Here is a 54856-nt window from a genome sequence, read left to right on the forward strand (position 1 = left end):
CCGCAACGGCAACACCGTCCTCACCCTGCGCGGCGACGGCGCCGGGCCGCAGTCCTACGAGTCGGCCGTGAAGAAGGCGTACACCGCCGTGGCCTGGAACTCGCCGACCTCCGAGCTGGTGAAGCGCCTGGACGACGCCCCGACGCTGAAGGACATCCCGAACACCCTGTTCCTCGCGGGCGGCGTCCCCGTGACCGCGAAGAACGCTCCGATCGCGGGCATCGGCGTGGCCGGCGCGCCCTCCGGCGCCCTGGACGAGAAGTTCGCCCGGGCCGGCGCGGACGTCCTCGGGTAAGCCCCTCCCGTGAACCTCCGGTGGCGCGTGGCCCCTGTCCCGGCGCCACCGGAGCCGCGCCGGCGGCCCGTCCGAGACGGGGCGGGCCGCCGACCCCCTCACACCTGTCACCCGGGAGGATCCCCGGCATGCCGCTCCCGCCCGCTGCCGAGGCCGCGGCCACCCGGTGCCACGCGACCCGGGTCCGCCGCTCCACCGCGACCGCCACCGGGACGCCGGGGACGCGAACGGCCACGAGGAGAACCGCCATGAACCCACCCGACCGCGCCCTGCTCGACGCGGCCGCCCGCGGCGACGCCGACGCCGTACGCGCCGCCCTCGACACGGGCGCCCGGACCGGGACCCGGGACCTCCGCCGGCGCACGCCGCTGCTGCTCGCCGCCCTGCACGACCACGTGGCCGCCGCGCGGGTGCTCGTCGCGGCGGGCGCCGACCCGAACGCCCAGGACGACCAGGACGACAGCCCGTGGCTGGTCACCGGCGTCACGGGCAGCGTCGCCATGATGCGGACACTGCTCCCGGCGCGTCCGGACTTGAAGATCACCAACCGTTTCGGGGGCACCTCCCTCATCCCCGCCGCCGAGCGCGGCCACGTCGACTACGTGAGGGCCCTGCTGCGCGAGACCGACGTCGACGTCGACCACGTCAACCGGCTCGGCTGGACCGCCCTCCTCGAAGCCGTGATCCTCGGCGACGGCGGCCACGCCCACCAGGAGATCGTGGAACTGCTCATCACCGCGGGAGCCGCTCCCGACCTCCCCGACAGCGACGGCCGCACCGCCCTCGAACACGCGGAGCGCCGCGGTTTCCGGGAGATCGCGGGTCTGCTGAGGGCCGTACGGTGAGGCGCCCCGCGGCACCGTGCCGTGCCGCCCGCGCGGTCTTGCCGGTACTCGCCTCCGCCGTCCTGCTCGCCGGCTGCGCGTCCGCCGCCGACGCCCCGGACGGGGCGGCCGGGAAGAGCGGTTCCCCGTCCGCTCCGGCCCCGTCCGCTCCCGGGCCCGAGCCGACGGGCAGGACCCCCGCGGGCACCCTGCTGGTCGCCGACTTCGGCGCCGACACCGTCACGTTCGTCGACCCGGACGAGGGCCCCTTCGACTCGGTCGAGGTCGGCGAGGCTCCCTACGGCCTCGTCGTCGGCGAGGACGGACGCGCCTGGGTCGCCACCGCCGAGGGCGTCGCCGTCGTCGACACGCACCACCGCGACCTCCTGGACCTGATCCCGTACGAGACGGAGAACCTCGGCCCCGTCACCGGTGGCGAGTACCGCGGCGGCGGCATGGGCATCGCCCTCGCACCCGACGGCGAGCAGGTGTACGTGGGCGTCAACGTGCCCTCCGGCAACGGAACCCTCGAGACCATCGACACCGGGACCCACGAGGTCACCCGCACGACCGCGGTGGGCCGGCGCCCGTTCGACGTCGACGTCGCGCGGGACGGCCGCGAGGTCTACGCGACCGGCCACGACTCCTTCGAGGTCACCGTCGTCGACACGGACACGCACGAGACCCGCAGCCTCGAAGCCGCCCCGTACGGCACCGAGGGCGGGCTCGGCTCCTGGCTGAAACCGCACTACGCGGCCGTGCGCCCGTCGGACGGCAAGCTGCTCCTGCCCTTCGAGGGCGAACGGCTCGTCGTGCTCGACCCGCGGACCGGCCGGTCGACCGTCGAGCGGCTGACGGCCGACACCCACCAGCACGGTGTCGCCGTCACCCCCGGCGGCACCCTCGTCATCGTCGGTACGGGCCCGATCGACCCCTCCGAGGACGAGGGCCCGTCGCTGACCGTCCGCACGGAGGACGGCAGGGAGAAGGTGATCGCGCTGGAGGGGCCGCACGAGTCCGTCGCCGTCTCCGCGGACGAGTGCACCGCCTACGTCACCGGAGGCTTCACCCGCGACGGCCACTGGAACGGCATCAGCGTCGTGGACCTGGACAGTGGCGACACCCGGCGCCTGGCCGCGGGAGAACGTCCGCTGGGCATCGCCGTTCTCCAGTCGGACGAAGGGGCCCCGCCCGGGTGCCGGTGAAGCCCACGGTCGGGCGGAGGCCCGGGACCGGCGGACGGCCGGGAGGATCATCCGATCGGTTGACCCGCCTCCCGGCGGGCGGTGGCGACAATGGAGACGCGGGTGCCGGCCCGGCGGGACGCCGAGGAACGGGAAACGGCCAGGATCCCGCCCGTCAGGGGGTCAGGGGAAGGAAGCGCGCCTCGATGCCGAAGCCGTACGATCCGGATGCCCGGTGGCTCGGCGCCGTGATGTACGCGGCGTTCTTCCTGCTGCTCGGTGGGGCCCTGGCCCGGTTCCTGATCAACCATCCGGGCGAGCCGCGCACTCCGTGGATCGTCGTCCTGTCCGCCGTCCTGGCCCTGCTGCACCTGCTGGGGCCGGTGCTCGGCGCCCCCGGCGCGCGGCCCGGCGGCCGGTGGCCGGTCCGGCTGGGGCCGGTGGTCGTGGTGTGGACGGTGCTCGTGGTGCTCGCGCCCAGTTTCTCCTGGTGCGCGGTGCCCCTGTTCTACACCGGTCTGCGCACGCTGCCGACCCGGGCCGCGCTCGTCCTGGTCACGGTGCTGACGGCGCTCGTCGTCGCGGCGCAGCTGCGGCTGGCCGGGCGGTTCGACCCGAATCTGCTGCTGGCGCCGCCGGCCGTCGCCGCCATCGCGGCGGCCGTCTTCCTCCACACCGAACGGCAGGCGGACCGGCAGCGCGCCCTGATCGACGACCTGCTCCGCACCCGCCGTGAACTCGCCGCCTCCGAGCGCCGCGAGGGCACGCTCGCGGAGCGGCAGCGGCTCGCCATGGAGATCCACGACTCCCTGGCCCAGGGGCTGTCCAGCCAGCGGATGCTGCTCCAGGCGGCCGAGCGGGTGTGGGAGGACGACCCCGCAAAGGCCCGCCGGCACGTCCGGTCCGCCGCCACGGTCGCGGAGCACAACCTCGCCGAGGCCCGCCGCTTCGTGCACGACCTCGCGCCGACCGACCTGGCGCGCGGCGGCGGCCTGCGGGCGGCACTGGAGGCGCTGGCCGAACGGGAGAGCGGCGAGGACCTCACCGTACGGGTCCACGTCGACGACGACGGGCGGGTGCCGCTGCTGCCGGACCGCGTCCAGTCGGCGCTGCTGCGCATCGCGCAGGGTGCCCTGTCCAACGTCCGCGAGCACGCGTCCGCCGGCACGGCCACCCTCACCCTGACCGTCCTCGACGACCAGGTCCTGCTGGACGTGAGCGACGACGGCCGCGGATTCGACCCGTCCGCGCCGCCGAGCGGCCCGGCCGGACTGCGCGGCCACGGACTGCCCGCGATACGGGCCCGCCTGCGACAGCTCGGCGGCACACTGACCGTGGAGTCCACACCGGGCGAGGGCACCGTGCTGTCCGCCGCCGTACCCCTGGAAGGCCCTCGATGACCACCCACGACACCGGCCCCGGGGTGCGCCTCCTGGTCTGCGACGACCACGCCGTGGTCCGGGCCGGACTGCTCGCCCTGCTCGACAGCGCTCCCGGCATCGAGGTGGTCGGTGAGGCCGGCACCGGGGAGGAGGCCCTGGCACTGGCGGCCAAGCTGCGGCCGGACGTGGTGCTGATGGACCTCCAGCTCGGCGAGGGCATCAACGGGGTGGAGACCACCCTCCGCCTCACCGCCGGACCCGACGAGGCCCCGCGCGTGCTGGTGCTGACGACGTACGACACGGACGCCGACATCACCCGCGCCATCGAGGCCGGCGCCACGGGCTACCTGCTGAAGGCGGAACGTCCCGACGAACTGTTCGCCGCCATCCACGCCGCCGCGCTGGGCCGCACCGTGCTCTCCCCACCGGTCGCCAGCCGGGTCATGGCCAACCTGCGCAGCCCGCGGCCCTCCCTCACCGACCGCGAACGCGACATCCTCACCCACCTCGCCCGCGGCCTCGGCAACCAGGAGATCGCCCGCGCCCTGTTCATCAGCGAGGCCACGGTCAAGACCCACCTGCGCCGCATCTACGGCAAACTGGGCGTCGACACCCGGGCGGGCGCGGTCGCGGTGGCGAAGGAACAGCGGCTGCTGCCCTGACCACCGCCCACGGGCGAGGCGAGCGGTCGGACGCCGTCAGCCGTAGGTGTAGAACCCCGACCCACTCTTGCGGCCGAGGCGGCCCGCGTCGACCATGCGCTGGAGCAGCGGGGGAGCGGCGTACAGGGGCTCCTTGTACTCCTCGTACATCGAGTGCGCCACCGAGGCCACCGTGTCCAGGCCGATCAGGTCGGACAGCTTCAGCGGGCCCATCGGGTGGGCGCAGCCCATCTCCATGCCGTTGTCGATGTCCTCGCGGCTGGCGATGCCCGACTCGAACATCCGGATCGCGGAGAGCAGGTACGGGATCAGCAGCGCGTTCACCACGAAACCGGAGCGGTCCTGGGCGCGGATCGCGTGCTTGCCCAGCAGCTTCTCGGTGAAGGCCTGGGCGCGGCTCAGCGTGCCCTCGGAGGTGGTGAGCGCCGGGATCAGCTCGACGAGCTTCTGCACCGGGGCCGGGTTGAAGAAGTGGATGCCGATGACGTGGTCGGGCCGCGAGGTGGCGACCGCCAGCTTCACCAGCGGGATGGAGGAGGTGTTGGAGGCCAGGATCGCGTCCGGCCGGGTCACCACCTGGTCCAGGACCTGGAAGATCTCGGTCTTGACCTGCTCGTTCTCGACCACGGCCTCGATCACCAGATCACGGTCGGCGAACTCGCCGAGGTCCGTGGTGAAGCTCAGCCGGTCCTGTGTGGCCGCCAGCTCCTCCTCGGAGATCTTGCCGCGCTCGGCCGCCTTCGACAGGGAGTTGAACAGCCGGGTACGGCCGATCTCCAGGGCTTCGCCGGTGGTCTCGGCGACCTTGACGTCCAGTCCGGCCCGGGCGCACACCTCGGCGATCCCCGCGCCCATCTGACCGCAGCCCACCACTCCGACGCGTTCGATGTCGGTCACATCGTCCCTTTCGCTACTGCTTACGGCTGTGGCAGGTCGCCGGGTCCCGGGTCCTGCTCCGTCCGTGCACGTTACTCCGAAGTATCGATGATCGATCGCGGGGGTGGGGCATCCTGGGCACAGGACCGTGTCCGGCCAGGCGGTCCGATGGTGTTCAGGGGGGCGCTATGGGGCGGGTGTCACGCAGGATGTTCGCGACGGCGGCGCTGGCGGCGCTGGCGACGGTGCCGCGGGCGTCGGCCGCGCCGCGGCGGCGCGCGGTGCGGGGCGCGGCGACCGGTGAGATGCGGGGCGTGTGGGTGGCCACCGTCACCAACCGGGACTGGCCCTCCCGGCCGGGGCTGAGCGCCGCGCGGCAGCGCGCCGAACTGCTCGGCCACCTCGACACGGCCGTCCGCAACCGCCTCAACACCGTGATCTTCCAGGTACGGCCCACCGCCGACGCGCTGTGGCCCTCGCCGCACGAGCCGTGGTCGCGGTACCTCACCGGCACCCAGGGCGCCCATCCCGGCTGGGACCCGCTCGGCACGGCCGTCACGGAGGCCCACGCCCGCGGTCTGGAACTGCACGCCTGGTTCAACCCGTACCGCGTGGCCCTGCACGACGACCCCGCCCGGCTCACCGCCTCCCACCCCGCCCGCCGGAACCCCGGCTGGACCGTCCCGTACGGCGGCAAGCTCTACTACGACCCGGGCCTGCCCGAGGTCCGCGCCTTCGTCCGGGAGGCGATGCTCGACGCGGTGCGCCGCTACCCCGTCGACGCGGTCCACTTCGACGACTACTTCTATCCGTATCCGGTGGCCGGGCAGACCTTCGACGACGACCTCGCCTACGACACCCACGGCGGCGACTTCCCGGACCGGGCGGCCTGGCGGCGGGACAACGTCGACCGGCTGGTGCGCGAGATGGCCGCCGGGATCAAGGAGATCCGGCCCGGCACCCGCTTCGGCATCAGTCCCTTCGGGGTGTGGCGCAACGCCGACGTGGACGAGCGGGGCTCCGCCACGCACGCGGGCGTGCAGACGTACGACGACCTGCACGCCGACACCCGCCGGTGGGCCCGGGAGAACTGGATCGACTACATCTGCCCGCAGCTCTACTGGAACATCGGCTTCGCCGCCGCCGACTACGCCGAGCTGCTGCCCTGGTGGGCCGAGGTCGTCCGGGGCTCCGGGACCCGGTTGTACGCGGGGGAGGCCCTCTACAAGGCGGGCGACCCGGCCCAGCCCGCGGCCTGGCGGGACCCGGCCGAACTCTCCCGCCACCTCACGCTGGCCGCCGAGCACCCCGAGGTGCGCGGGCATGTCTTCTTCGCCGCCCGCGAGGTGGCGGCCGATCCGGCGGGGGCGATGGCGCGGGTGGTCGCCGACCACTACCGGCAGCCGGCCGCACCTCCGCGCTGAATCCAGGGGTGCCGTCCAGGTCCCGCCGGGCCGAGCGGGGTCCGAACGCGCGCTTCCCCGGCGCCCCCGCCCGGCTCGGCCGCATGGCGCCGCTGGTCCCGACGACGCCTCCTCCTACCGCTGTCGCGTCGCCTTGTGCCGGATCTCGGTGTCGGGGCCGGGTGAGCACACGCCCTCGTGTCCGTCCTGGAAGCGGACGCGGTAGGGCGGGTTCCCTTCCTGGCCCATCACTTCGACGATCTCTCCGACCTTGTCGTGCTGGCCGACCACCCTGCCGTGCTGGACAAGCTGGTCACCCTCGGTTGCGCGCATCGGGGCCTCCTCTCAACCGCGTGCCCGCTGGGTGACGGCGATGCACACGAGCACAGCCGCGGCCGTCAGCGGGGCGGCCACCGTCAGCTGCTCGTTCAGCAGCAGCACCGACCACACCAGTGTGAGCAGCGGCTGGGCCAGCTGCAACTGGCTGGCCTTGGGGATGCCGATGGCCGCCATGCCCCGGTACCAGACGATCAGCCCGAGGAACTGCGAACCCGCCGCCACCCACAGCAGGCCGGCCACGCTGTGCGCGGTCGGTGTCACCGGCTCGACGGTCAGCGCGACCGCGGCGACGGGCAGGGTGAGCGGCAGGCACAGGACCAGCGCCCAGCCGATCACCTGCCAGCCCGGCATCACCCGGGCCAGCCTGCCGCCCTCGGTGTAGCCGGCCGCGCACACCAGCAGCGCGGCGAAGAGGTACAGGTCGGCCGTGGTCAGCGCGCCGCCGCTCTGCTGCACGGTGAACGCCAGCACCGCGGCGGCCCCGGCGAGGGCCGCCGTCCAGAAGGTGCGCGAGGGGCGGGATCCGACGCGCAGGGCGGACAGCAGCGCCGTGGTCAGCGGGAGCAGGCCGACCACGACGGCCGCGTGCGCGGTGGTGGAGGTCTGCAGGGCGAGGGTGGTCAGCATCGGGAAGCCGAGCACCACCCCCGCGCCGACCACCGCGAGTCCGGGCCAGTGCTTCCGGTCCGGCGGCGGCACGCGCAGGGCGAGCAGACAGCCGCCGGCGACGAACGCCGCGAGCACGCTGCGCACGGCCACCAACGACCAGGGTCCGAACCCTTCGAGACCCCAGGCGGTGGCCGGGAAGGTGAGGGAGAAGGCGATCACGCCGAGGGCGGCCTGGAGGGTGCCGAAGCCGCGGCGGTCGCGGGGGGCGGTGACTGCTATCGGCGCTGCGGCGGTAGCGCTACTGTGTGCTCTCATGCACGAGCGTAGCAGTGTCGGTGAACTGGCGGAACGGCTGCGGAGAGAACTGGACCGCTACTCTCCCGGTGGAAAGCTTCCCTCCAGCCGGGCCCTGGTGGAGCGGTTCCGGGTGAGTCCGGTGACCGTCTCCCGGGCGCTGGCGCAGCTCGCCGCCGAAGGACTGGTGGTCACCCGGCCCGGCGCCGGCGCCTTCCGGGCACAGCCCCGGGCGACGGCCGCGCCCGCCGGGGACACCTCCTGGCAGGAGGTCGCCCTCAGCGCCGACGGCGCCGCCGACCTCGTACCGCGCTCGGTGGACGCCTCCGGGGTGCTGGTCTCACTGGCCGCACCACCACCCGGCGTGATCGAGTTCAACGGTGGCTATCTGCACCCCTCCCTGCAACCCGAGCGGGCCATGGCGGCGGCCCTGTCCCGCGCCGGACGCCGGCCGGGCGCCTGGGGACGTCCGCCCATGGAAGGGCTGCCGGAGCTGCGCGAGTGGTTCGCGCGCAGCATCGGCGGGCCGGTGACGGCGGCGGGTGTGCTGGTCACCTCGGGCGGGCAGTCCGCGCTGACCACCGCCCTGCGCGCCCTCGCCCCGCCGGGCGCCCCCGTCCTCGTCGAGTCGCCCACCTACCCCGGCATGCTCGCCATCGCCCGCGCCGCCGGACTGCGCCCGGTGCCCGTCCCGGTGGACGCGGACGGCGTACGGCCCGCGCTGCTCGCGGACGCGTTCCGCGCGACCGGCGCCCGCGTCCTCGTCTGCCAGCCGCTGTTCCAGAACCCCACCGGCGCCGTGCTCGCCCCCGACAGGCGCGGCGAGGTGCTGCGCATCGCCCGCGATGCGGGCGCCTTCGTGGTCGAGGACGACTTCGTACGGCGGCTGGTGCACGAGGACGCGGGCCCGCTGCCGCGCCCGCTGGCCGCCGACGACCCCGACGGGGTGGTGGTGCACGTCTGCTCGCTGACCAAGGCGACCTCGCCCAGCTTCCGGGTGAGCGCGCTCGCCGCGCACGGCCCGGTCCTGGAACGGCTGCGGGCCATCCAGATCGTCGACACCTTCTTCGTGCCCCGCCCCCTCCAGGAGGCCACGCTGGAACTCGTCGGCTCGCCCGCCTGGCCGCGCCATCTGCGCGCGGTCTCGGCCGCGCTGCGGGCCCGCCGGGACGCGATGACCGCCGCGCTCCGCCTCCACCTGCCCGGACTCGCCCTGCCGCACGTCCCGTCCGGCGGCTACCACCTGTGGCCCCGGCTGCCCGACGGCACGTCCGAGTCCGCCCTGACCGCCGCCGCCCTGCGCGCGGGCGTCGCCGTCACCCCCGGCCGCCCCTACTTCAGCGCCGAACCCCCGGCCGGCCACCTCCGCCTGAGCTTCGCGGCGGTGGCCGGCACCGGGGAGATCACCGAGGGCGTACGGCGCCTGCGCACCGCCTGGGACGAAGTGCTGGGATAAGCGTTCGACGCCGTACGGCCCGGCCTGCGACCATCCGGCCATGACCGACTCCCCGCGCCTGCCCGAGGGCTACGAGATCTCCACCGACCCCGCCCGCATCGACGCCGAACGCGTGCACCGGTGGCTGTCCACCGACGCCTACTGGGCCCTGGGCCGCTCCCGTGAGAAGCAGGACCGGGCGATCGGGGGATCCCTCAACTTCGGCGTGTACGACACCTTCTCGGGGGAGCAGGTGGCGTACGCCCGGGTCATCACCGACCGGGCGACCTTCGCCTGGCTGTGCGATGTGTACGTGGACCCGTCGGTGCGCGGCAAGGGCGTCGGTACGGCGCTGGTGGCGGCCGTGCGGGAGGAGCTGCGGCCCTGCGGGCCGAAGCGCGTCGTGCTGGCCACGCACGACGCGCACGAGGTCTACGCCAGGCTCGGTTTCCGGCCGTTGGAGCGGCCCGACCAGTGGATGGCGCTCGTCGAAGGATGACGGAGCGTTTCGCGGCACTTGTCCGGCGCGTCCTTACCAGTCGGTAAACCTGGATGCACCTTGAGTGACGGCTCGGTGACACCCCTTGACCCGCGCACCCCGGAGACCCACGATCCCCGCATGGCACTTCGGGTCACGTTCGTCGCCGCCGCGGGGAGCTCCTCGGTGCTCGCCGAACGCTTCGAGGACGACCGGCCGCTGGACCAGGCCGGCTGGGGCGAGGTGCAACGGGTCGCGCACGAACTGCTGCCGCTCGCCGCGGCCGATCTGCGCTACTGCTCCCCGGCCCCGCGCAGCCGCGCCACCGGCGAGGGCCTCGGGTACGCGCCGCTGGTGCAACTCGCCCTGCGTGACTGCGACATGGGCCGCTGGCGGGGGCTGACCCTGGGGGAGGCGATGGCCCGGGAACCGGGGGCCGTGGACGCCTGGCTGGCCGACCCGCGGTCCACCCCGCACGGCGGGGAGTCGCTGCCGGCCTTCATCGGCCGGGTCGGCGGCTGGCTCGACACCCGGCCGGTCGAGGACGGCTGCCGGGTCGTCGCGGTGGCCGAGCCGTCGGTGATCCGCGCGGCCCTGGTGTACGTGCTCAAGGCCCCGCCCGCCACGTACTGGAACATCGACGTCCGTTCGTTGTCGGCGATCGGTGTCGCCGGCCGGGCGGGCCGCTGGAACCTGCGCCTCGAAGGGGTGTCCGCTCAGCCCACGCGCGCGTAGCCGGTGGTGAGCTCCAGGTCCTTCGCGGGGCCGCGCACCCGCCAGAGGGTCCGCCAGTGGTCCGCGTCCCGGACGGTGAACTCGCCCCGGTAGAGGTCGGCCGAGCAGGGGTGGTCGGCGACGTACCGTCCCGTGGTGAGGTCCAGGCCGTGGAAGGGGCGCCCGTCCGCGAACCGTACGTCCGCCGTGCCACCCGGTCCGGGCAGGAAGCGCAGGGTCCGCTCGGCGGGCCGGGTGACGCCCCGCCAGGTGAAGTCGCCGGACTCGCTCTGCAGCAGACCGCCGCCCTCCAGCGGGCCGAAAACGACCGTCCCCTCGAAGCGCCCCTCCTCGCCGCTCGCCAGATCCCGCACGGTCCGTTCCGCCCGCCAGCGGCCGCTCAGATAGCCCAGTGCGTCGGGCACTGGCCAGAACTCGCCCATCCCGCCTCGTTCCCGCGTGGTGTCCGTCGTCGCACGACCCATTGACGTGCCCCTGTCTCCTCCCTATCTTGCCGTTCGAAGTGCTGACCATTGATCGATATATCGAACACCTCCTAGAGTCGCCCACTCCTAGAGAGAGCCGCCGAGTGTCCATGTCACGCACCGCACGCCACCGCGCCCGCCTCAGACTCGGGCTCACCGCCACCGCGCTCCTGACGGCCACCGCCCTCGTCCCGGCCCCCGCGCACGCCGAGGCCGCCGCCGACTACACGATCACCGTCGACCCGGGCGCCGAGGGCGCGGCGATCGACGACACGATGTACGGCGTCTTCTTCGAGGACATCAACCGGGCCGCCGACGGCGGCCTGTACGCCGAACTCGTGCAGAACCGGTCCTTCGAGTACTCCACCGCCGACAACGGCTCCTACACGCCCCTGACCTCCTGGTCGGTGAGCGGTACGGCCGAGGTGGTGAACGACTCCGGCCGGCTCAACGAGCGCAACCGCAACTACCTCTCCCTGGGCGCCGGTTCGTCGGTCACGAACTCCGGCTACAACACCGGCGTCCGGGTCGAGGAGGGCGAGCGGTACGACTTCTCGGTGTGGGCCCGTACCGAGAGCGCCACCACCCTCACCGTCACGCTGAAGGACGCCGCCGGTGAGCTCGCGAGGGCCCGCAAGGTGGCCGTCGAGGGCGGCTGGGCGAAGTACGAGGCCACCTTCGAGGCGTCCCGCACCAGCAACCGCGGCCGGCTCTCCGTCGCCACCGCGAACGCGGCGGCCCTCGACATGGTGTCGCTGTTCCCGCGCGACACCTACAAGCACCAGTCCAACGGGCTGCGCAAGGACCTCGCCGAGAAGATCGCCGCCCTCGAACCCGGCTTCGTCCGCTTCCCCGGCGGCTGCCTGGTCAACACCGGCTCCATGGAGGACTACAGCGAGGCCTCCGGCTGGGAGCGCAAGCGCTCCTACCAGTGGAAGGACACCGTGGGCCCGGTCGAGGAACGCGCCACCAACGCCAACTTCTGGGGCTACAACCAGAGCTACGGCCTCGGCTACTACGAGTACTTCCGCTTCGCCGAGGACATCGGCGCGATGCCGCTGCCCGTCGTCCCCGCCCTGGTCACCGGCTGCGGCCAGAACAAGGCCACCGACGACGAGGCGCTGCTGAAGCGGCACATCCAGGACACCCTCGACCTGATCGAGTTCGCCAACGGCCCGGCGAACTCCACCTGGGGCAAGGTGCGCGCCGAGATGGGACACCGCAAGCCCTTCGGCCTCACCCACATCGGGGTCGGCAACGAGGAGAACCTGCCGCGCGAGTTCTTCGCCCGCTTCGAGCGGTTCCGGGCCGCCATCGAGGCGGAGTACCCGGACATCACCGTGATCTCCAACTCCGGCCCCGACGACTCCGGCACGACCTTCGACACCGCCTGGCAGCTCAACCGCGAGGGCGACGTCGACATGGTCGACGAGCACTACTACAACAGCCCGCAGTGGTTCCTGCAGAACAACGACCGCTACGACTCCTACGACCGCGGCGGCCCCAAGGTCTTCCTCGGCGAGTACGCCTCCCAGGGCAACGCCTGGAAGAACGGCCTCGCCGAAGCCGCCTTCATGACCGGCCTGGAGCGCAACGCCGACATCGTCGAGCTGGCCTCGTACGCTCCGCTGCTCGCCAACGAGGACTACGTCCAGTGGTCGCCGGACATGATCTGGTTCAACAACCACGCCTCGTGGGGCTCGGCCAACTACGAGGTCCAGAAGCTGTTCATGACCAACGTCGGCGACCGCGTGGTCCCGTCGCGGGCGAGCACCACGCCGGACGTCAGCGGCCCCATCACGGGAGCCGTCGGCCTGTCGACGTGGGCGACGAGCGCGGCGTACGACGACGTGAAGGTGACCGCCGCCGACGGCACGACGCTGCTGAGCGACGACTTCTCCGGTGACGCATCGAAGTGGACCCACAGCGGCGGCGGAAGCTGGAGCGTCCAGGACGGGCAGTACGTGCAGACCGACGAGGCCGCCGAGAACACCCTGGTCACGGCCGGTGACCCGGCCTGGCAGGACTACGACCTGCATGTGAGGGCCACCAAGAAGGCCGGCAAGGAGGGCTTCCTCGTCGCCTTCGGCGTCAAGGACACCGGCAACTACTACTGGTGGAACCTCGGCGGCTGGAACAACACCCAGTCCGCCGTCGAGCAGGCCTCGGACGGCGGCAAGTCGACGCTGATCTCCAAGGCCGGCTCCATCGAGACGGGCCGTGCCTACGACATCGACGTCAAGGTGCGGGGCCGCCAGGTGACCCTCTACCTCGACGGCCAGGAGTGGGGCGGCTTCACCGACGACAAGCCGGCCGAGCCGTTCCGCCAGGTGGTCACCGAGGACGCCCGCACCGGCGACCTGATCGTCAAGGTCGTCAACGCCCAGCCGTCCGAGGCCCGCACCGCGATCGACCTCGGCGGCGCGAAGGTCTCCTCGCGGGCCCGTGTGACCACCCTGGCCGCCGACGCGGACGCGGTCAACACGGAGACGGACGCCCCGGTCACCCCGGTGACCTCCACCTTCCGGGGCGTGGCGAGCGAGTTCACGTACACCTTCCCGGCGCACTCGGTGACGTTCCTGCGGATCAAGCAGCGGTGACCCCGGCCCGCCGGGAGACCGGCGGGCTAGGCTCTCGTGCTCATGAGCGTCGTAAGGGTCTGGAAGGGGGTGCGGCGGGCCGACAGGTCCGTCGCACCCTTCGTCGTGGCGGGGAACGTCCTGGTGGGCGGCGTGCTCCTGTGGCTGGCGATCGGCGGGATCGGGAACCCCGCCACCCGTGAGGAGGAGAACGCCGCGCAGGACCTGGCGCTGCGGATCTTCGGCTGCTGGCTGCTGGGCGGGGTGGCGCTGTTCGCCGTGCTCGGCATGGTCCGCTCCCTGCTCGGACACCTCGCCGCCCTGCTCCTCACCCCCCTCGTGATCACCGTCGCCCTGATGGCCCTGGCCTGACCCCCGCCGCCGACGGCCGCGGGATCGTTCCGGGACCGCATTGCATAAACGTGCATGGAAACGTATAGTCATGCCATCCAGGAGGAGGGTTTTCCATGGTGGTACGTGCTGCGGTGGCCGGAGCGAGCGGGTATGCGGGCGGTGAGCTGCTGCGTCTGCTCCTGACGCACCCCGAGGTCGAGATCGGTGCCCTGACCGGCAACTCCAACGCCGGGCAGCGGCTGGGCGCGCTCCAGCCGCATCTGCTGCCGCTGGCCGACCGCGTACTGGAGCCGACCACGCCCGAGGTGCTCGCCGGGCACGACGTCGTCTTCCTCGCGCTGCCGCACGGCCAGTCCGCCGCCGTCGCCGAGCAGCTCGGCGAGGAGGTGCTCGTGGTCGACATGGGCGCCGACTTCCGGCTGGAGGACGCCGCCGACTGGGAGGCGTTCTACGGCTCCCCGCACGCCGGCACCTGGCCCTACGGCCTGCCCGAACTGCCGGGTGCCCGTGCCGCGCTGGAGGGGTCCAAGCGCGTCGCGGTGCCCGGTTGCTACCCGACCGCCGTCTCCCTCGCCCTCTTCCCGGCGTACGCCGCCGGCCTCGCGGAGCCCGAGGCGGTGATCGTCGCCGCCTCCGGCACCTCCGGCGCCGGCAAGGCGGCCAAGCCGCACCTGCTGGGCTCCGAGGTCATGGGCTCCATGTCCCCGTACGGCGTGGGCGGCGGACACCGGCACACCCCCGAGATGATCCAGAACCTCAGCGCGGCGGCGGGCGAGCGGGTCTCCGTCTCCTTCACGCCGACCCTCGCACCGATGCCCCGCGGCATCCTCGCCACCTGCACCGCCAAGGCGAAGCCCGGCGTCACCGCCGAGTCCGTGCGCGCCGCCTACGAGAAGGCCTTCGCCGACGAGCCCTTCGTCCACCTCCTGCCCGAGGGACGGTGGCCCGCGACCGCGTCCGTCCACGGTTCCAACGCCGTTCAGATCCAGGTCGCGTACGACACCGCCGCCGGCCGGATCATCGCGATCAGCGCCATCGACAACCTGACCAAGGGCACCGCGGGCGGTGCCGTCCAGAGCATGAACCTCGCCCTGGGCCTCGACGAGGCCACCGGGCTGACGACGATCGGAGTTGCGCCGTGAGTGTGACGGCAGCGAAGGGATTCACGGCGGCGGGCATCGCCGCCGGGATCAAGGAGAACGGCAACCCCGACCTGGCCCTCGTGGTCAACAACGGCCCCCGCCGCGCCGCCGCCGGCGTCTTCACCTCCAACCGCGTCAAGGCGGCACCCGTGCTCTGGTCCGAGCAGGTGCTGAAGAGCGGGCAGTTGTCCGCCGTCGTCCTCAACTCCGGGGGCGCCAACGCCTGCACGGGACCGAAGGGCTTCCAGGACACCCACGCCACCGCCGAGAAGGCGGCCGAGGTGCTGGGGACCGGAGCGGGCGAGATCGCCGTCTGCTCGACGGGACTCATCGGCGTGCTGCTCCCCATGGACAAGCTGCTCCCCGGCGTCGAGACCGCCGCCGGCCGGCTCTCCGAGCACGGCGGTGAGAAGGCCGCCATCGCCATCAAGACCACCGACACCGTCCACAAGACCTCCGTCGTCACCAAGGACGGCTGGACCGTCGGCGGCATGGCCAAGGGCGCCGGCATGCTCGCCCCCGGCCTCGCCACCATGCTCGTCGTCCTCACCACCGACGCCGACCTCGGCTCCGAGGTGCTCGACAAGGCCCTGCGCGACGCGACCCGGGTCACCTTCGACCGGGTCGACTCCGACGGCTGCATGTCCACCAACGACACCGTGCTGCTGCTCGCCTCCGGCGCCTCCGGGGCCACGCCCGGGTACGAGGAGTTCGCCGAGGCCGTACGGACCGTCTGCGACGACCTCGGCCAGCAGCTCATCCGCGACGCCGAGGGCGCCAGCAAGGACATCAAGGTCGAGGTGATCAACGCGGCGTCGGAGGACGACGCCGTCGAGGTGGGCCGCTCCATCGCCCGCAACAACCTCCTCAAGTGCGCCATCCACGGCGAGGACCCCAACTGGGGCCGCGTCCTCTCCGCGATCGGCACCACGAAGGCCGCCTTCGAGCCCGACGAGCTCAACGTCGCCATCAACGGCGTCTGGGTCTGCAAGAACGGCGGCGTCGGCGAGGACCGCGACCAGGTCGACATGCGCTACCGCGAGGTCCACGTCGTCGCCGACCTCGCCGCCGGTGACGCCACCGCCACCATCTGGACCAACGACCTCACCGCCGACTACGTCCACGAGAACAGCGCGTATTCGTCATGACCAACACCCGTAAGCACACCGCGCTGCCCAAGGCCCAGATCCTCATCGAGGCGCTGCCCTGGCTGACCCGCCACCACGGCAAGACCGTCGTCATCAAGTTCGGCGGCAACGCCATGGTCGACGAGGACCTGAAAGCCGCCTTCGCCCAGGACGTCGTCTTCCTGCGCCACGCCGGCCTCAAGCCCGTCGTCGTGCACGGCGGCGGCCCCCAGATCAGCCGCGCGCTCGACCGGCACGGCATCGTCAGCGAGTTCAAGGCCGGCCTGCGCGTCACCACCGAGGACGCCATGGACGTCGTGCGCATGGTGCTCGCCGGACAGGTGCAGCGCGAACTGGTCGGGCTGCTCAACCGGCACGGCCCGCTCGCCGTCGGCCTCACCGGCGAGGACGCGCACACCCTCACCGCCACCAAGCACCGGCCCGAGATCGACGGCGAGCTCGTCGACATCGGGCGGGTCGGCGAGATCACCGACATCGACACCGGCGCGATCGAGGCCCTGCTCGCCGACGGCCGCATCCCGGTCGTCTCGTCGATCGCCCGCAGTCAGGACGACCACCATGTCTACAACGTCAATGCTGATACGGCGGCTGCGGCACTCGCTGCCGCGCTGGGCGCCGAGACCCTCATGGTCCTCACGGACGTCGAAGGACTCTACGAGGACTGGCCGAACAGCGACGAGGTGATCAGCCGGCTCACCGCGTCCCAGCTCGAGAAACTCCTGCCGGAGCTGTCCTCCGGCATGGTGCCGAAGATGGAGGGCTGTCTGCACGCCGTGCGCAACGGCGTGACCACCGCCCGCGTCATCGACGGCCGGGTCCAGCACTCGATCCTGCTGGAGATCTTCACGGACGAGGGCATCGGCACGATGGTCGTGCCCGACGAACAGGGGGAGTCGTGACCAACGCAGAACTCACCGCACGGTGGCAGGGCGCGCTGATGAACAACTACGGCACGCCGCGCCTGCCCCTCGTACGCGGCGAGGGCCCGAAGGTCTGGGACGCCGAGGGCACGCAGTACCTCGACTTCGTCGGAGGCATCGCGACCAACGCACTCGGCCACGCCCACCCGGCGATCGTCGAGGCCGTCAGCCGGCAGATCGGCTCCCTCGGCCACATCTCCAACTTCTTCATGGCCGAGCCGACCGTCGCCCTCGCCGAACGGCTGCTCCGGCTCTTCGGCCGGGACGGCAGGGTCTTCTTCTGCAACTCCGGCGCCGAGGCCAACGAGGCCGCCTTCAAGATCGGCCGGCTCACCGGGCGGACCCACGTCGTCGCCACCGAGGGCGCCTTCCACGGCCGTACGATGGGCGCCCTCGCGCTCACCGGGCAGCCCGGCAAGCGGGAGCCGTTCCAGCCGCTGCCCGCCGACGTCACCCACGTGCCCTTCGGCGACGCGCAGGCGCTGGCCGCCGCGGTCACCGAGGAGACGGCCCTGGTGATCATCGAGCCCATCCAGGGCGAACTCGGTGTCGTCGTCCCGCCCGCCGGCTACCTGAAGGCGGCCCGCGCCATCACCGCCGCCACCGGCGCGCTGCTCGTCCTCGACGAGGTGCAGACCGGCATCGGCCGGACCGGGCACTGGTTCGAGTACCAGGCCCACGACGGCGTCCTGCCGGACGTCGTCACCCTCGCCAAGCAGCTCGGCGGCGGCCTGCCGCTCGGCGCCACCGTCGCCTTCGGCCGCGCCGCCGACCTGCTCCGGCCCGGCCACCACGGCACGACCTTCGGCGGCAACCCGGTCGCCTGCGCCGCCGGACTCGCCGTGCTCGACACCATCGAGGACGAGGGGCTGCTGGAGAACGTCAAGCGGCAGGGCGAGAAACTCCGCGACGGGATCGAGGGGGCCGGCCACGCCTTGATCGACCATGTCCGGGGCTCGGGCCTCCTCCTGGGTATCGTGCTCACCGAGCCGCTCGCGCCCCGGGTGCAACAGGCGGCTCAGGACGCCGGATTCCTCGTGAACGCGCCCGCCCCCGATGTCGTACGGCTGATGCCGCCGCTGAACCTCGGGGACGACGCGGTGGACGCCTTCCTCGGGGCGCTGCCCGGCATCCTGGACCAGGCCGGTACGGCGGGCGGGGAAGGACGATCCGGAGAATGAGACGACGATGAGCCAGGAGCAGGACCAGGGGCAGCAGGCCGGGCCCGCCGTGCCGCAGACGCGCACCGCACGCCACCGCCGGATCGTGGACATCCTCAACCGGCAGCCGGTGCGGTCGCAGAGCCAGCTCGCGAAGCTGCTCGCGGACGACGGGCTGAGCGTCACCCAGGCGACGCTGTCGCGGGACCTGGACGAGCTGAACGCGGTGAAGATCCGCAACAACGACGGTGACCTGATCTACGCGGTGCCGAGTGAAGGGGGGTTCCGCACGCCTCGCGCTCCGCTGGGGGAGTCGGCGAAGGAGGAGCGGATGCGGAGGCTGTCGCAGGAGCTGCTGATCTCCGCGGAGGCCTCCGCGAACCTGGTCGTCCTGCGGACCCCGCCCGGTGCGGCCCAGTTCCTGGCCTCGGCCATCGACCAGGCGGAGCTCCACGACATCCTCGGCACGATCGCCGGCGACGACACGCTGCTGCTGATCAGCAGGGAGCCGACGGGGGGTCAGGCCCTGGCGGACCACTTGCTCCGCCTGGCCCAGAACGGCCACTGATCGCTCCGCGGGTCTCTCCGGTACGCCCCCTGCGGGTCGTTTGTGGCTGGTCGCGCAGTTCCCCGCGCCCCTGGGGAACTGCAGTACTCCCGACTGAGAGGCCCCGCAGCGGGGCCCCGCGCCGCAGCCGCAGCCCCCGCGCGGCAGTCGCGGGCTTCCCGCCCGTAGCCGCGGGCAGTCGTGCCTCCCCCAGTGCCTTAAAGGCCTGGGAGGTGCCCCCAGGGCGGCACGGGTGGGCGCGGCGGCGCTCCGCGGACGCGGTGAGTGAAACCGTTGCCTCATCCGCAGCGCCGCTCACCCAGGAGCGCCGCTCACCCCAGCCACCCCGCCAACCCCCCGGTGCACCGCACCTCGTCGCCCGCCGTGATCAGCAGCGCCTCGACGTCCGGGAGGGACTCCAGCCACCGCAACCCCTCCCGCGACCCCATCGCGAACGCCGCCGTGGCCCAGCAGTCCGCCCACGTCAGGCGAGGGGCGACGACCGTCACCGCGACCAGATCGGTCACCGCGGAGCGCCCCGTGCGCGGATCGACGATGTGATCGCCCCGCTCGGCCGTGCCGGACGTCGCCACAGCCAGTTCCGAGGCGCCCGCCGCGGAGACGACCGCGGCGAGACCTCCCGGACGCAACGGGTCCGACACCCCCACCCGCCACGGCCGCCCCGCCCCCGGCCCACCCAGCAACTGGACGTCCCCGCCCCCGTTGACACTCACCCCCGTCACCCCCGCGGCAGCGAGCCGCCGCGCCGCCCGCTCCGTGGCCCAGCCCTTCACGACGCCCGTCGGATCGAGCCGACCCCGGTAACGCGGACTGAACCAGCCCTCACTCACCCGCTCCGCCTCCGCCGCCAGCTCCAGCACCTCGGCGACCTCGGCATCGCACTCCCCGACGCTCAGCTCACCCCGCGCCAGCCGGGAGATCTGGCTGTCGTCGCGGTACGTGCTGAACACCTCGTCGACCCGGTGCAGCCCCGCGACCGCCTCCTCCAGCGCCGCGCGCACCACGGCGGGTTCCCCGCCGCGGACGTCGAGGGAGAAGACGGTCCCCATCGTCTCCTCCGCGTGACGCACCGCGGCGGGAGTCTCGGCCGGCTCGGCCACCGTGTCAGCCACCGGCCTTGTCCAGCGCCGACTGAAGTGACTGTTTGTACCCCGCGCTCGTGTACGTGGCCCCCGACACCGCGTCGATCCCCGCGTCCCCGGCCGCCACCGCCGCCTGGTTGAGCTTCGGCACCGCGTCGGAGTTGACCTGGTCGCTCTGCCCGCCCTTGGGCGTCCGCACCGCCTCCGCCTTGGTGATCTTCCCGCCGCTGACGGTGATCCGCACCTGTACCGGCCCGTACTGCGTCTGCGCCACGTCCCCGGTGACGGTCCGCGCCCGCGCGCTCCCGGCACCGTCCCCGGCGCCCTGCCCGGCACCGTCCCCGGACCCGGCCGCCCGCGCCTTGTCCAGCGCCGACTGCAGCGACTTCTTGTACCCGGAACTCGTATAGGTCGCCCCCGACACCGCGTCGATCTCCGCGCTCTGCGCCGCGACGGCCGCCTGGTTGAGCCTGGGCACGGCGTTGGAGGTGATCCGGTCGCTCTGCCCGCCCGCGGGCGCCCGCACCGCCTCGGCCTTGGTGATCTTCCCGCCGCTCACCGTCAGCCTGACCTGCACCGCGCCGTACTGGGTTTGCGCCGCGTCACCGGTGACGGTGCCGTTCCCGATGGGCTGGGCGGCGCCGCCCTGCGGGGACTGGGCCGCCGCGGGCGGGGCCGTGCCGCCGGCCGCGGCGGCCGAGCCGGGGTCGGACGCCGGCTTGAGCGACAGCAGCAGCACGATGCCGGACACGGTGGCGGCGGTCGCGAGCACGGCACGCCGGACGGGATGACTCTTCCTCATCGCTTCTCAAGCTCCTGGTGACTGTGGATGACCCGGGCGGACGGCCCGTCGCTCACATCTCGAACGACTCGTGATGGATACGGCGCGCGGGGACCCCGGCGCCGCGCAGCGCCTCGTACACCGACTGCGCGAACCCGGGCGGACCGCACATGAACACGTCGTGGCGGTCGACGTCCGGGATCTTCCGCCGCAGGCTCTCCGCCGAGATGTCGGGGCGCTCACCGTCGGGACTGTTCACCGCGTACATCAGCCGGGCGCCCCGCTCGTCGGCGATCTTCGCCAGCTCGCCCCACAGCGCCAGGTCCTGCGTGCTGTTGGCCCGGTACAGCAGCGTGATGTCACCGGAGGCGCCGGGCAGCGTCTCGAACAGCGCCCGCATCGGGGTGATCCCCACCCCGCCCGCCACCAGCAGCACCTTGCCCCGGCTGCGGCGCTGCGCGGTCAGCGCCCCGTACGGGCCCTCCGCCCACACCTTCGTGCCGGGCTCCAGCTCGCGCAGCCGGGAGGTGTGGTCGCCGATCGCCTTCACCGTGATCCGCAGCATGTCCGGGCGGGGCGCCGCCGACAGCGAGTACGGGTGGGAGCTGAACCGCATGCCCGGCGCCTTGAACCGCCAGCGGAAGAACTGCCCGGCCTCCGCGCCCATCCGGTGCAGCCTGCGCCCGCCGATCAGCACGGACACGATGCCCGGCGTCTCCTCGACGACCGCCTCGACCCGCATCCGGTGCCGCATGTTCAGCCGCACCGGGGTGATGATCCGGTACCACAGGACCAGCGCGGTCACGACGCCGTACAGCCCGTACCAGAAGGTCTTCGCGGTCGGTTCGACGGCGAACTCGTTGCCGGTGGTGATCTGGTGCCAGAACGTCAGGAAGACCGCCGCGTACGTCAGCAGGTGCACGTGGTACCAGCCGTCGTACGGCAGCCGGCGCCGGACCGGACCGATGGAGAGGAAGGCGATGACGAACAGCAGACCGGTGCCGATGGCGGCCTTGCCCATGTCCGGCAGCGTGTTGATGGAGGTGATGGTCTGCTGCACGATGTCGCCGAGGCTCTTGCCCGCCTGGCGGGCGTAGCCCCACATGATCAGGAAGACGTGCGCGATCACCAGGCTGACGGTGTAACGGCCGCTCATCGCGTGCCAGCGGGCGACCCGGTCCGAACCCACCCGGCGCTCCAGCGCGGGCACCCGCGCCATCTGGAGCACCACCAGGGCCATCAGATAGCCGGCGAGCAGACCGGTGATCCGGCCCGCGGCGACGATCTTCCCGGTGGTGTCCGCGATGGACGGCGTGTTGGTCCACCACAACCACAGCACGGCCACCGCGCCCGCGCCGACGGCGAGCAGCAACGGCACGGCGGGGGAGCGGCGCGGGCGGATGCGGCGCATCGTCTGGCGGCGGGCGGCACGGCCGCCGGCGAGCGTGGTGGTCACGGTTCCTCCGTGGGGACTCGGCCCTTGGCCCACAGATACGTGCCGTCACGCGGGAGTGTTCAGAGGAGGTCCGCGGTTCGGTGAGAAGAATCGCGGTTCAGTAGCGAGTGATCGCCGTGCGCCCGCTCTCCGTCCCGATCGCGATGTGCGGTCCCCGCGCGGGATCGGCCCAGCGCAGGATCTTCCGCATCGCCGTCCTCGGCACGGACACGCATCCCGCCGTCGCCCCGCGCCCGTTGACGTGCAGGAAGATCCCGGCGCCCCGGCCGCGCACCGGGCGGTGGTAGTTGAAGCCGACGACGAGGGCATGGGCGTACTGCGCGCGGTAGCCGATCAGGTGCTCGGCCTCGGCGGCCCGGCAGTCGGCCGCGCGGGGCTCGGTCCAGCGGTTGTAGGAGCGCGAGTCGCCGTCCTGGCACCACCAGGAGTTCCGCCGTACGGGACGGTAGGTGTACGCCGTCCCGTACGGCGCCGCCTCGATGCCGAAGGCGTACGGCATTCCGTACAGCCCGGTCGGTGTCGTGTCCGTGCCCTGCCGCCGGGTGGTGCCCTCCGCCAGCCCGCGCGCCCCGAAGCGGGCCGGCGCGGAACCGGCCGCCACCCAGCGGCCGTCCTCGCGGTCCCACCAGGTGACCGTGCCGGTCGTGGAGCCGGTGCCGGGTGCCACCGCGGTGATCAGCTGGGTGCCGCCCCCGGTGTCCGCCATCCGGTCCGGCAGCGGCGCGGCCGGCCGGCCGGCGCCGAGCAGGAGCAGGGACAGGGAGACGAGGACGGCGGCGGGGGCGGCACCTGGGCGCATGGCTCAGACGGTAGAGGGGGGCAGCGGCAACGGCAGCCCGGGGAGTCCGTCCAGGCTGGTCGCGATGTACTCCTTCTTGGTGAAGTACGCGTCGAGCGAGGCGTCGTCCTCCCGCGCGAACCGCTTCGCGTGCAGGTCCCGTTCGCTCTCGTACGCCATGAAGGGCACCCCGTATCCGCAGGTGTCGCGGATCAGTTCGGCCGTCACGACGACGACGGCACGCAGGCCGTGGAGGGTGTGGTCGATGCCGGGGAAGCGGGCGAGCAGTTCCCCGAAGCGCGGGTCGTCCCGGAAGACGGGCTCGCCGCGCCCGTGCACGCGCACGATGTTCGGCGGCCCCTGGAACGCGCACCACATCAGGGTGATCCGGCCGTTCTCCCGCAGATGGGCGATGGTCTCCGCGTTGGAGCCGGCGAAGTCGAGGTAGGCGACGGTGAGCTCGTCGAGGATCACGAAGGACCCCTTGAGCCCCTTGGGCGAGAGGTTGACCGTGCCGTCGGCGGACAGGGGGGCGGTGGCGGTGAAGAAGACGGGCTGTTCCTCGATGAAGGTGCGGAGGCGGCCGTCTATGCGCTCATAGGTCTTTCCCATGTGCACCGATTATGGGACAAGGTCTTTCGTTTGTCTAAGCAATTGGCGGTCGCTGGAGAAAACCGGGGAGATGCCGTGGCCGCCCCGGCCGGCGCTTGTACGGGGCGGCCACAGCGCCTGTCACCTCACTTGGTGAGTGTGCAGGCGGCCAGGGAGTCCAGCCCGGTGGGGCGTTCGGCGGTGCGGCCGATGGCGGTGGCGATGCGGTTGACGGTGGCGACGCGTTTGTCTTCGAGGGGGCCGAGGATGGCGTTCTTGACGAAGTCGGGTCCGCCCTGTCCGACGGTGTCGACGAGCCGTTTGTCGGCTTCGGCGATCTGCTTGTCGAGGTCGGCGAGGTTGCGGTCGACCTCGGCCCGCGCGGCGGCGGGGACCGCGGGCAGCTCCGGGGCCACGTCCGGGCAGGAGATGGCGCCGACGCCGGTGTCGTTCCCCGCCTCGGCGCCCTGGCCGGCGTCCTCCTCCGCCGGCGGTGTTGTCGCTTCCCCGCCGGCGCCCGTGTCGTCCTGCCCGGCCGAGCCCTCCGTGTCGAGCGAGCACGGGGCGAGAGCGTCGAGTCCGGTGGGGCGTTCGGCGGTGCGGCCGATGGCGGTGGCGATGCGGTTGACGGTGGCGACGCGTTTGTCTTCGAGGGGGCCGAGGATGGCGTTCTTGACGAAGTCGGGTCCGCCCTGTCCGACGGTGTCGACGAGTCGTTTGTCGGCTTCGGCGATCTGCTTGTCGAGGTCGGCGAGGTTGCGGTCGACCTCGGCCCGCGCGGTGGCGGGGACCGCGGGCAGCTCCGGGGCCACGTCCGGGCAGGAGATCGTGCCCGGCCCCGCCAGCGTCCGGGCGTCCGCGTCGCCGTCCCCGGACGACTCGCCGGCGAGGGCGGAGCCGGCGATCACCGCGCCGGACAGCGCCAGCGCGGCGGCGCCGCCGATGAGGCCGACGCGGCGCTTGTTGTACTTCGGAAGGGCCCTGGACATGTGGATGCCTCACTCGGGTCGGGGGTGTCACGGGTGTCCGTCGTGCTGTCTCGATCGGTCCGACGCGGCGCCTGCGTCCGGCGACAAGTACGCGAAAGCGGTTTCCGGTGTTCAACCCGCCCCGGATTCGCGAGCAGATTGACGATTCATGCGGACTCCTGCATACTCATGCATGTCAGCGAATGCACTGTAAGGAGAAACCCGTGACCGAGCGCGTCGTACTCGCCTACTCGGGCGGTCTGGACACCTCCGTCGCCATCGGCTGGATCGCCGAGGAGACGGGCGCCGAGGTCATCGCCGTTGCGGTCGACGTCGGCCAGGGCGGCGAGGACCTGGACGTCATCCGCAAGCGCGCCATCGCCTGCGGTGCCGTCGAGGCCGAGGTCGCGGACGCCAAGGACGAGTTCGCCGAGGAGTACTGCCTCCCGGCGATCAAGGCCAACGCCCTCTACATGGACCGCTACCCGCTGGTCTCCGCGCTGTCCCGGCCGACGATCGTCAAGCACCTCGTCGCCGCCGCGCAGAAGCACGGCGCCACCACCGTCGCCCACGGCTGCACCGGCAAGGGCAACGACCAGGTCCGCTTCGAGGCCGGCATCGTCGCCCTCGCCCCCGACCTGAAGTGCATCGCCCCGGTCCGCGACTACGCCATGACCCGCGACAAGGCCATCGCCTTCTGCGAGGCCAAGGGCCTGCCGATCGCGACCACCAAGAAGTCCCCGTACTCCATCGACCAGAACGTCTTCGGCCGCGCCGTCGAGACCGGCTTCCTCGAGGACATCTGGAACGCGCCGATCGAGGACGTGTACGAGTACACGCAGAACCCCGCCGTGGCGCGCGAGCCCGACGAGGTCGTCATCACCTTCAAGGAGGGTGTGCCGGTCGCCGTCGACGGCAAGCCCGTCACCGTCCTCCAGGCCATCCAGCAGCTCAACGAGCGCGCCGGCGCCCAGGGCATCGGCCGGATCGACATGGTCGAGGACCGCCTCGTCGGCATCAAGTCCCGCGAGGTGTACGAGGCCCCCGGCGCGATCGCCCTGATCACCGCCCACCAGGAGCTGGAGAACGTCACCGTCGAGCGCGAGCTCGCCCGCTACAAGCGGCAGGTCGAGCAGCGCTGGGGCGAGCTGGTCTACGACGGCCAGTGGTTCTCCCCGCTCAAGCGCGCCCTGGACGGCTTCATCGCCGAGGCGAACCAGCACGTCAACGGTGACATCCGGATGACGCTGCACGCCGGCCGCGCCGTCGTCACCGGCCGCCGCTCGGAGTCGTCGCTGTACGACTTCAACCTGGCCACGTACGACACGGGCGACACGTTCGACCAGGCCGCCGCGAAGGGGTTCATCGACATCTACAGTCTGTCGGCGAAGATTGCCGCGAAGCGGGACTTGGCCTGACGGTCGGGTCATTGCCGTGGAAGGGGAACTGCGGGCCCGCTGTGGCTGATCGCGCAGTTCCCCGCGCCCCTTTGGGGGCGCGTTGCACATCACCATCTTTGAGGAGCGCAGGCTAGTGAGCAGCAACAGCGGTGACGTACGGCTCTGGGGCGGTCGTTTCGCCGACGGTCCCGCCGAGGCCCTGGCGAAGCTGTCCGCGTCCGTCCACTTCGACTGGCGGCTCGCGCCCTACGACATCGCCGGCTCGCGTGCCCACGCCCGCGTGCTGCACAAGGCGGGGCTGCTCACCGAGGACGAGCTGACCCGGATGATCGCCGGTCTCGACCAGCTCGAAGCGGACGTCGCCGACGGCTCCTTCACCGGCACCATCGCCGACGAGGACGTGCACACCGCCCTGGAGCGCGGCCTGCTGGAGCGGCTCGGCCCCGACCTCGGCGGCAAGCTGCGCGCCGGCCGGTCCCGCAACGACCAGGTGGCCACCCTCTTCCGCATGTACCTGCGGGACCACGCCCGCACCGTCGGCGGTCTGATCGCCGACCTCCAGGACGCGCTGACCGGCCTCGCCGAGGCCCACCCGGACGTGGCCATGCCCGGCCGCACCCACCTCCAGCACGCCCAGCCGGTGCTCTTCGCCCACCACGTCCTCGCCCACGTCCAGGCGCTGTCCCGGGACGCCGAGCGGCTGCGCCAGTGGGACGAGCGCACGGCGGTGTCCCCGTACGGCTCGGGCGCGCTCGCCGGTTCCTCCCTGGGCCTGGACCCGGAGGCCGTCGCCGAGGACCTCGGTTTCGAGCACGGCAGCGCGGCCAACTCCATCGACGGCACGGCCTCCCGCGACTTCGTCGCCGAGTTCGCCTTCATCACCGCCATGATCGGCGTGAACGTCTCCCGGATCGCCGAGGAGGTCATCATCTGGAACACGAAGGAGTTCTCCTTCGTGACCCTGCACGACGCGTTCTCCACCGGCTCGTCGATCATGCCGCAGAAGAAGAACCCGGACATCGCCGAGCTGGCACGCGGCAAGTCGGGCCGCCTGATCGGCAACCTGACCGGCCTGATGGCCACCCTCAAGGCCCTCCCGCTCGCCTACAACCGCGACCTCCAGGAGGACAAGGAGCCGGTCTTCGACTCCATCGACCAGCTGGAGGTCCTGCTCCCCGCCTTCACCGGCATGATGGCCACCCTCACCGTGCACCGCGAGCGCATGGAGGAACTGGCCCCGGCCGGCTTCTCCCTCGCCACCGACATCGCCGAGTGGCTGGTCAAGCAGGGCGTACCGTTCCGCGTCGCGCACGAGGTGGCCGGCGAGTGCGTCAAGGTCGCCGAGTCCGAGAACAAGGAACTGGACGAACTGACCGACGAACAGTTCGCCAAGATCTCCACCCACCTCACTCCGGACGTCCGCTCGGTCCTGAACGTCCCCGGCGCCCTCGCCTCCCGCGACGGCAGAGGCGGCACGGCCCCGAGCGCGGTCGCGATCCAGTTGGCAGAGGTGAAGGCGAACGTGGCGGCCCAGCACGCCTGGGCAACGGCTCGGAAGCAGGCCTGAAGGGGCGCGGGGAACTGCGCGAAGAACCCCGACGCACCCGCACCCGCAAATCAACCGCAAGAACCGAGCCCTTGGGCGAACCCAGCCGCACCGCGGGTTACGTTGGTCGGAAAGCCGAACCGGACCCGACCAACGGAGCCCGCGATGCCCTTCGCCCGACTGGCAACAGCAACAACCCCCACCTGCCACATCGGCCTCGGCCTCGCCGCCATCGGCCGCCCCGGCTACATCAACCTCGGCCGAAGCACCGACCTCGGAGAAGACCGCAGCGTGCAAACGCTGCGAACCCGCACGCACGAACTCCTCGACGCCGCCTACGCCCAAGGCGTCCGCTACTTCGACGCCGCCCGCTCCTACGGCCGCTCCGAGGAGTTCCTCGCCGACTGGCTGAAGAAGAGGACCGACGTCGACGACGTCGTCATCGGCAGCAAGTGGGGCTACACCTACACCGCCGACTGGACCACCGACGCCGAGCGGCACGAGGTCAAGGACCACTCCCTCGCGGCGTACGAGCGTCAGCGCGCCGAGACCGGGGAACTGCTCGGCGACCGGCTCGACCTCTACCAGATCCACTCGGTGACCCCCGAGAGCCCCGCCCTCACCGACAAGGAACTGCACGCCCGGCTCGCGGAGGCGGCCGGGCAGGGCCTCACCGTCGGCTTCTCCACCAGCGGCCCGGCCCAGGCCGACGCCATCCGCGCCGCCCTCGCCGTCACGGTCGACGGCGAGCCCCTCTTCCGTACCGTCCAGTCGACGTACAACGCCCTGGAGACCTCCGCCGGGCCCGCGCTCGCCGAGGCCCATGACGCCGGGCTCACCGTGATCGTCAAGGAGGGCATGGCCAACGGCCGGCTCGCCGCCGCGAACGCCCCGGAGGCGCTGCGGACCGCCGCCGAGGAGACCGGGCTCGGCTGTGACGCCGTCGCCCTCGCGCTGGTCCTGCGGCAGCCGTGGGCCGGAGTGGTCCTCTCCGGCGCGGCCACCACCGCCCAGCTCGCCTCCAACCTGCACGCCGCCGTCGTCGACCTCACCGACGACCAGCTCTCCCGCCTCGCCGCCCTGGCCGAGGAGCCCCGGGCCTACTGGGAGCGGCGCGGGCAGCTGCCCTGGCACTGAGCACCCGGCCGTTCAGCACACGGCAGCCGTGAGACCCGTACGCATTGAATGAGACATTGATGTCTCACGTGGGGTACGGTTGTCTCATGGCTGTCGATCGTGACCACGTACTGCGCAGCGCCGCCGCCCTGCTGACCCGTAAATCCACCGCGACCATGGACGAGGTCGCCAAGGCCGCCGGGATCAGCCGCGCCACGCTGCACCGGCACTTCGCCGGGCGGGACGCGCTGGTCCGGGCGCTGGAGGCGCTCGGGATCGCCGAGTGCGAGGCCGCCCTGGCCGCGGCCCGGCCCGACGAGGGACCGGCCGCCGACGCCGTGCGCCGCCTGGTCGCCGCGATCGAACCGCACGCCCCCCTGCTCGCCTTCCTCTACTCCGAGAACCAGCTGTTCGAGGGCGAGGGGCAGAACGAGGGCTGGGCCGCGATCGACGAGCGCGTCGCCGCGCTGTTCCGGCGCGGCCAGGCGAGCGGGGAGTTCCGCATCGACCTCACCCCGGCATGGCTCACCGAGGCGCTCTACGGACTGCTCGCCTCCGCCGCCTGGGCGGTGGCCGAGGGCCGGGTCGCCCCCAAGGACTTCACCCACATGATCGTCGAGCTGCTGCTCGGCGGCGCACGACGCCCGGACGCCCCGGTGCGAAGGAAGGAATCATGACCAGCGCCCTGCGGCCCGAGACCACGGCCGAGACGGTGAAGCGGCCGGGCCGGTGGCTCGCGCTCTCCGTCCTCGTGCTCGCCGTGCTGCTGGTGGCCGTCGACGCGACCGTCCTCGGCCTCGCCACCCCGTACATCAGCGAGGACCTCGCCCCCACGGGCACCCAGTTGCTGTGGATCGGCGACGTCTACTCGTTCGTGATCGCCGGTCTGCTCGTCTCCATGGGCAGCCTCGGCGACCGCATCGGCCGCAAGCGGATCCTGCTCTGCGGCGCCACCGCGTTCGGCGTGATGTCCGTGCTCAACGCCTACGCGCACACGCCCGAGGTGCTGATCCTCGCGCGGGCCCTGCTCGGTGTCGCCGGCGCCACCCTGATGCCGGCCACCCTCGCCCTGATCCGCAACCTCTTCCACGACCCGCGCGAACGCAGCCTCGCCATCGGCATCTGGGGCGCGACCGCCTCCGCGGGCACCGCCGTCGGGCCGATACTCGGCGGCTTCCTCCTCGAACACTTCTGGTGGGGCTCGGTCTTCCTGATCAACCTGCCCGTGATGGCCGTCCTGGTGGCCGTCGGCGCCAAGCTGCTCCCCGAGTCCCGCACCCCGGCCCCCGGCCCCTGGGACCTGGCCAGTGTCGTCCTGTCCCTGGTCGGCATGGTCGGCGTCGTGTACGCGGTGAAGGAGACCGCGAGCCACGGCTTCGCCCGGTCCGCCCTGGCCGCGGGGCTGCTGGGCGCGGGCGCCCTGTACGGCTTCGTACGCCGTCAGCTCACCCTTCCCGTCCCGCTGCTGGACATGCGGCTGTTCCGCCACCGCGGGTTCAGCGGAGCCGTGCTTGCCGATCTGCTGACCATCCTCGGCCTGTCCGGGCTGGTCTTCTTCCTCTCGCAGTACCTGCAACTCGTGCAGGGCAGGCGCCCGTTCGAGGCGGGCCTTGCCGAACTGCCCGCCGCGATCGGCGCGGTGGCGGCCGGACTGGTCGCCGGCCGGGCCGCCCGGCGCTGGTCGGTGCGCTCGGTCGTCGCCGGGGGACTGGCGGCCATCGGTCTCGCCCTGGCCGCGCTGACGGTGATCGGCCAGTCCACCGGCTACCCCCTGCTCGGGGCGGCACTGCTGGTGGTCGGCCTGGGCGCCGGTTTCTCCTTCACGGTGACCGCCGACGTGATCCTCTCCAGCGTCCCCAAGGAACAGGCGGGCGCGGCCTCCGCCGTCTCCGAGACGGCGTACGAACTCGGCGCGGCCCTCGGCATCGCCGTACTCGGCTCCATCGTGACCGGCGTCTACCGCGGCTTCACGGGTCCGTCCGGCACCCCGGCGGAGGCCCACGAGTCCCTGGGCGGCGCGGTGGAAGCGGCGTCCCACCTGCCCGCCGACATCGCCGGTCCGATGCTGGACGCGGCCCGCCAGTCCTTCGTGGACGGCCTCACCCTGGCAGCGGGCACCGGAGCGACGGTCCTGCTGGCAGCGGCGGCAGCGGCGTGGTTCATGCTCCGAGACCAACGGCTCTAGGAGCACGGGCACCTGAGGTCGACGGCTGGGCAGCGAGCCGTCGGGGGCGCGAGGCTGTTTCAATATGCGGCTCCGCCGCGTGGGCGCGACAAGCCACAACGCACCCGCGCCCGAAAGGCGACCCGAGCCCGCCCCCGCTTCCCTGCGAAGGTCGCGCTACGCGGCCTTCGCCTTACTGGCGTACATGTCGACGTACTCCTGCCCGGACAACCGCATGACCTCGCTCATCACCGAGTCGGTCACCGCCCGCAGCACGTACCGGTCACGCCCCATCCCGTCGTAACGGGAGAACTCCATCGCCTCGCCGAAGCGAACCGTCACCTTGCCCGGCCGGGGCAGACCCGCACCCCCCGGCTGCAACTTGTCCGTGCCGATCATCGCGAACGGCACGACCGGCGCACCGGTCATCAGGGTGAGCCGGGCGATGCCGGTACGGCCCCGGTACAGCCGGCCGTCGGGGGAGCGGGTGCCCTCCGGGTAGATGCCGAAGATCCGGCCCTCCTCCAGCACCCGGCGCCCGGTCATCAGGGCTGCCACCCCGCCCCGGCCGCCGTCGCGGTCGACCGGGATCATGCCGACGCCGGTGAAGAACCACGCCATCAGCCGGCCCTTGAGGCCCTTGCCGGTGACGTACTCGTCCTTGCCGATGAAGACGACCTGACGGTCGCAGACGAGCGGCAGGATCATCGAGTCGATGAACGTCAGATGGTTGCCGGCCAGGATGACGGGACCGTCGCCCGGGATGTTCTCCGCGCCCTCCACCTGTGGGCGGAACATCAGGCGCATGATCGGACCGAGCACTGCCTTGATGAGCGCGAAGCGGGACAACGGGCCCTCCGGTGGGAAACGGACGTCGGTTCTTGCCGTACGAGTCTGTGCAGGTGAGGACATTACTCGCGGCCCGGGGGGTTGCGCACATCGGGATCGTGGGAGTTCACCGAGGTCTTACTCACTCTTGACCCGGGTTCACCCGCGGTGGCCCGCCCGTGACCGGCGCGCGACACGGCGGTCGGGTTGTGACGGAAGTCGTCCGGACCCGCACACCCCCCCGCGTGCCCCTCTCCGCCCGGCCCAACCGGACGAGCCGTCACATCCCCGCCGGAATACGACAGACGTACGTCATCCGCATGAGGGGCGTACGCCACGCAACATCACCCGCGTGTTCGGCCGGGGGTCTCCCGTGCGTCATCCGCGCGCACCTACGATCACCCCGCACCGGACGAGCCGACACCAGGAGGACACTCATGGCAACACGGGAGTCGAACGAGCAGACGGGCGGAACCGGACGGCGGGCCCTCCTCGGCGCGGCGGTGCTCGGCGCGGGCGGAGCGGTCCTGGCGCCGGCCGGCACCGCGAGAGCCGCCGACGCGCGGCACGGCGGCGGCCGGGGGCTGAAGGGCCTGCCCGTGCCCACGATCGTCGGCCACCGCGGGGCCAGCGGTCACCGGCCCGAGCACACCCTCGGCGCCTACCAGCTCGCCCTCGACATGGGCGCGGACATCGTCGAGGCCGGCGACCTCGTCCCCACCAGGGACGGCCACCTCGTCTGCCGGCACGAACCGGAGATCGGCGGCACCACGGACGTCGCCGACCACCCCGAGTTCGCCGGCCGCCGGACCACCAAGACGCTGGACGGAGCCTCCGTCACCGGCTGGTTCACCGAGGACTTCACCCTCGCCGAACTGAAGCGGCTGCGCGCCGTCGAGCGCATCCCCGCCAACCGCCCGCACAACACCCTCTACGACGGCCGCTGGGAGATCCCCACCTTCGAGGAGGTGCTGCGCTGGCAGGACGAGCAGACCCGCAGGCGCGGCAAGCAGGTCTGGATCTACCCCGAGACCAAGCACCCCACCTACTTCCGCGGTCTCGGCCTCGGCCTGGAGGAGCGGGTCGCGAAGCTGCTGCGCAAGTACGGCAAGGACCGCCGGAACTCACCGGTCATCCTGCAGTCGTTCGAGCCGACGAGCATCCAGCGGCTGCGCCGGCTCGTGGACAACCCGCTCGTGGTCCTGCTGTCCGGCGCGAACAGCCGCCCCTGGGACTTCGTCGAGTCCGGCGACCCGCGCACCGTCGCCGACCTCGTCACCCCGAAGGGGCTGAAGGAGATCGCCTCCTACGCCCAGGGCATCGGCCCCACCCTCGACCTGGTCATCCCGCGCGACGCGGCCGGCCGGCTCACCGAGCCGACCACGCTGGTGCGCGACGCCCACCGGGCCGGTCTGATCCTGCACCCCTACACCCTGCGCAACGAGAACCCCTTCCTGCCCGCCGACTTCCGCGAGGGCACCGACCCCGACGCCTACGGCGACGTCTTCGGCGCCTACCGGACGTACTTCGCCACCGGCATCGACGGCGTCTTCACCGACCACCCGGACACCGGACTGCTGGCCCGCGAGGACTTCGTCAACGGCTGACCCGCTTTGCCCCGGTAGGGGGGATTTAGGGCCGCTCCGGGCAACCCTGTCCGGAGCGGCCGAGTCGTTGCGCGTATGACACACGAGTCGGTCACGGCGTACGAGCTGGTCGTCTCCCTGCGTCCGCTGCTCACCGCGGAGGCCGCCGCCGAGGCGCCCGGCTCCGGGGCCGAACCGGGCGACCTGGAACAGGCGGTGTGGCTGCGCCTCCTGGAGCGTCTCGACACCTGCGGCCCGCCGTCCGACCCTCCGGGCTGGCTCCGCCGGGCCGTCCGTACGGAGGTCCGCCGCACCCGCCGCGGCGCCCGCCGGGAGACGGCGCTGACCGGCGACCCCGCCGACACCGGCCACCACGGCCCCGAGGGTCTCGCACTCGCCGCCGCCCGCCGCCGTGCCCTGCGGGACGCCGTACGGCGGCTGCCCGGCCGCTGCCCGGAGCTGATGGAGGCGCTGCTGTCCCCGCGCGACCCGACATACCGGGAGATCGCGGGGGAGTTGGGTATCTCACAGGGCAGTCTCGGCCCGGAACGTTCCAGATGCCTGGGATGTCTGCGTCGTTTGCTCACACGGGAGGTTGCGGCGGGCTGAGGACGGGGATAGGAGTGGGGGACGACAGGTGATCAGGTGAGCGGGAGGCATGCGCACATGGGCATGAGCGTGACCATCTCTGCGGCGGCCGGGCAGGACGCGGAGCAGATCTTCAGGTTGCAGTACCTGTGCTTCCAGAGCGAGGCGGCGCTCTACGGCAACTACCGCATCGACCCGCTCGTCCAGACCCTCGACTCGGTGCGCGAGGAGGTCGCCGCCGACTGTGTCTTCGTCGCCCGCCTCGGCGACGAGATCGTCGGCTCGGTGCGCGGCAGGATCACCGAGGAGGGCGCCGCCGCGATCGGCAAGCTCTGCGTCCACCCCCGTCTCCAGGGGCACGGCATCGGTGCGCGTCTCCTCCGGGCCGCGGAGTCCGCCCTGGCCGACGAGCGCGGCGCCAGGACCTTCCGCCTGCACGCCGGACACCGCAGCGAGAGCAACCTGCGGCTGTACAGCAAGGTCGGCTACCAGCGGGTGGGCACCTCCCAGGGCGCCGACGGCGTACCGATGATCGTCCTGGAGAAGCAGGCGCAGGCCTACGCGACGACCGCCTGATCAGGACGCGGGCCGCTGCTGCTCCGGCCGCGCCCTGCGCAGCCAGTACAGGGCGGTGAGGGGCAGCAGCACCGGGATGAAGAGGTAGCCCATCCCGTAGTCCGACCACACGGTGGCGTCGGAGAACGCGGACGGTTCCACCAGCGTCCAGGTCCCCACGGTCAGTACGCCCACGAGCTCGGCGGCGCAGCACACCAGCGCCGCCCTGCGGGCCGTCTCCCCGCCGCGCACCAGGGTGTAGGTGATGAAGCCGTAGACCACGCCGGCCGCCGCCGACAGCGCGTAGGCGAGCGGCGCCCGGTCGAACTCGGTGGCGATCTGGTACGCGGAGCGCGACACCGCGCCGACGACCATCACCCCGTACAGCCACACCAGCAGCAGTCCGGGACCGCCGATCAGCCGCGTCCTGGCCGGCTTCTCCTGCGTCGCGGCCATCTCAGCCTCCCCAGATGTCATAGAGCCGCACCTCGAGCACGGCCAGCACGACACCGCTCGCGGCGACCGTCAGCGAACCCCAGCGGGAGCGCTCGCCCAGCGACATGAAGCCGGCCGCCGGGACGCACGCGAACGCGCCGAGCAGATACGCCACGAAGATCGTCGTGCCCTGCTCCGGCTTCTCGCCCCGGGCCAGTTGCACGATCCCGACGACCAGCTGCGCCAGCGCCAGCAGCGTGACCACGGCCATCCCGATGAAGTGCCAGTCCTTCGTCGGCTGGTCACGGTAGGCGGCCCAGCCGCACCAGGCGCCGAGCAGCAACGCGGCGACACCGGTCACCACCGTCAGGACATCAAGCATGGCAGTGACCCTATTACGCCGGAAAACCCCCGGTGTCCTCGCCCCCGGGAGCGCCGGGCCCGGCCCCCTCCGCGGCCGGTCCGGCGGCGACCGCCCACCCGCGGATCCGCGCGTGCGCGCCCGCTTCGGACGCCGGTTCCGGCGTGTGCACCGGGCCCGGGGCGGTCTCGATCAGATGGGCCGTCGTCCAGGCGAGCCCGTGGCAGTCGTCCGGCCCGAAGCAGCCGGCCAGGGCCTGCGCCTCGGCGAGGCTCAGCGGGCGTGCCATCGCCTCGAGCTGCCGTGCCCTGCGGTCGGTCTCCTCTTCCTCCCCGGTCTCCTCGTCGGGCAGCGGTCCGTCCGCCACGAAGGCGCTCACCTCGGGTCTCATGCCGTGATGGTCGCCACGGCCGGGGAATCCGGCAAGGTCCGGCGGGCCCGTAAGGTCGATGGCATGACCATCCATGCGCAGGCCCTGCTGTTCGACAACGACGGAACCCTCGTCTCCTCCCTCGCCTCCGTGAACCGCTGCTGGACTCGGTGGGCCGTCGAGTACGGGATCACGGCCGAGGAGTTCGGGCGCGTCGAGCTGCACGGGCGGCCGGCCGCGGAGATAGCCGCCGATCTGCTGCCCGCCCATGTCGTGCCGGAGGCCGTCGCGCGGATCGAGGACCTGGAGGTCGAGGACGTACCCAACGGCGGTGTGGAACTGCTGCCGGGAACCAGGGACTTCCTCGCCGCGCTGCCCGCCGAGCGCTGGGCCGTCGTCACCTCCGCCACCCGGCGCCTGGCCGAGGCCCGCCTGGAGGCCGTCGGCATCCTGCCCAAGACCCTGGTCGCCGCCGACGACATCACCCGCGGCAAGCCCGACCCCGAGCCCTACCTCCTCGCCGCCCGCACCCTCGGCGTCGACCCCGCGCACTGCGTCGTCTTCGAGGACGCCCCCGCCGGACTCCAGGCCGGCCGCGCCGCCGGCATGACCACCGTGGCCTTGGCCACAACCCACCGGGCCCACGAGCTGACCGCCGACCTCGTCGTCGAGGACCTCTCGGCCCTGTCCGCACTGGTCACGGACGGGGGAGTGGAGATCTCCGTACGTCCCTGACGTGCGCGCACCACTGTCCACGGCTGTCCAGAATACGGACAGCCGTGTCCGGTCAGGAGCAAACGTCTGCTTTACTGATCGCATGACCACGACGAGCGACCGCATCCCCGCGACCGAGGCGCCCACGACGCCCGGTGCCCGGTGTATGTGTCGCCGAATGTGCGCCTGACAGAGGGCCCCTGCACCATCTGAGCCTCGCGCCCCGAAGCGAGAGCCCGCTCATGTCCGCCCGCATGCCCCGCATGTGCGACTGAGTCACGCCCCCGCGCGCACGTTTCTCCACGGTCTCCACCGCCACGCCCCACCGAGATCCGTGCCGCCCGGCTGCTTTCGACCCTGAATGCCTCGTGCCCGGCGCCCACGACGCGCCGCGCACTCGACAGTGACGGATACCCACGTGATCACCACCTCGGGCCTCACCAAGGTCTACCGCTCACGCGGCCGCGAGGTCACCGCCCTCGACGGCGTCGACCTGCACGTCCGCGAAGGCGAGGTCTACGGCGTCATCGGCCAGTCCGGCGCCGGCAAGTCCTCCCTCATCCGCTGCGTCAACCTGCTGGAACGCCCCACCTCGGGCACCGTGACCGTGGCCGGCCAGGACCTCACCGCGCTCGCCGGCCGCGGCCCCAGGGCCGGCCGGGAACTGCGGCGGGCGCGCAGCCGTATCGGCATGGTCTTCCAGCACTTCAACCTCCTCTCCTCGCGCACCGTGCAGGACAACGTCGAACTGCCCCTGGAGATCCTCGGGAAGTCGGGGAAGGAACGTTCCCGCAAGGCGCTGGAACTGCTCGACCTGGTCGGCCTCGCCGACAAGGCCAAGGCCTACCCCGCCCAGCTCTCCGGCGGCCAGAAGCAGCGCGTCGGCATCGCCCGCGCCCTCGCCGGCGACCCCAAGGTGCTGCTCTCCGACGAGGCCACCAGCGCCCTCGACCCGGAGACCACCCGCTCGATCCTCCAGCTCCTGCGCGACCTCAACCGGCAGCTCGGCCTCACCGTCCTGCTCATCACCCACGAGATGGACGTCGTGAAGTCGGTCTGCGACTCGGCCGCCCTCATGGAGAACGGCCGCGTCGTCGAGTCCGGCACGGTCACCGACCTCCTCGCCACCCCCGGCTCCGAACTGGCCTCCGCGCTGTTCCCGGTCGGCGGCGAGGCCTCCGGCGACGACCGCACCGTCCTCGACGTCACCTTCCACGGCGAGAGCGCGACCCAGCCGGTCATCTCCCAGCTCTCGCGCACCTACAACATCGACATATCGATCCTCGGCGCCGCCATCGACACCGTCGGCGGCCTCCAGGTCGGCCGGATGCGCATCGAACTGCCCGGCCGTTACGAGGACAACGTCGTCCCCGTCGGCTTCCTGCGCGAACAGGGCCTCCAGATAGACGTCGTGAACCGGGAACAGCCCGCGCTGGTGAAGGAGGGGGCCAAGTGACCTGGTCCGAGATGCAGCCGCTGCTCGAACAGGCGTGTATCGAGACGCTGATCATGGTCGGCTGGTCCACCCTGATCGCCGTCGCCGGCGGCCTTCCGCTCGGCATCCTGCTCGTCCTCACCGACAAGGGCGGACTGCTGCAGAACACCCTGGTGAACAAGGTCATCGGGCAGATCGTGAACATCGGCCGCTCGATGCCGTTCATCATCCTCATGGTCGCCCTGACCAGCTTCACCCGCTGGATCACCGGCACGTCCATCGGCAGCGAGGCCGCGATCGTGCCGCTCGCCGTCAGCGGCATCCCGTTCTTCGCCCGCCTGGTGGAGACGGCCGTGCGCGAAGTGGACCACGGGCTCGTCGAGGCCGTACAGGCCATGGGCGGCAACACCTGGACGATCGTCCGCAAGGTCCTCGTCCCCGAGTCGCTGCCCTCGCTGATCGCCAGCACCACCACCACGGTCATCGCCCTCATCGGATACTCGGCCATGGCCGGCGCCGTGGGCGGCGGCGGGCTCGGCGACTTCGCCGTCCGCTACGGCTACCAGCGCTTCGACAGCGAACTGATGTGGATCACCGTCGCGATCCTCGCCGTGGTCATCTCGGTCATCCAGTTCGCCGGCGACTACGCGGCCCGCGCCCTGCACCGCCGCGGCGGCCGCTCCGGCCCCTCGCCCAGGCTCCGCCTCCTCAAGGCCAAGGAGCCCGCCGCGGCCGACATCGGCAAGGTCGCGTAAGCGCCCCCTCGGACTCCCCGTCACGCCCACCCGTCGCCCGGCCACCACCCCTCAACGACGGCGCTTCGCGCCGGCACCCCTTGATCCAAGGGGCCGCACCACCCAAGGAAAGGCACTTTTCGTGCGTAACACCGCCAAGATCACCACCGCCGTCCTCGCCGCCGGAGCCCTCACCCTCGGGCTCACCGCCTGCGGCTCGGACAAGGACGCCGCCTCCGACACCTCCGGCCCGCTGATCGTCGCCGCGAGCCCCGTGCCGCACGCCGAGATCCTGACCTTCGTCAAGGACAACCTCGCCGAGAAGGCCGGCCTCGACCTCGAGGTCAAGGAGTTCACCGACTACGTCACCCCGAACACGGCGACCGAGGACGGCTCCGTCGGCGCCAACTTCTTCCAGACCCAGCCGTACCTCGACGACTTCAACAAGAAGAACGGCACCCACATCGTGTCCGTCGTCGACGTGCACCTGGAGCCGCTCGGCCTCTACTCCGACAAGGTCGACAAGGCCGACGCGCTGAAGAGCGGCGCCACCATCGCGATCCCCAACGACACCGTCAACGAGGGCCGCGCCCTGCAGCTGCTCGCCGCCAACGGCCTGATCACCCTCAAGGACGGCGTCGGCACCGCGGCGACCCCCGCGGACATCACGAAGAACCCGAAGAACCTCACGTTCAAGGAGCTGGAGGCGGCCCAGACGCCCCGCTCCCTGGCGGACGTCGACGCGGCGGTCGTCAACGGCAACTACGCCATCGAGGCCGACCTCAAGCCCGCCGAGGACGCCCTCGTCCTGGAGGCCGCCGAGGGCAACCCGAACAACAACCTCCTCGCCGTCAAGGAGGGCCAGGAGGACGACCCGCGCGTGAAGAAGCTCGCCGGCCTCCTCACCTCCCCCGAGGTGAAGAAGTTCATCGAGGACAAGTACGCCGGTTCCGTCCTCGCCTCCTTCTGATCCGGTCCCGCGCCACTCACGGGGTCCACTCCGCCGCGAGGGGAGGACCCCGTGGTGCGGTTCGGTGCCTTCATGCTGCATGCTGGGCAGTTCAGCAGCACCCGACGGTCTCTCAGGTTACGGAGCGGCGCATGACGAGCACCTTCCCCAACATCTCCATCAGCACGGAGCGGTTGGTGCTGCGCCCCCTCGACACGGACGACGTCCCCGCCCTCGCCGAGATGCTGAACGACGAGCAGGTCGCCGCCTGGACCGACGTCCCCCGGCCCTTCACCGAACAGGACGCCCGCACCTGGATCACCGGGCACGCCCCCGCCGAACGCGCGGCCGGCAACGGACTCGACCTCGCCGTCACCGAGTTCCTCACCCAGCGCCTGGTCGGCCTCATCCGGCTCACCAAGGCCAACTGGCACGTACGGTCCACCGAGATGTCCTACATCGTCGCCCCCTGGGCGCGCGGCGAGGGCTACGCCTCCGAGGCCGCGCTCGCCACCGCCCAGTGGCTCTTCGGCGACCAGAAGTTCGAACGCGTCGAACTGCGCACCGCCGCCGACAACACCGCCGCGCAGCAGGTCGCCCAGAAGATCGGCTGCATCAGCGAGGGCGTGCTGAGAGGCGCCTGCATAGCCCACGTCCGCACCGAGGGCGGCGGCTGGAGCGACGTACGCACCGACTTCATCGTATGGAGCCTGCTGCCCGAGGACATCGAGGGCGCGGACGGACAACTGGCCGACACCGGCGGATTCACCCCGTACACGGACTGGAACTGACCTTCGCACGCGGCACCGGCGGCGCGGTCCCCGGTCGCACCAGGTAGTCTCACGGAGCCCGCCCCGTGGCGGGACAGCCGACGACGACCTGCGCAGACCCCAGGAGACTGACGACGATGGCCGACCGGGTCACGGTGATCGGCTGGGACGGTTCGCCGCTGACCGCCGCGGCCCGCGCCGCGCTGGGCGCCGCCACACTGGTGGCCGGCGCCGCCCACCATCTGGCACTCCCCGAGGTGCCCCCCGGCGCCGAGCGCGTCCGGCTCGGCTCCGTCGCCCTCGCCGCCCGCCGCATCGCCGCCCACCGCGGCACCGCGGTCGTCCTCGCCGACGGCGACCCCGGCTTCTTCGGCGTCGTACGGACCCTGCGCGCACCCGAGTTCGGCCTGGAGGTCGAGGTCGTCCCCGGCGTCTCCTCCGTCGCCGCCGCCTTCGCCCGCGCCGGAATGCCCTGGGACGACGCCCACGTGGTCGTCGCACACCCGCGCACCCTGCGACGCGCGGTGAATGTATGCCGGGCCCACACCAAGGTGGCGGTCCTCACCGCGCCCGGTGCCGGACCCGCCGAACTGGGCCTGCTCATGGAGGGCGTCCACCGCACCTTCGTGATCTGCGAGGAACTCGGCACCGAGCGCGAGCGGGTCAGCGTGGTCACCTCCGACAAGGCCGCCGACCACACCTGGCGCGACCCCAATGTCGTCATCGTCGTCGGCGGCCGGGCCGGTGCGGGTGAGTCCGGCGGCTGGCTCGCCGGACGCGATCCCTCCGCCGGCCCGCGCGGCTGGTCGCTGCCGGCCGAGGAGTACGGCGGCGACCTCGGCGAGGGCGAGCGGGAACCGCTGCGCGTCTCCCAACTCGCCCGGCTCGGACCGCGCACCGGCGACCTCGTCTGGGACATCGGCTGCGGAAGCGGCGCCTTCGCCACCGAGGCCGCCCGCGCGGGCGCCGCCGTCATCGCCGTCGACAGCGACCCGCGCGCCTGCACCCGCACCGAGTCCGCCGCCCGCCGCTACGGGGTCCAGCTCCAGATCGTCCACGGCACCGCCCCGCACGTCCTGGAGAACCTCCCCGAGCCGGACGTCGTCCGGGTCGGCGGCGGGGGAGCCGCCGTCGTCTCCGCGGTCGCCGACCGCCGTCCGCAGCGCATCGTCACGCACGCCGCCACCCGCGACGGGGCCGAACTCATCGGCCGGAACCTCGCGGAACACGGCTACCAGGTGGAGTGCGCCCTGCTGCAGTCCGTCGAACTCGACACCAGGGCCTGGACGGAGAAGGAGCGGAGCGTCGCGTTCCTGCTCAGCGGGGTGCTGCCCGCGCGCGGCGACTGATCCGACCACCGTCCCCGTGATCGGATTGTCCGACCACGCGGGGTAGGCTGGCCGATCGTTGTACCGCATCCGGACACCCGGCGCTTCGCCGGTCAATGTCCGGAAAACGCGCCCGTTTTGGGGTGGGTCGTGGTACGGCAGGAACCGGAGGACGCGCAACGTGGCGCAGTCCACAGCGGAACCGTCGCCGATCAAGCTGACGCGACGGCCGTACGGCCGCGAGAATGACGGTGAAGGGCTTTGTCGCCTTTTTCGGATGCGCCGTTCGTGCCGCTGGGGACGCACGCTCGTTCTTCAGTGTGGGGCGGTCGGTGCGCCGTTCCGGGTGAGCTGGTCGTAGGAGCACTAACCGATGGGCGAGGGGTACGCATGACCGACACCGGCCAGGTCCCGGGCGAGGGACTGCCGGAGAACGCAGGCATGGTGGAGCAGCCGGGCGTCGCCGCGCCCGACGCGTACACCTACCTCTCCGACGGTCCCGCCGAGGAAGAAGACCTGCTGCTGCCCGGCGCCCAGAGCGCCTGGGGCAACGAGATCGCCCCGCCCGCGCCCGAGCCGGTCGTCGAGACCGTGCACCAGCCGGGCCCGCACGAGACGGCCGGCCGCGACAGCGGCTCGGTCGACCTCGGCGGCGTCCGGCTCCCCGAGCCGCCGCCGGCGCCGCGCCGCCCGCTGCACCTCGGCCCGCCCATTCCCAACATCAACGCCGGCCCGGTGCGCACCCTCGCCGACCGCGGTCCCGCCGACGTGCCGGCCCGCCAGGCCGGCCCGCCGTCCCTCGGCCCCGAGTACCTCGACATTCCGCACGCGCGCGAGGCGGCGGTGCCGCAGGCCGCGGAGCCCTGGGGCGCGCAGCCCACGGCGGGCGCGGGGGCGGTGGCCGCGGAAACGGTTGTTCCGGTTCCGGCTCCGCAGCCGGTGGACGCGGCCCAGGCGGTCGTGACCCGCGTCGCCGCGGAGGCGGGGGCGGTGCAGCAGGACACCGGGGACGCGGTTGCCGCCGCCGCGGTGAGCGCTTCGGCCGAGGACGGGGAACAGGGACCCGTCCCGGTTCCGGCCGCGGATCACGGCCCGTCCGGCACGCCTGCCACCGAGCCCGCGCAGGGGGCCGAGGCACCGCGGCCCGCCGAGGCGGCCCAGGCACCCGTACCCGGGCCCGCCGCCCCGGAACCGGAGGAGGCGCCGGGCACCGAGCCCACGGCACCGGAGCACGCCCTGGCGGCCGAGGCGCCGCAGGCTGCCGTCTCCGGGTACGCCCCGGGGGCGGACGCTTCCTACGGGGCTCAGGTACCGGGTGTCGACCCCGCGGCGACGCAGGCCGGCGAGGCGGTGGCCGCGGAGTCCCCCGTGCCCGTGCGGGACACCCAGGCACCAGGTGCGGTGGCCACCGCACCGGACCACGCCCGGGAGGCCGGGGCACCGCAGGCCGTTCAGCGGCCCGGACCGGAGGCCGCCGCGCAGGGGGCCGAGACGCCGCAGACCGGTCAGGCACCGGTCGCCGTGCCGGACCCCGCCCAGGTCGCCGAGGCGCCGCGGGCTGCCGTCTCCGGGTACGCCCCGGGGGCGGACGCTTCCTACGGGGCTCAGGTACCGGGTGTCGACCCCGCGGCGACGCAGGCCGGCGAGGCGGGGATCGCGGAGGCCGCCGCGCAGGGGGCCGAGGTGCCGCAGGCCGGTCAGGCACCGGTCGCCGTGCCGGACCACGCCCGGGAGGCCGGGGCACCGCAGGCCGTTCAGCAGCCCGGACCGGAGGCCGAGGCGTCTCAGGCTGTTCAGGTGCCGGGTGCCGAGGCTGTCGCGGCGCAGGCCGGTGAGGTGGCTGAGGTTTCTCAGGCTGTTCAGGCGCCGGGTGCCGAGGCCGTCGTGCCGCAGGCCGGTGAGGTGGCTGAGGTTTCTCAGGCTGTTCAGGTGCCGGGTGCCGAGGCTGTCGCGGCGCAGGCCGGTGAGGTGACTGAAGTCCCTCAGGCCGTTCAGGCGCAGGTCGCCGAGGTGGCTGAGGCTGACCAGGCCGTCCAGGTGCCGGGTGCCGACGCTGCCGAGGCTGACCAGGCTGACCAGGCCGTTCCGGTGCCGGGTGCGGAGGCTCTCGTTCCGGATCAGGTCGGGGTTCCCGAAGCCTCCCCGGACGTTCCCGCGCCGGGCGCCGACACCGCCGTACTCCCCGCCGCGGAAGCGGAGGACACCGCTGCGGCACCCGCTTCCGCGGCGGCGGGCGACGAAGCCCCCGCGGAGGCCCCCACGCCCGAGGTCCCGGCCGCCGCCGGCCCCGAGGCGCCCCACGCTGCCGACGCCACCCCCGTGACCGACACGGGCGCGGTCCAGGGCCCCCAGCGGACCCCCACCACCCCCCTGACCGGCACCGTCCCCCCGGAGCCCGAGCCGGACCGGCCCGTGGGCGAGTTCGTCCCCGTGGACGGCACCGTGCCCACCACCCCGCACCTCGCGCCGACCCCGCCCCAGGGCGTGGCCGTCCCCGCCGGGGAACCCCGCGAAGCGGACGCCGAACCCGCGCAGAACCCGGACGACCTCGACACCCAGGGCGCCGGCGTGGACGCGGAAGCCGTACGGTCCACCGGTCCGGCCGCACCCGGCTACGACGACGCCGAGCGCGAGGCCGTACTGAAGGTCATGCGCGAACGCCGGGACATCCGCAACGGCTTCCGCAGCGACCCCATCCCGCACGAGGTGCTGCTCCGCGTCCTGGAGGCCGCCCACACCGCGCCCTCCGTCGGCCACTCGCAGCCCTGGGACTTCGTCGTCATCCGCTCCGCCGACACCCGGCGCAGCATGCACGAACTGGCCACGCGCCAGCGCGACGCCTACGCCAAGTCCCTTCCCAAGGGCCGGGCGAAGCAGTTCAAGGAACTGAAGATCGAGGCCATCCTCGACACGCCCGTGAACATCGTCGTCACCGCCGACCCGACCCGTGGCGGCCGGCACACCCTCGGCCGCCACACCCAGCCCCAGATGGCGCCGTACTCCTCCGCGCTCGCCGTCGAGAACCTCTGGCTCGCCGCCCGCGCCGAGGGCCTCGGCGTCGGCTGGGTCAGCTTCTTCGACGAGCGCGAGATGGTCCGCGCGCTGGGGCTCCCCGAGCACCTCGAGGTCGTCGCCTACCTGTGCGTGGGCTACGTCGACGAGTTCCCGGACGAGCCCGAGCTGATGCAGGCGGGCTGGTCCAAGCGCCGCCCGCTGTCCTGGGTCGTGCACGAGGAGACGTACGGCCGTCGCGCCCTGCCCGGAGAGGACCCCCACGACCTGCTCGCCGAGACCGTCGCACAGATCCGCCCGCTGGACGCCAAGGCGCTCGGCGAGGCGTGGGAGCGCCAGAAGCGCATGACCAAGCCGGCCGGGGCGCTCGGCATGCTGGAGATCATCTCCGCCCAGCTCTCCGGCCTGTCCCGCCAGTGCCCGCCGCCCATCCCGGAGCCCGCGGCCGTCGCGATCTTCGCCGGCGACCACGGGGTGCACGCCCAGGGCGTCACCCCCTGGCCGCAGGAGGTCACCGCCCAGATGGTGGCCAACTTCCTCGGCGGGGGAGCGGTCTGCAACGCCTTCGCCGCCCAGGTCGGCGCGGAGGTCTGCGTCGTCGACGTGGGCGTCTCCTCCGACCTCCCGGCCACCCCCGGTCTGCTGCCGCGCAAGATCCGCGCCGGTACGTCCGACATGACCACCGGGCCCGCGATGACCCGCGAGGAGGCCAAGAAGGCCATCGAGGTCGGCATCGAGACCGCCCGCGACCTGGTCGCGGCCGGCAACAAGGCCCTCCTCACCGGCGAGATGGGCATCGCGAACACCACCGCGTCCGCCGCCCTCATCTCCGTCTTCACCGGCGCCGACCCGGCGGAGGTCACCGGCCGCGGCACCGGCATCAACGACGAGACCCTCGCCCGCAAGACCGAGGTCGTCCGCCGCGCCCTGGAACTCCACCAGCCGGACCCGGCCGACCCCATCGGCGTCCTCGCCGCCGTCGGCGGCTTCGAGCACGCCGCCATGGTCGGCCTGCTCCTCGGCGGCGCGTCGCTGCGTACGCCGGTGATCCTGGACGGCGTCAGCGCCGGTGCCGCCGCCCTGGTGGCACGGGCCATCGCCCCCGAGGTCCTGGCCGCCTGCATCGCGGGCCACCGCAGCGCCGAGCCCGGCCACGTCGCCGCCCTCAACAAACTGGGCCTGCGCCCCCTGGTCGACCTCGACCTCCGCCTCGGCGAAGGCACGGGCGCCCTCCTGGCCCTCCCCCTGGTCCAGAGCACGGCCCGCGCCATGCACGAGGTGGCGACGTTCGATTCGGCAGGGGTGACCGAGAAGTAGGCCGGTCGGCTGTGGGCATCCGTTCCGCAGGGCGGAACGGATGCCCACAGCCACCCACCCGCACGTGCGGGGGCCGGGGGCGGCGCCCCCGGTTCCGGGAAGGGGTGGGCTGGGGAAATCGCCCCGCCCACCCCGGCCCCACCGGACGCGCGCATAAAATCCCCACGTCAGGCTCGCTCCAAAGCCGCAGCGTGCCCGCTGACCCACCGCATGTCCGAGGAGCCTCACCTGATGGCCGAACACCCCGCCTACCCCGTAGGCCTCCGCCTCACCGGCCGCCGCGTGGTCGTCCTCGGCGGCGGCCAGGTCGCCCAACGCCGCCTCCCCGCCCTGATCGCCGCCGGCGCCGACATCCACCTCGTGTCCCCCGAGGCCACCCCCTCCGTGGAGGCCATGGCGGACGCCGGCGAGATCACCTGGCACCGCCGCCCCTACGCCGAGGGCGACCTCGCGCAGGCCTGGTACGCCCTCATCGCCACCAGCGACACCGACGCGAACACCCGCGCCTCCGCCGAGGCGGAAGCACACCGCGTCTGGTGCGTCCGCTCGGACGACGCCGACGCGGCCACGGCGTGGACCCCGGCCACCGGCTCCAGCGAGGGCGTCACCGTGGCCGTCCTCACGACGAAGGCACGCGGTCGCGACCCCCGCCACACCGCCGCCATCCGCGACGCCGTGGTCGAGGGCCTGCGCGACGGCACCCTCGTCGCCCCGCACCACCGCACCCGCACCCCGGGCGTCGCCCTCGTCGGCGGCGGCCCCGGCGACCCGGACCTGATCACCGTGCGCGGCCGCCGCCTGCTCGCCGAGGCCGACGTCGTCATCGCCGACCGGCTCGGCCCCCGCGACCTGCTCGCCGAACTCCCGCCGCACGTCGAGGTGATCGACGCGGCGAAGATCCCCTACGGCCGTTTCATGGCCCAGGAGGCCATCAACAACGCGCTGATCGAGCACGCGAGGCAGGGCAAGTCCGTGGTCCGGCTCAAGGGCGGCGACCCGTACGTCTTCGGCCGTGGCATGGAGGAGCTCCAGGCGCTCGCCGAAGCGGGCATCCCCTGCACCGTCGTCCCCGGCATCTCCAGCTCCATCTCGGTCCCGGGCGCGGCCGGCATCCCCGTCACCCACCGGGGCGTGGCCCACGAGTTCACCGTGGTCAGCGGCCATGTCGCCCCCGACGACGAACGCTCCCTGGTCGACTGGCCGTCCCTGGCGAAGCTGACCGGCACCCTCGTCGTCCTCATGGGCGTCGACAAGATCGGCCGGATCGCCGAGACCCTGGTGGCGCACGGCAGGTCCCCCGACACCCCGGTCGCCCTCGTCCAGGAGGGCACCACGGCCGCCCAGCGCCGGGTCGACGCCACCCTCGCCACGGTCGCCGAGACGGTCGTCGCCCAGGAGGTCAAGCCGCCGGCCGTGATCGTCATCGGCGAGGTCGTCGCCGTGGGCCCGCGCGGGACGGCGTGACATGGCCGAACCCATCACCGTCGACGACCCCGCCGACCCGCGGCTGCACGACTACACCGGCCTGACCGACGTCGAACTGCGCCGCCGCCGCGAACCCGCCGAGGGCCTGTTCATCGCCGAGGGCGAGAAGGTCATCAGGCGCGCCGGGGAAGCGGGCTACGCCATGCGGTCGATGCTGCTGTCCGCGAAGTGGGTCGACGCCATGCGCGACGTCATCGACCGGGCCACCGCCCCGGTGTACGTCGTCGAGCCCGCGCTCGCCGAACAGGTCACCGGCTACCACGTGCACCGCGGCGCGCTCGCCTCCATGCAGCGCGCACCGCTGCCGTCGGCGCCGGAGGTGCTGCGGACCGCCCGCCGTGTCGTCGTCATGGAGTCGGTCAACGACCACACCAACATCGGCGCGATCTTCCGCTCCGCGGCGGCCCTCGGCATGGACGCCGTCCTGCTCTCCCCGGACTGCGCCGACCCCCTCTACCGCCGCAGCGTCAAGGTCTCCATGGGCGCGGTCTTCTCCGTGCCGTACGCCCGTCTGGACACCTGGCCCAAGGGGCTGGAGGCGGTGCGCGAGGCCGGGTTCGAGCTGCTCGCCCTCACCCCCGGCGAGAAGGCCCGGACCCTGGACGAGGTGGCGCCGCACCGGATGGACCGGGTGGCCCTGATGCTGGGCGCGGAAGGGGCCGGCCTCTCCGACCGGGCCCTGGCCGCCGCTGACCAATGGGTCCGCATCCCGATGTCGCACGGCGTCGACTCCCTCAACGTGGGAGCCGCCGCGGCGGTCGCCTTCTACGCGGTGGCCACGGGGCGCCCGCGGGAGTAGCGGGCCGGGCCGCTGCTGCTGCCGGGTCCCTGCCCGGATCCCCGGCAGCCCTTGTGCCGAGCCCTGCCGGGAGGACCTGGCCCTCCCGGCACCGAGTCCTTACCCGGGGCCCTGGCAGCCCTGCACCAGCGCGATGCCCAGCGCCACCACCAGCGTCACGACGACGAACACGAACAGCCGCTGCCTGAGCAGCCGGGGATTGGCCGGACGCAGGCCGGTGCCCGTCGTCCGGGGCCCCGGACGACGGGCACCGGTGCCGGTACCGGACCGGGTGGTGTTCCGGGAGGCCGGCGTGGGGCGCGGTCCCTTGCGGGACGGAGCGCCTGCGCGCGGGGAACTGTCGCGTGCGCCGCCGTTCCGGGAAGGGGGGACGCTCCGGTTGTTCCGTCCGGGAGAAGAACCGCTGTTCTTGGGCGCGGGGCCGCGTCCGCGCGGCGGCGGGGTCCCCTGACCGCCCTGCCGGCGCTGCGCCCGCTCCGGGTAGGTGTCCGCGAGGCGCCCGGTGGGCCGCTCCGTCTCGGCACTGCGCGGGGCCGGCGGACGCACGTCGGCGAGGCCCTGGGCCTCCCGCGCGGCGATCTCCTTGAGCCGCAGCGACAGCTGGAGCGTGCTGGGCCGCTCCTCGGGGTCCTTCGCCAGACACGCGCGGACGAGGGGGGCCAAGGCGTCCGGGACGCCGTGCAGCTGGGCCTCCTCGTGCACCACGCGGTACAGCATGACCTCGGAGCTGCCGTGCCCGAAGGGCGAGTCGCCCATCGACGCGTACGCGAGCGTGGCGCCCAGCGAGAACACGTCCGTGGCCGGGGTGACGGCCGCGCCGCGCACCTGCTCCGGGGCGAGGAAGCCGGGCGAGCCGACCGCCGTGCCGACGTGGGTGAGCGTCGACGCGCCGGTCGCCCACGCGATGCCGAAGTCGATGATCCGCGGTCCCTTCGGGGACAGCAGGATGTTGGACGGCTTGAGGTCCCGGTGCACCACACCGGCCTCGTGCACGGCGACCAGCCCCTCGGAGAGGGCCGCGCCGACGGCGGCGACGTCGGCCGCGCCGAGCGCCCCCTCGTCGGCGACCTTGTCGTGCAGCGAGGGTCCCGGCACGTACTGGGTGGCGAACCAGGGACGGTCGGCGTCGAGGTCCGCGGCCACCAGCCGGGCCGTGCAGCCGCCGCGGATGCGGCGGGCCGCCGAGACCTCGCGCGCGAACCGGGAGCGGAACTCCTGGTCCTCGGCCAGGTCGGGCCGGATGACCTTCAGCGCGACCCGCTGCCCCTTCTTGTCGGAGCCCAGGTAGACCACGCCCATTCCGCCCGCGCCGAGTCGTCGGTGGAGCCTGAAAGAGCCGACGACGCGCGGGTCCTCGCGCCTCAGGCGCATCATCGCCATGTTCATCCCCGCTGCCCGGTCCTGTGACGTGCCACAGCTTACGTTTCCACGGCCGCCCGTGCGCAGAGGCCGCGCCCTCTCGGAGCGGTGGATTGTCAGTGGTGGGTGGGAGACTTGAAGAGTGGTCAGGGAGCGCGCGGGCAAACCCGGTTCGCGCGGCTGGTGCTTCCAACCACCCGACGGCGAAGGGGGATTGATCGTATGAAGGGTGACCGCGTGGAGATCGTCGTGGACGCGGGGGACACGACGCGCACGTACGAGGTGGTGGCGAGCAGGGCGGGGCGCCGGGTGGAGACGGCGGTGCGGCGGGGGGTCGTCGAAGTGAGCGAAGTCACCCGGAGCGGCACGGTCGTGCGGACCGCCCGATTCATGGCGAACCGGGTGCTCGCGCTGGTGGAGCAGCCGGTGCCGCGGGAGGACGGCTCGGAGAAAGCGGGGCAGAGCGGGCGGCCCTTCGGGGATGTCCCTGAGGCGTAGGACCCCGTCTCCACCCAGGGGAGTACACCGTGGGGAAGGGCTCATCCTCCGGGAGGCCCGGCAATCGGTACGAGGGCATGACGTCGGGGGAGGGCGTGGCGCCTAGATTTGAGGTCAAGCGGCGGGTGCAGCACTCGTCCCCCGAGGTCAGACGCCCGCCGCTGCCAACGACAACAGAAACGGCCAGGAGAGGGACCATGGCGTACACGGCACCGCGGACACTGATCCGCACGCGGGAACGCGGCGAGGGGCGTCGCCATCCGCTGGTGGCGACGCTGATGGCCCTTCCTCTGGCGGTCCTGCTCCTCCTCGTCTTCGACGGGTGGGAGACAGTGGCCACACAGGCGTCGTCCGTGGGCGAGATGCTGGGGCGCTGAACAGCGACCCCAGGCCCGGAAGAGCGGTCCGGGCGGGGACATCCACCCATGAAACCCCGTGGGGACGGGGGTGCGGCGGACGGCAAAATGCCGGCGCAGCTGGGGAGCTGCGCCGGCATTGCTTTGCCTGCGGTGTGCCTCCGGCGGTCGGGTGGGATGCGGATGCCTGCGGCGCCGCTTTCGGTTCGGTGGGGGCTGGGGTAGCGCCCATGGTGGGTGGGTGGGTCGGGGCCGCGTCGGGGGTGTCCGTCCTCGGACTGGCGCGACTGCGTTCCTTGGTGGGGGTGCGGGGTGCGGACGCGCCAGCCGCTGCGGGCGGCCACCCCCGCCCCGCCCCCTCCCCGCCGTAGGCGGCGTAACCGCGGGCAATCGTGCCGCTGGGGCGGCACGGGTGGGCGCGACGGCACCCCGCAAGCGCCGGGCCGCGCGGACACCCCCCGGCCCACACCGACACGGGGCACCCCGTAACGCCCCGGGCCGCGCACACCTGGCCCACCCCAACGCCAGGGCACCCCACCTGGCCCCGGGCCGCGCACACCCCGGCCCACCCCAACGCCAGGGCACCCGCAAGCGCAGGGCCACGCCCCGGCAACCGCCCCGTACCCTCACCCCGTGACCACGGACCTCCTCCCCGCCCTGACAGCCCACGTCACGGCGACGGCCCACGCAAACCCCCGCACCTGCCACTGCGCCACCGCCACCCTCGCCGCCCGCGAAGACGCCACCGTCGTACGCCACGCCGGCACCGTCGCCAAGGCCCACGCCCCCGACGCCGACCCCGCCGAGCTGGCCCTCCGTCTCACCGTGGCCACCCGGCTTCCCGGCATCCTCCTCCCCCCGCTCACCCCCACACCCACCGAACTGCACGGACGACTCGTCACCCACTGGCCGTACGGCACTCCCGTGGACCCGGACGACCCGGACGCCGCCCCCTGGGAAGCCGCGGCCACCCTCCTCGCCCTGCTCCACCGGACCCCCGCCCCCACCGCCGTGCCCCCCATGCGAGGCCCCGCCAAGGCCGCCCACGCCGTCGCCCTCCTCCGCACCGCCGCCCCCCGCCACCCCGCCACCGCCCCCGTACTGCACGCCTGGGCCACCCTCCCGCCCTGGGCCCGCGGCGAGGCCCCCATGCCGGACACCACCACCCTCTGCCACGGCGACCTCCACCTCGGCCAGCTCATACGCCACCCCGCGCACAACGGCCCCTGGCTGCTCATCGACGTCGACGACCTCGGCACCGGCGTACCGGAGTGGGACCTGGCCCGCCCGGCGGCCTGGTACGCCTGCGGACTGCTCGCCCCCGACGAGTGGCACCGCTTCCTGACCGCCTACCGCACGGCCGGCGGCCCGGCCGTACCGCCCGACGGCGACCCCTGGCCCGCGCTGGACGTCCCGGCCCGCGCCCTCACGGCCCAGACCGCCGCCCGCGCCGTGACCAAGGCCGTCGCGGCCGGCCGGCCCCTGGACGAGGTGGAGCAGTCACTGGTCGACGCCTGTGCGCGCATGGGCCCGGTCCGCCCTTCCGGCCCGTCGAGTTGAGCCGAAGTTTCCCGAAGTAGGGTGCAACCGACCCGCAACCGGACAGAGTCTGTCCTGGCGATACGCGAAGCAGGAACGACCGGCTAGGAGTTGAACCGATCATGCAGTGTCCGAAGTGCCGTGCCCCGATGCACACCTACAACCGCAACGGTGTCCAGATCGAGCAGTGCAGCGGGTGCCGGGGCATCTTCCTCGACTACGGCGAGCTGGAGTCGCTGACCCGGCTGGAGTCCCAGTGGTCGCAGCCCGCGCCGCCGGCCCCGCCCGCCGCCCCGCAGGCCTACCCCGCCGCGCCGGCCCCCGCCTGGGGCGCCCCGCACGGCGGCCACCACGGTCACCACCGCCACAAGAGCTTCGGGCACATGCTCTTCTCCAGCTGACGGAGACACGACGAAGCCCCCGGTCGGAGGACCGGGGGCTTCGGGTGGTGTGGACGATACTGGGATTGAACCAGTGACCTCTTCCGTGTCAGGGAAGCGCTCTCCCGCTGAGCTAATCGTCCTCGGGACCACGATCACTCCATGGAGCGGATCATGGGCACTGCGTGCGCGATACTGGGATTGAACCAGTGACCTCTTCCGTGTCAGGGAAGCGCTCTCCCGCTGAGCTAATCGCGCGGGGGATCCGAAGATCCAGGATCCGGGGATCCGAGTGGACGATACTGGGATTGAACCAGTGACCTCTTCCGTGTCAGGGAAGCGCTCTCCCGCTGAGCTAATCGTCCTTGGAGGTGGAGACGGGATTTGAACCCGTGTAGACGGCTTTGCAGGCCGTTGCCTCGCCTCTCGGCCACTCCACCAGGAGTGTAGGGGACCGGGAAGCCCCCTCTTCCTTCGAGCGGACGACGAGGCTCGAACTCGCGACCTCAACCTTGGCAAGGTTGCGCTCTACCAACTGAGCTACGTCCGCCTGTCGTTTCGGTCGGCTTGCGCTTCCCGGCGACGAACTGAACTCTAGCGGATTCCGGGGCCAGTACAAAAACCCGTTTGTGCAGCGTGCTGCGCTGCGCCCGCTCACGGACGTACCCGGGCCACCGGAACCGCGCCCGCCATAGACTCGTCGCGTGCTGGACCTGACACCTCTCGCCCGCTTCGGCGACCGCGTCGCCACCGGACTCCTCGACGTCACCGACGACCCCGCCGCCCTGGATTCCACGGGGTTCTGGGCCGTCGCCGCCGACTTCGAGGGCCGCCTGACCTGCGCCCGCTTCCGGGAGGTCCGGGAGCAGCGGGTCCCCGCCCCCGTACCGGGGGCCTGGCGGGGGCCGGCGGCCGGCGACTGGACGTCCTCGCTCGACCGGGGCGCGTACACGACGGCCGTACGCCGTATCCGCGACCACATAGCCGCCGGCGAGGTCTACCAGGCGAACCTCTGCCGCGTCCTGTCGGCGCCCGCGCCGTCCGGCGCCGACGTGGACGCCCTCACCGCCCTGCTCGCCCGGGGCAACCCGGCCCCGTACGCCGGAACGATTCGTCTGCCCGGCCACGGGGTGGAGATCGCCACCGCGTCGCCGGAGCTGTTCCTGCGGCGGGAGGGCCGGGCCGTCGTCTCCGGGCCGATCAAGGGCACCGGGCGCACCGAGGACGACCTGCTGGAGAAGGACTACGCCGAGAACGTGATGATCGTCGACCTGGTCCGCAACGACATCGGACAGGTCTGCGACACCGGCACGGTGACCGTGCCCGACCTGTGCGCCGTCGAGAAGCACCCGGGTCTCGTCCACCTCGTGTCGACCGTGCGGGGCGAGCTGAGGGACGGCGCGGGATGGCCCGAGCTGCTCGGTGCCGCCTTCCCGCCCGGCTCCGTCACCGGCGCGCCCAAGTCCAGCGCGCTGCGGATCATCGACGCGCTGGAGACGGCGCCCCGCGGACCGTACTGCGGCGGCGTCGGCTGGGTCGACGCCGACCGCGGCACCGGCGTGCTCGCCGTGGGCATACGCACCTTCTGGATCGACCGGACCGCGGGCGGCGACGCCGTCCTGCGGTTCGGCACCGGCGCCGGTATCACCTGGGGCTCCGACCCCGAGGGGGAGTGGCGGGAGACCGAACTGAAGGCCTCCCGGCTGCTCGCGGTAGCGTCGGGAACGTACGAGGTGAGTGAAGGGACCCAAAGGTGAAGATCTGGCTCGACGGCGGGCTGCAGGACACCGAGTCCGCCCGTGTCTCCGTCTTCGACCACGGACTGACCGTGGGCGACGGCATCTTCGAGACGGTGAAGGCCGTGGACGGCCGGCCGTTCGCGCTCACCCGGCATCTCGACCGGCTGACCCGGTCGGCCCGCGGGCTCGGGCTGCCCGACCCCGACCTCGACGAGGTCCGCCGCGCCTGCGCCGCCGTCCTGGAGGCCAACCCGATGCCGCTCGGCCGGCTGCGCCTCACCTACACCGGCGGTCACGGCCCGCTCGGCTCCGACCGCGGCGAGCACGGCCCGACCCTCGTGGTCGCCCTCGGGGAGACCACCCGCCGCCCCGACTCCACCGCCGTCGTCACCGTCCCCTGGACCCGCAACGAACGCGGCGCGCTCACCGGCCTGAAGACCACCTCGTACGCCGAGAACGTCGTCGCCCTCGCCCGCGCCCGTGAGCGGGGCGCGTCCGAGGCGCTGTTCGGCAACACCGTCGGACAGCTCTGCGAGGGCACCGGGTCGAACGTCTTCGTCGTCCTCGACGGCGAGCTCCACACCCCGCCGCTCGCCTCCGGCTGCCTCGCCGGCATCACCCGCGCCCTCGCCGTCGAGTGGACCGGTGCCAGGGAGACCGAGCTGCCGCTGGACGTGCTGGAGCGGGCCGAGGAAATCTTCCTCACCTCCACCCTGCGCGACGTCCAGGCCGTGCACCGCGTCGACGACCGTGAACTGCCCGGCGCCCCCGGCCCGGTGACCGCCAAGGCCATGCGGATCTTCGACGAGCGCTCCGGGGCCGACCTCGATCCGTGACGGACCCGAAATTCGGCTGATCCGGGGCGCGGCACCGGGTAGAACACCCTTGATGACCACCACCCTGCGGCCGGCCGAGCCGCTTCAGCAGAACTCCGACGGCACGCGTTCGCGCCGCTACCGGGTGTGCGTGAACAGCCGTCCCGTCGG

At 72.7% G+C, this 54856-nt stretch carries 55 protein-coding genes and 5 tRNA genes (2 of these 60 running past the window's edge); 40 read left to right on the forward strand and 20 right to left on the reverse strand.

What is annotated here, in order from left to right; translation table 11 throughout:
- From ACZ62B_RS25545 to ACZ62B_RS25565, 5 genes are all read left to right on the forward strand, one after another.
- A protein-coding gene (locus ACZ62B_RS25545; RefSeq protein WP_344560550.1) for a GlcG/HbpS family heme-binding protein crosses the window boundary here: on the forward strand, positions 1-295 show its 3' portion. 269 nt of this gene lie to the left of the window's left edge; the window shows 295 of its 564 coding nt (coding positions 270-564); its start codon lies off the left edge, out of view; its stop codon occupies positions 293-295.
- Between the two features lie 248 nt (positions 296-543).
- Positions 544-1140, forward strand: coding sequence for an ankyrin repeat domain-containing protein (locus tag ACZ62B_RS25550; protein WP_468720350.1), 597 nt, complete (start codon positions 544-546; stop codon positions 1138-1140).
- Positions 1137-2324: a YncE family protein gene (locus ACZ62B_RS25555; RefSeq protein ID WP_469692204.1), complete on the forward strand. Its 1188-nt coding sequence runs from the start codon at positions 1137-1139 to the stop codon at positions 2322-2324. Before ACZ62B_RS25550 ends, ACZ62B_RS25555 begins: the two co-directional genes overlap by 4 nt.
- Before the next feature lie 185 nt (positions 2325-2509).
- Positions 2510-3703, forward strand: a complete 1194-nt coding sequence (locus ACZ62B_RS25560; protein WP_344560553.1) for a sensor histidine kinase — start codon at positions 2510-2512, stop codon at positions 3701-3703.
- The gene (locus ACZ62B_RS25565) at positions 3700-4347 is read left to right on the forward strand and encodes a response regulator (protein WP_469692206.1); all 648 of its coding nucleotides are present in this window, start codon (positions 3700-3702) and stop codon (positions 4345-4347) included. The genes ACZ62B_RS25560 and ACZ62B_RS25565 overlap by 4 nt, the downstream gene beginning before the upstream one ends.
- Positions 4348-4383: 36 nt before the next feature.
- Here ACZ62B_RS25565 and ACZ62B_RS25570 read toward each other — a convergent pair whose 3' ends face one another.
- Positions 4384-5244 carry a 3-hydroxybutyryl-CoA dehydrogenase gene (locus ACZ62B_RS25570; protein WP_344560555.1) on the reverse strand — a complete coding sequence of 287 codons (861 nt, stop codon included), beginning with the start codon at positions 5242-5244 and terminating at the stop codon, positions 4384-4386.
- A gap of 167 nt (positions 5245-5411) precedes the next feature.
- On the opposite strand from ACZ62B_RS25570, the gene ACZ62B_RS25575 reads away from it, so the two are divergent.
- A complete protein-coding gene (locus ACZ62B_RS25575) occupies positions 5412-6647 on the forward strand; it encodes a glycoside hydrolase family 10-like protein (protein WP_465270125.1) in 1236 nt (411 codons plus the stop codon).
- Positions 6648-6761: 114 nt separating this feature from the next.
- Here ACZ62B_RS25575 and ACZ62B_RS25580 read toward each other — a convergent pair whose 3' ends face one another.
- Together ACZ62B_RS25580 and ACZ62B_RS25585 are read right to left on the reverse strand one after the other, a co-directional pair.
- On the reverse strand, positions 6762-6959 hold the full coding sequence (locus tag ACZ62B_RS25580) for a DUF1918 domain-containing protein (protein ID WP_073933696.1): 198 nt from the start codon (positions 6957-6959) through the stop codon (positions 6762-6764).
- 12 nt (positions 6960-6971) lie between these two features.
- Positions 6972-7889, reverse strand: a complete 918-nt coding sequence (locus ACZ62B_RS25585; protein ID WP_344560557.1) for a DMT family transporter — start codon at positions 7887-7889, stop codon at positions 6972-6974.
- Between ACZ62B_RS25585 and ACZ62B_RS25590 the strand changes: the two genes are divergently transcribed.
- From ACZ62B_RS25590 to ACZ62B_RS25600, 3 genes are all read left to right on the forward strand, one after another.
- Positions 7888-9324, forward strand: coding sequence for an aminotransferase-like domain-containing protein (locus ACZ62B_RS25590; protein ID WP_344560558.1), 1437 nt, complete (start codon positions 7888-7890; stop codon positions 9322-9324). The genes ACZ62B_RS25585 and ACZ62B_RS25590 overlap by 2 nt on opposite strands.
- A 40-nt stretch (positions 9325-9364) precedes the next feature.
- Positions 9365-9802 carry a GNAT family N-acetyltransferase gene (locus tag ACZ62B_RS25595; protein WP_344560559.1) on the forward strand — a complete coding sequence of 146 codons (438 nt, stop codon included), beginning with the start codon at positions 9365-9367 and terminating at the stop codon, positions 9800-9802.
- A gap of 120 nt (positions 9803-9922) precedes the next feature.
- A complete protein-coding gene (locus ACZ62B_RS25600) occupies positions 9923-10516 on the forward strand; it encodes a histidine phosphatase family protein (protein WP_344560560.1) in 594 nt (197 codons plus the stop codon).
- Here ACZ62B_RS25600 and ACZ62B_RS25605 read toward each other — a convergent pair.
- Positions 10498-10938, reverse strand: coding sequence for a DUF6314 family protein (locus tag ACZ62B_RS25605; RefSeq protein ID WP_344560561.1), 441 nt, complete (start codon positions 10936-10938; stop codon positions 10498-10500). The two genes, ACZ62B_RS25600 and ACZ62B_RS25605, sit on opposite strands and share 19 nt — an antisense overlap.
- 152 nt (positions 10939-11090) lie before the next feature.
- Here ACZ62B_RS25605 and ACZ62B_RS25610 point away from each other — a divergent pair, with 152 nt between their 5' ends.
- The 7 genes from ACZ62B_RS25610 (at position 11091) to ACZ62B_RS25640 (ending at position 18851) form a co-directional block, all read left to right on the forward strand.
- The gene (locus ACZ62B_RS25610) at positions 11091-13580 is read left to right on the forward strand and encodes an alpha-L-arabinofuranosidase C-terminal domain-containing protein (protein WP_469692209.1); all 2490 of its coding nucleotides are present in this window, start codon (positions 11091-11093) and stop codon (positions 13578-13580) included.
- A 42-nt stretch (positions 13581-13622) separates the two neighbouring features.
- Complete coding sequence (locus tag ACZ62B_RS25615) at positions 13623-13931, forward strand: hypothetical protein (protein WP_469692211.1); 309 nt, start codon at positions 13623-13625, stop codon at positions 13929-13931.
- Between the two features lie 95 nt (positions 13932-14026).
- Positions 14027-15055 (forward strand): N-acetyl-gamma-glutamyl-phosphate reductase, encoded by a 1029-nt coding sequence (gene argC / locus ACZ62B_RS25620; protein WP_468720367.1) that lies wholly within the window; start codon positions 14027-14029, stop codon positions 15053-15055.
- Positions 15052-16203, forward strand: a complete 1152-nt coding sequence (gene argJ, locus ACZ62B_RS25625; protein ID WP_344560565.1) for a bifunctional glutamate N-acetyltransferase/amino-acid acetyltransferase ArgJ — start codon at positions 15052-15054, stop codon at positions 16201-16203. Before argC ends, argJ begins: the two co-directional genes overlap by 4 nt.
- A complete protein-coding gene (argB, locus tag ACZ62B_RS25630; RefSeq protein WP_344560566.1) occupies positions 16200-17102 on the forward strand; it encodes an acetylglutamate kinase in 903 nt (300 codons plus the stop codon). The genes argJ and argB overlap by 4 nt, the downstream gene beginning before the upstream one ends.
- Positions 17099-18304, forward strand: coding sequence for an acetylornithine transaminase (locus tag ACZ62B_RS25635; RefSeq protein ID WP_344560567.1), 1206 nt, complete (start codon positions 17099-17101; stop codon positions 18302-18304). Before argB ends, ACZ62B_RS25635 begins: the two co-directional genes overlap by 4 nt.
- Positions 18305-18311: 7 nt before the next feature.
- On the forward strand, positions 18312-18851 hold the full coding sequence (locus ACZ62B_RS25640) for an arginine repressor (RefSeq protein ID WP_073933707.1): 540 nt from the start codon (positions 18312-18314) through the stop codon (positions 18849-18851).
- A gap of 311 nt (positions 18852-19162) precedes the next feature.
- Here the strand turns inward: ACZ62B_RS25640 and ACZ62B_RS25645 are convergent, their stop codons facing one another.
- The 6 genes from ACZ62B_RS25645 to ACZ62B_RS25670 all read right to left on the reverse strand — a co-directional run bounded on the left by ACZ62B_RS25645 (position 19163) and on the right by ACZ62B_RS25670 (position 24528).
- Positions 19163-19900 carry an FAD:protein FMN transferase gene (locus ACZ62B_RS25645; protein ID WP_344560721.1) on the reverse strand — a complete coding sequence of 246 codons (738 nt, stop codon included), beginning with the start codon at positions 19898-19900 and terminating at the stop codon, positions 19163-19165.
- 55 nt (positions 19901-19955) lie between these two features.
- A complete protein-coding gene (locus tag ACZ62B_RS25650) occupies positions 19956-20735 on the reverse strand; it encodes an FMN-binding protein (RefSeq protein ID WP_469692215.1) in 780 nt (259 codons plus the stop codon).
- Positions 20736-20787: 52 nt separating this feature from the next.
- Positions 20788-22170 carry a ferredoxin reductase family protein gene (locus ACZ62B_RS25655; RefSeq protein ID WP_073933709.1) on the reverse strand — a complete coding sequence of 461 codons (1383 nt, stop codon included), beginning with the start codon at positions 22168-22170 and terminating at the stop codon, positions 20788-20790.
- Between the two features lie 97 nt (positions 22171-22267).
- Positions 22268-22969 carry a L,D-transpeptidase family protein gene (locus tag ACZ62B_RS25660; protein ID WP_344560569.1) on the reverse strand — a complete coding sequence of 234 codons (702 nt, stop codon included), beginning with the start codon at positions 22967-22969 and terminating at the stop codon, positions 22268-22270.
- 3 nt (positions 22970-22972) lie between these two features.
- Positions 22973-23560: a pyridoxamine 5'-phosphate oxidase family protein gene (locus tag ACZ62B_RS25665; protein WP_469692218.1), complete on the reverse strand. Its 588-nt coding sequence runs from the start codon at positions 23558-23560 to the stop codon at positions 22973-22975.
- Between the two features lie 125 nt (positions 23561-23685).
- Positions 23686-24528 carry a hypothetical protein gene (locus ACZ62B_RS25670; protein ID WP_469692220.1) on the reverse strand — a complete coding sequence of 281 codons (843 nt, stop codon included), beginning with the start codon at positions 24526-24528 and terminating at the stop codon, positions 23686-23688.
- A gap of 203 nt (positions 24529-24731) precedes the next feature.
- Here ACZ62B_RS25670 and ACZ62B_RS25675 point away from each other — a divergent pair, with 203 nt between their 5' ends.
- The 5 genes from ACZ62B_RS25675 (at position 24732) to ACZ62B_RS25695 (ending at position 30754) form a co-directional block, all read left to right on the forward strand.
- Entirely contained in the window at positions 24732-25925 is a 1194-nt protein-coding gene (locus tag ACZ62B_RS25675; protein ID WP_344560572.1) for an argininosuccinate synthase, read from the forward strand.
- Positions 25926-26040: 115 nt separating this feature from the next.
- Complete coding sequence (gene argH, locus ACZ62B_RS25680; RefSeq protein WP_344560573.1) at positions 26041-27474, forward strand: argininosuccinate lyase; 1434 nt, start codon at positions 26041-26043, stop codon at positions 27472-27474.
- 144 nt (positions 27475-27618) lie between these two features.
- Positions 27619-28590, forward strand: coding sequence for an aldo/keto reductase (locus ACZ62B_RS25685; RefSeq protein ID WP_344560574.1), 972 nt, complete (start codon positions 27619-27621; stop codon positions 28588-28590).
- An 86-nt stretch (positions 28591-28676) separates the two neighbouring features.
- The gene (locus ACZ62B_RS25690; RefSeq protein ID WP_469692222.1) at positions 28677-29246 is read left to right on the forward strand and encodes a TetR/AcrR family transcriptional regulator; all 570 of its coding nucleotides are present in this window, start codon (positions 28677-28679) and stop codon (positions 29244-29246) included.
- Positions 29243-30754, forward strand: coding sequence for an MFS transporter (locus ACZ62B_RS25695; RefSeq protein ID WP_469692224.1), 1512 nt, complete (start codon positions 29243-29245; stop codon positions 30752-30754). The genes ACZ62B_RS25690 and ACZ62B_RS25695 overlap by 4 nt, the downstream gene beginning before the upstream one ends.
- 156 nt (positions 30755-30910) lie before the next feature.
- Here ACZ62B_RS25695 and ACZ62B_RS25700 read toward each other — a convergent pair whose 3' ends face one another.
- A complete protein-coding gene (locus ACZ62B_RS25700) occupies positions 30911-31582 on the reverse strand; it encodes a lysophospholipid acyltransferase family protein (protein ID WP_073933718.1) in 672 nt (223 codons plus the stop codon).
- 416 nt (positions 31583-31998) lie between these two features.
- Here ACZ62B_RS25700 and ACZ62B_RS25705 point away from each other — a divergent pair, with 416 nt between their 5' ends.
- The 3 genes from ACZ62B_RS25705 to ACZ62B_RS25715 all read left to right on the forward strand — a co-directional run bounded on the left by ACZ62B_RS25705 (position 31999) and on the right by ACZ62B_RS25715 (position 34311).
- On the forward strand, positions 31999-33168 hold the full coding sequence (locus ACZ62B_RS25705; protein ID WP_344560577.1) for a glycerophosphodiester phosphodiesterase: 1170 nt from the start codon (positions 31999-32001) through the stop codon (positions 33166-33168).
- Positions 33169-33243: 75 nt separating this feature from the next.
- Entirely contained in the window at positions 33244-33756 is a 513-nt protein-coding gene (locus ACZ62B_RS25710; protein ID WP_469692227.1) for a sigma-70 family RNA polymerase sigma factor, read from the forward strand.
- Positions 33757-33813: 57 nt separating this feature from the next.
- Positions 33814-34311 (forward strand): GNAT family N-acetyltransferase, encoded by a 498-nt coding sequence (locus ACZ62B_RS25715; RefSeq protein WP_344560722.1) that lies wholly within the window; start codon positions 33814-33816, stop codon positions 34309-34311.
- On the opposite strand, the gene ACZ62B_RS25720 is transcribed toward ACZ62B_RS25715, so the two are convergent.
- From ACZ62B_RS25720 to ACZ62B_RS25730, 3 genes are read right to left on the reverse strand one after another with little or no spacing between them, the layout of a single operon-like run.
- Positions 34312-34746, reverse strand: coding sequence for a hypothetical protein (locus ACZ62B_RS25720; RefSeq protein ID WP_344560579.1), 435 nt, complete (start codon positions 34744-34746; stop codon positions 34312-34314).
- Position 34747: 1 nt separating this feature from the next.
- On the reverse strand, positions 34748-35107 hold the full coding sequence (locus ACZ62B_RS25725; protein ID WP_073933722.1) for a hypothetical protein: 360 nt from the start codon (positions 35105-35107) through the stop codon (positions 34748-34750).
- 13 nt (positions 35108-35120) lie between these two features.
- The gene (locus ACZ62B_RS25730; RefSeq protein WP_344560580.1) at positions 35121-35477 is read right to left on the reverse strand and encodes a hypothetical protein; all 357 of its coding nucleotides are present in this window, start codon (positions 35475-35477) and stop codon (positions 35121-35123) included.
- A gap of 63 nt (positions 35478-35540) precedes the next feature.
- Between ACZ62B_RS25730 and ACZ62B_RS25735 the strand changes: the two genes are divergently transcribed.
- The 9 genes from ACZ62B_RS25735 (at position 35541) to ACZ62B_RS25775 (ending at position 47999) form a co-directional block, all read left to right on the forward strand.
- Positions 35541-36191 carry an HAD family hydrolase gene (locus ACZ62B_RS25735; protein WP_344560581.1) on the forward strand — a complete coding sequence of 217 codons (651 nt, stop codon included), beginning with the start codon at positions 35541-35543 and terminating at the stop codon, positions 36189-36191.
- Positions 36192-36588: 397 nt separating this feature from the next.
- Positions 36589-37626: a methionine ABC transporter ATP-binding protein gene (locus ACZ62B_RS25740; protein WP_344560582.1), complete on the forward strand. Its 1038-nt coding sequence runs from the start codon at positions 36589-36591 to the stop codon at positions 37624-37626.
- The gene (locus tag ACZ62B_RS25745; RefSeq protein ID WP_469692229.1) at positions 37623-38360 is read left to right on the forward strand and encodes a methionine ABC transporter permease; all 738 of its coding nucleotides are present in this window, start codon (positions 37623-37625) and stop codon (positions 38358-38360) included. The genes ACZ62B_RS25740 and ACZ62B_RS25745 overlap by 4 nt, the downstream gene beginning before the upstream one ends.
- A gap of 121 nt (positions 38361-38481) precedes the next feature.
- A complete protein-coding gene (locus ACZ62B_RS25750) occupies positions 38482-39309 on the forward strand; it encodes a MetQ/NlpA family ABC transporter substrate-binding protein (protein ID WP_468720394.1) in 828 nt (275 codons plus the stop codon).
- A gap of 131 nt (positions 39310-39440) precedes the next feature.
- Positions 39441-40079: a GNAT family N-acetyltransferase gene (locus ACZ62B_RS25755; RefSeq protein ID WP_344560585.1), complete on the forward strand. Its 639-nt coding sequence runs from the start codon at positions 39441-39443 to the stop codon at positions 40077-40079.
- Between the two features lie 116 nt (positions 40080-40195).
- Positions 40196-41407 carry a precorrin-6y C5,15-methyltransferase (decarboxylating) subunit CbiE gene (gene cbiE / locus ACZ62B_RS25760; RefSeq protein WP_344560586.1) on the forward strand — a complete coding sequence of 404 codons (1212 nt, stop codon included), beginning with the start codon at positions 40196-40198 and terminating at the stop codon, positions 41405-41407.
- Positions 41408-41776: 369 nt separating this feature from the next.
- A complete protein-coding gene (cobT, locus tag ACZ62B_RS25765; protein WP_469692231.1) occupies positions 41777-45715 on the forward strand; it encodes a nicotinate-nucleotide--dimethylbenzimidazole phosphoribosyltransferase in 3939 nt (1312 codons plus the stop codon).
- Between the two features lie 231 nt (positions 45716-45946).
- The gene (gene cobA / locus ACZ62B_RS25770; protein WP_344560588.1) at positions 45947-47179 is read left to right on the forward strand and encodes a uroporphyrinogen-III C-methyltransferase; all 1233 of its coding nucleotides are present in this window, start codon (positions 45947-45949) and stop codon (positions 47177-47179) included.
- Position 47180: 1 nt separating this feature from the next.
- Positions 47181-47999 (forward strand): TrmH family RNA methyltransferase, encoded by an 819-nt coding sequence (locus tag ACZ62B_RS25775; RefSeq protein ID WP_344560589.1) that lies wholly within the window; start codon positions 47181-47183, stop codon positions 47997-47999.
- Positions 48000-48098: 99 nt separating this feature from the next.
- Here ACZ62B_RS25775 and ACZ62B_RS25780 read toward each other — a convergent pair whose 3' ends face one another.
- Complete coding sequence (locus tag ACZ62B_RS25780; protein WP_382051467.1) at positions 48099-49385, reverse strand: serine/threonine-protein kinase; 1287 nt, start codon at positions 49383-49385, stop codon at positions 48099-48101.
- A 195-nt stretch (positions 49386-49580) separates the two neighbouring features.
- Here ACZ62B_RS25780 and ACZ62B_RS25785 point away from each other — a divergent pair, with 195 nt between their 5' ends.
- From ACZ62B_RS25785 to ACZ62B_RS25800, 4 genes are all read left to right on the forward strand, one after another.
- Entirely contained in the window at positions 49581-49856 is a 276-nt protein-coding gene (locus tag ACZ62B_RS25785; RefSeq protein WP_085575811.1) for a hypothetical protein, read from the forward strand.
- 197 nt (positions 49857-50053) lie between these two features.
- Entirely contained in the window at positions 50054-50233 is a 180-nt protein-coding gene (locus tag ACZ62B_RS25790) for a hypothetical protein (protein ID WP_030867596.1), read from the forward strand.
- A gap of 612 nt (positions 50234-50845) precedes the next feature.
- Complete coding sequence (locus ACZ62B_RS25795) at positions 50846-51772, forward strand: phosphotransferase family protein (protein WP_469692234.1); 927 nt, start codon at positions 50846-50848, stop codon at positions 51770-51772.
- Positions 51773-51873: 101 nt separating this feature from the next.
- Positions 51874-52152, forward strand: coding sequence for a TFIIB-type zinc ribbon-containing protein (locus ACZ62B_RS25800; RefSeq protein ID WP_073933736.1), 279 nt, complete (start codon positions 51874-51876; stop codon positions 52150-52152).
- Positions 52153-52202: 50 nt separating this feature from the next.
- Here the strand turns inward: ACZ62B_RS25800 and ACZ62B_RS25805 are convergent.
- The 5 genes from ACZ62B_RS25805 to ACZ62B_RS25825 form a co-directional block, all read right to left on the reverse strand.
- Positions 52203-52274: transfer RNA gene (locus ACZ62B_RS25805), tRNA-Val, on the reverse strand.
- Between the two features lie 43 nt (positions 52275-52317).
- A tRNA-Val gene (locus tag ACZ62B_RS25810) sits at positions 52318-52389 on the reverse strand.
- A gap of 35 nt (positions 52390-52424) precedes the next feature.
- Positions 52425-52496 (reverse strand) — tRNA-Val (locus tag ACZ62B_RS25815).
- 1 nt (position 52497) lies between these two features.
- Positions 52498-52571: transfer RNA gene (locus ACZ62B_RS25820), tRNA-Cys, on the reverse strand.
- A gap of 37 nt (positions 52572-52608) precedes the next feature.
- Positions 52609-52681 (reverse strand) — tRNA-Gly (locus ACZ62B_RS25825).
- A gap of 154 nt (positions 52682-52835) precedes the next feature.
- Here ACZ62B_RS25825 and ACZ62B_RS25830 point away from each other — a divergent pair.
- The 3 genes in view from ACZ62B_RS25830 to ACZ62B_RS25840 are tightly spaced (at most 52 nt apart) and all read left to right on the forward strand, a layout consistent with a single transcriptional unit that may run on beyond the window.
- Positions 52836-53888, forward strand: coding sequence for a chorismate-binding protein (locus tag ACZ62B_RS25830; RefSeq protein ID WP_468720406.1), 1053 nt, complete (start codon positions 52836-52838; stop codon positions 53886-53888).
- Positions 53885-54706 carry an aminotransferase class IV gene (locus tag ACZ62B_RS25835; protein WP_469692236.1) on the forward strand — a complete coding sequence of 274 codons (822 nt, stop codon included), beginning with the start codon at positions 53885-53887 and terminating at the stop codon, positions 54704-54706. The genes ACZ62B_RS25830 and ACZ62B_RS25835 overlap by 4 nt, the downstream gene beginning before the upstream one ends.
- A gap of 52 nt (positions 54707-54758) precedes the next feature.
- Positions 54759-54856: the 5' end (the start) of a GNAT family N-acetyltransferase gene (locus ACZ62B_RS25840; RefSeq protein WP_344560594.1), read on the forward strand. 727 nt of this gene lie beyond the right edge of the window; the window shows 98 of its 825 coding nt (coding positions 1-98); the start codon lies at positions 54759-54761; its stop codon lies beyond the right edge, outside the window.

The sequence above is a fragment of the Streptomyces sp. NPDC053426 genome (genome assembly GCF_055585405.1).

What these genes read in the sequence shown, in the direction of transcription:
- ACZ62B_RS25550 (WP_468720350.1), top strand. Translation starts at nt 544, where the DNA reads ATGAACCCACCCGACCGCGCCCTGCTCGACGCGGCCGCCCGCGGCGAC.
- ACZ62B_RS25780 (WP_382051467.1), bottom strand. Translation starts at nt 49,385, where the DNA reads ATGAACATGGCGATGATGCGCCTGAGGCGCGAGGACCCGCGCGTCGTC.
- ACZ62B_RS25790 (WP_030867596.1), top strand. Translation starts at nt 50,054, where the DNA reads ATGGCGTACACGGCACCGCGGACACTGATCCGCACGCGGGAACGCGGC.
- ACZ62B_RS25575 (WP_465270125.1), top strand. Translation starts at nt 5,412, where the DNA reads ATGGGGCGGGTGTCACGCAGGATGTTCGCGACGGCGGCGCTGGCGGCG.
- ACZ62B_RS25670 (WP_469692220.1), bottom strand. Translation starts at nt 24,528, where the DNA reads ATGTCCAGGGCCCTTCCGAAGTACAACAAGCGCCGCGTCGGCCTCATC.
- ACZ62B_RS25585 (WP_344560557.1), bottom strand. Translation starts at nt 7,889, where the DNA reads ATGAGAGCACACAGTAGCGCTACCGCCGCAGCGCCGATAGCAGTCACC.
- ACZ62B_RS25640 (WP_073933707.1), top strand. Translation starts at nt 18,312, where the DNA reads ATGAGCCAGGAGCAGGACCAGGGGCAGCAGGCCGGGCCCGCCGTGCCG.
- ACZ62B_RS25725 (WP_073933722.1), bottom strand. Translation starts at nt 35,107, where the DNA reads ATGCTTGATGTCCTGACGGTGGTGACCGGTGTCGCCGCGTTGCTGCTC.
- ACZ62B_RS25705 (WP_344560577.1), top strand. Translation starts at nt 31,999, where the DNA reads ATGGCAACACGGGAGTCGAACGAGCAGACGGGCGGAACCGGACGGCGG.
- ACZ62B_RS25800 (WP_073933736.1), top strand. Translation starts at nt 51,874, where the DNA reads ATGCAGTGTCCGAAGTGCCGTGCCCCGATGCACACCTACAACCGCAAC.
- ACZ62B_RS25590 (WP_344560558.1), top strand. Translation starts at nt 7,888, where the DNA reads ATGCACGAGCGTAGCAGTGTCGGTGAACTGGCGGAACGGCTGCGGAGA.
- ACZ62B_RS25645 (WP_344560721.1), bottom strand. Translation starts at nt 19,900, where the DNA reads ATGGGGACCGTCTTCTCCCTCGACGTCCGCGGCGGGGAACCCGCCGTG.
- cbiE (WP_344560586.1), top strand. Translation starts at nt 40,196, where the DNA reads ATGGCCGACCGGGTCACGGTGATCGGCTGGGACGGTTCGCCGCTGACC.
- ACZ62B_RS25755 (WP_344560585.1), top strand. Translation starts at nt 39,441, where the DNA reads ATGACGAGCACCTTCCCCAACATCTCCATCAGCACGGAGCGGTTGGTG.
- cobT (WP_469692231.1), top strand. Translation starts at nt 41,777, where the DNA reads ATGACCGACACCGGCCAGGTCCCGGGCGAGGGACTGCCGGAGAACGCA.
- ACZ62B_RS25730 (WP_344560580.1), bottom strand. Translation starts at nt 35,477, where the DNA reads ATGAGACCCGAGGTGAGCGCCTTCGTGGCGGACGGACCGCTGCCCGAC.
- ACZ62B_RS25600 (WP_344560560.1), top strand. Translation starts at nt 9,923, where the DNA reads ATGGCACTTCGGGTCACGTTCGTCGCCGCCGCGGGGAGCTCCTCGGTG.
- ACZ62B_RS25710 (WP_469692227.1), top strand. Translation starts at nt 33,244, where the DNA reads ATGACACACGAGTCGGTCACGGCGTACGAGCTGGTCGTCTCCCTGCGT.
- ACZ62B_RS25660 (WP_344560569.1), bottom strand. Translation starts at nt 22,969, where the DNA reads ATGCGCCCAGGTGCCGCCCCCGCCGCCGTCCTCGTCTCCCTGTCCCTG.
- ACZ62B_RS25695 (WP_469692224.1), top strand. Translation starts at nt 29,243, where the DNA reads ATGACCAGCGCCCTGCGGCCCGAGACCACGGCCGAGACGGTGAAGCGG.
- ACZ62B_RS25615 (WP_469692211.1), top strand. Translation starts at nt 13,623, where the DNA reads ATGAGCGTCGTAAGGGTCTGGAAGGGGGTGCGGCGGGCCGACAGGTCC.
- ACZ62B_RS25785 (WP_085575811.1), top strand. Translation starts at nt 49,581, where the DNA reads ATGAAGGGTGACCGCGTGGAGATCGTCGTGGACGCGGGGGACACGACG.
- ACZ62B_RS25685 (WP_344560574.1), top strand. Translation starts at nt 27,619, where the DNA reads ATGCCCTTCGCCCGACTGGCAACAGCAACAACCCCCACCTGCCACATC.
- ACZ62B_RS25690 (WP_469692222.1), top strand. Translation starts at nt 28,677, where the DNA reads ATGGCTGTCGATCGTGACCACGTACTGCGCAGCGCCGCCGCCCTGCTG.
- ACZ62B_RS25775 (WP_344560589.1), top strand. Translation starts at nt 47,181, where the DNA reads ATGGCCGAACCCATCACCGTCGACGACCCCGCCGACCCGCGGCTGCAC.
- ACZ62B_RS25595 (WP_344560559.1), top strand. Translation starts at nt 9,365, where the DNA reads ATGACCGACTCCCCGCGCCTGCCCGAGGGCTACGAGATCTCCACCGAC.
- ACZ62B_RS25715 (WP_344560722.1), top strand. Translation starts at nt 33,814, where the DNA reads ATGGGCATGAGCGTGACCATCTCTGCGGCGGCCGGGCAGGACGCGGAG.
- ACZ62B_RS25565 (WP_469692206.1), top strand. Translation starts at nt 3,700, where the DNA reads ATGACCACCCACGACACCGGCCCCGGGGTGCGCCTCCTGGTCTGCGAC.
- argC (WP_468720367.1), top strand. Translation starts at nt 14,027, where the DNA reads ATGGTGGTACGTGCTGCGGTGGCCGGAGCGAGCGGGTATGCGGGCGGT.
- argB (WP_344560566.1), top strand. Translation starts at nt 16,200, where the DNA reads ATGACCAACACCCGTAAGCACACCGCGCTGCCCAAGGCCCAGATCCTC.
- ACZ62B_RS25580 (WP_073933696.1), bottom strand. Translation starts at nt 6,959, where the DNA reads ATGCGCGCAACCGAGGGTGACCAGCTTGTCCAGCACGGCAGGGTGGTC.
- ACZ62B_RS25610 (WP_469692209.1), top strand. Translation starts at nt 11,091, where the DNA reads ATGTCACGCACCGCACGCCACCGCGCCCGCCTCAGACTCGGGCTCACC.
- ACZ62B_RS25735 (WP_344560581.1), top strand. Translation starts at nt 35,541, where the DNA reads ATGACCATCCATGCGCAGGCCCTGCTGTTCGACAACGACGGAACCCTC.
- ACZ62B_RS25560 (WP_344560553.1), top strand. Translation starts at nt 2,510, where the DNA reads ATGCCGAAGCCGTACGATCCGGATGCCCGGTGGCTCGGCGCCGTGATG.
- ACZ62B_RS25605 (WP_344560561.1), bottom strand. Translation starts at nt 10,938, where the DNA reads ATGGGCGAGTTCTGGCCAGTGCCCGACGCACTGGGCTATCTGAGCGGC.
- ACZ62B_RS25720 (WP_344560579.1), bottom strand. Translation starts at nt 34,746, where the DNA reads ATGGCCGCGACGCAGGAGAAGCCGGCCAGGACGCGGCTGATCGGCGGT.
- ACZ62B_RS25650 (WP_469692215.1), bottom strand. Translation starts at nt 20,735, where the DNA reads ATGAGGAAGAGTCATCCCGTCCGGCGTGCCGTGCTCGCGACCGCCGCC.
- ACZ62B_RS25665 (WP_469692218.1), bottom strand. Translation starts at nt 23,560, where the DNA reads ATGGGAAAGACCTATGAGCGCATAGACGGCCGCCTCCGCACCTTCATC.
- cobA (WP_344560588.1), top strand. Translation starts at nt 45,947, where the DNA reads ATGGCCGAACACCCCGCCTACCCCGTAGGCCTCCGCCTCACCGGCCGC.